A 57417-nucleotide genomic window follows, 5' to 3' on the forward strand; every position below is an offset into this window, starting at 1 on the left:
CTCGATCCCGCGGTCGGCCAGCAGGAGCGCGAACACGCCCGTCCCGCAGCCGATGTCCAGCACGCGCCGCGCCCCGAACTCCCCCGCCATCCGCAGGTAGGGGTCGAGGTCGCCGCGGTCGGGGTCGAGGGGGTCGTAGATCGCGGCGAGCCGCGGGTCCCCGAAGCACTCGTCAGCCATGCGCCGCATCGTAGGGGCCGCGGGACCGGTCGGCCACCCGTTTCCACGGCAGGTGCCCGGGGCCGGGGGTACCGGCCCGACGGGTCAGCTCCGGGGCGCGGCCTCCCAGCGCCACGTGGTCAGAGGGGATCGTCCGTCGAGTTCGCCGCGTCCGGTGGCCCACAACAGGGTGGGCCAGGGGTCCGCGCCCTCCGGCGCGTCGGGGAACAGTCGGGTGAGCACCCGCGCGCAGAGGTCGCCGGGCGGATTCCAGTCGAGCCCGAGCCCCTCCGCCACGTCGTGCGTGTGCACCAGGGTCTCCACGATCCCCATCGCGGCGAAGCCCTCGGGGTCCGAGAGGCCGAAGACGTGGTGGGCCCGGGTCCGTCGGGGCTTCGTGCGCACCATGGCGACCAGCAGCGCGCCACTCGCCTCCAGCACCTGCAACAGGCCCTCGGGACCGGCCGCGCGGTCCGCGTACACGGTGGTCTCCGGACCGCCGGGCCGCCTGCTCGCCAGTGCGAAGGGCACCTCGCCCTCCGTGGGCGGTGTCGCCGGACCCAACTGGACGGCGTAGGCGAAGAGGTCGTCACTGAGGTGCTCGACCGTCTCCCAGCAGGTCCACTCCAGCGAACCGGCCGCCCGGTCCCAGTCCGCCGGGCGCGCACCGGCCAGGGCCGTGACCGCCAGGCGCACGGCGAGGTCGAGGTCGTCCGCGGTGACGGGTGACGGGGGCGGGCCGGGTGCTTCAAATCGGTTCATGACGGGACATTACCGGAGCCGGGGGACGGACCGGGCGGGGCGGGTGCCACGCCCGGAACCGTCAGACGGTCCGGGGCCCGCCGGACACGGCCGTCGCCGGGGCGTCCACCGCCCAGACCCCACCCAGGGACGGGGCCAGACTCCGCCGGGCCACCTGGGCGAACTCCCGCGCGGACGACCGCCCGCTGCCCTCCGGCACCGCGCCCACCAGCTCGCCCGCGCCCATCGCCGGCAGGTCGGTGAGGTTGCACCGCATCGCGAGGTCGGGCCGCTCCGGCCACGACCCCACCACCGCCCCGGCCGGGGCCAGGCCGCGCGCACGCAGGGCCTCTGCGGTCAGCGCCGTCGCGTTGAGCGTGCCCAGGTCGGGTCGCGCCACCACCAGGACGGGAGCGGAGAGCTCGACGGCCACGTCCGCCAGCGTCCGACCGGCCGGGTTCAGCCGCACCAGCAGCCCGCCCGCGCCCTCCACCAGGACCAGGTCGTGATCGCGGTCCAGATCGCGCACCGCGCCGACCACCCGCCCAAGGTCCAGCGGCTCGGCGCCGCACCGCACGGAGGCCGTCGCCGGGGCCAGCGGCTCGGGGTAGCGCACCACCTCCACGGCGGTCACCCCCGGCGCCAGGCGCGCCACCTCGTCCACGTCACCGGGCTCTTCGGGCCCCACCCCGGTCTGGGCGGGCTTGACCACCGCCACCCGCCGCCCCTCGGCCAGCGCCAGCGCGGCGACGGCGGCCGTGACGACGGTCTTGCCGACCTCGGTACCGGTACCGGTCACCACCAGGACACTCATCGCGCCCCCAGCGAGGCCTCGGCGGCGGCGACCATCCCCGCCGCGATCGCGGCCACGTCCTCGGCCGTGCTCACGTAGGGCGGCATGGCGTACACGTGGTTGCGGAACGGCCGCAGCCACACCCCGGCCTCCACCGCCGCACGCGTCGCCTCCCGCATCCGTACCGGCTCCTCCAGTTCGATCACGCCGATCGCCCCGAGGACCCGCACCTCCCGCACCCCGGGCAACCGCCCGGCCGGGGCGAGCCCCTCCCGCAGCCCCGACTCGACCCGGGCCACGTCGCCCCTCCAGTCTCCGTGGGTGAGCAGTTCCACCGACGCCAGGGCGGTCGCGCAGGCCAGCGGGTTGCCCATGAACGTGGGGCCGTGCGCGAGGACCGGAACCTCACCCCCGGCGATCCCCCGTGCCACCCGCGCGGTGCACAGCGTCGCGGCGAGCGTCATGTAGCCGCCGGTCAGCGCCTTGCCCAGGCACATGACGTCGGGGGTGACCCCCGCGTGGTCGGCGGCGAACAGCTCACCGGTGCGCCCGAAGCCCGTCGCGATCTCGTCGAAGACCAGCAGCAGACCGAGGTCGTCGGCGATCCGACGCAGCTCCCGCAGGTACCCCGGGTGGTGGAAGCGCATCCCGCCGGCGCCCTGGACCACGGGTTCGACGATGATCGCGGCGAGGTCGTCGGCGTGCTCGCGCGCGAGCCGCTCGAACCCGGCCACGTAGTCGGCGTCGGGTCCGGTGTCGAAACCGGCGGGCGGCGCGGGCGCGAACACCTGGCCGGGAAGCACGTCCCCCCACAGGGAGTGCATACCGCCGTCGGGGTCGCAGGCGCTCATGGCGTGGAACGTGTCCCCGTGGTAGCCGCCGCGCCAGGTGAGGAAGCGGCGCCGCCGCGGGCGCCCCGCCGACCGGTGGTACTGGAGGCACATCTTCATCGCGACCTCCACCGACACCGACCCCGAGTCGGCCAGGAACACGTGGTCCAGCGCCTCGGGCGTGATCCGCACCAGGGCGTCGCCGAGCTCGGCCGCCGGTGCGTGCGTGAGACCGCCGAACATCACGTGGCTGAACGCCGCCAACTGGTCGCGCGCGGCCGCGTCCAACCGGGGGTGGCGGTAGCCGTGGATCGCCGACCACCACGAGGACATCCCGTCGACCACCTCGCGGGTCCCGTCCCGCGACCACAGCGTGAGGCGCACGCCCTCGGCGTCGGTGACCACGTACGGCCGTTCGGCGGCGGGCACGGTCGTGTAGGGGTGCCACAGGTGGGCGCCGTCGAGGGCGCTGACCCGCGCGGGATCGGCCGGCCGCCGCGCGGGTGTGTACTCGGTGGGGGTCATGGGCGGTTCTCGGGGCCGGGGGCGGCCCCTTCCTCCTCACGGTGGTGCGGGCATGGGCGTCGGACCCTCGCGGCCCCATTGTTCACGGACCGGACCAGTGGGGTCCCGTGTGGTCCTACCAGGATTCCGTACGGAAGTTTGTGGGCTTTCACGGGTGACGCGCACACCCCGGGAACGGCAGAGTCGTAGACGCCTCCCTGGCACACATGGACCGGACCGACCCAGCGGGATTGGCCGCCGCTGGGTCGGTCCTGCCAGGTGGAGGCGGTCCGCGACCCGTCTGGCACACGGCGCCGAGCGCGCCCGCCCCGGTGTCCGGGCGCCCGGCTTCGACCAGAGGAGAGTCCCCGCCCGTATGGAACCCAACGCCGCCGTCGCCGTCCCTCCGCGCCCCTGGACGCTGCGGGCCACGAACCCGACGAGGGTCGAGGACAGCGGTGGCGACCAGCGGTCGGGGTCGCCGTTCGCCTGGTTGGACGGGGCGGCACGGCGCAGGGCCGAGGCGGGTCTGACCCGGCGCACCGTGCCCCGGACCGTCTGCGACGACCGCCTGGACCTGGCGGGCAACGACTACCTCGGGCTGATGCTGCACCCGGAGGTGGTGGGGGCCGCCGCCGAGTCCGCCCACGTGTGGGGGGCCGGGGCGGGCGGATCACGGCTGGTCACCGGGGACACCGAACTCCACGGGGAGCTGGAGCGCGAGCTCGCCGACTTCTGCGGCGCGGAGGCGGCGCTCGTCTTCTCCTCCGGCTACGCGGCCAACCTCGCCATGGTCACCGCGCTGGCCGCCCCCGACCCCGAGGGCGACACCGCGCCCCTCATCGTGAGCGACCGCCACAACCACGCCTCCCTCATCGACGCCACCCGTCTGGCCAAGGGTTCCGGCGCGCGGGTCGCCCTCTTCGACCACGCCGACCCCGAGGGAGCCGGGGAGGCGCTCGCCGGCGCCCGGGACCGCTCCCTGGTCCTCAGCGACACCGTCTTCTCGGTCGACGGCGACCTCACCGACGTCCCCGCCCTGGCCCGGACGGCCCGCGCGCACGGCGCCGCGCTGCTGCTCGACGACGCACACGGGCTGGGCGTCGTCGGTCCGGGCGGACGGGGCACCGCGGCCCTGGCCGGGTTGTGCGGGGCGGAGGACGTCGTGGTGTCCGTGACGCTGTCCAAGTCCCTCGGCTCCCAGGGCGGCGCGGTGCTGGGATCTCGCCGGGTGGTACGGCACCTGGTGGAGACGGCCCGCACGTTCGTGTTCGACACCGGCCTCGCCCCCGCGGCGGCGGGCGCGGCGCTGGCGGCCCTGCGGGTACTGCGCGACGAGCCCGAACGGGCCGACGCGGTGCGCGCACGGGCCCTGGGCCTGGCCGGGGGGCTGCGGGCACGGGGGTTGGAGGTCAGCACCCCGGACGCGGCCGTGGTGTCGGTCGTGGCCCCCTCCCCGGAGGAGGCGGTGGCCTGGCGCGGCGCGTGCCTGGAGGCGGGTGTGCGTGTCGGCTGCTTCCGCCCGCCGTCGGTCCCGGACGGCCGGTCGCGGCTGCGGCTCACCGCGCGGGCGACGCTCACCGAGGCTCAGGTCCACCACGTCGTGGACGTGATCGCGGCGAACCGCCCCAGGTAGTCTGACGCTTGCACAGGACCCGGCCGGACTTGGGAGGCGGAAGCGGCAGTGTCAGCCAGTGGTGACCATCCGTCGGACCCCGAACCCCGCGAACCCGACGGCGAGCCGGCCGCCCCACCCGCCGGACCGGACGAGGACACCGACCCCCGACCGCGCGGCACCCGGCGCCGGCGGCGCGCCCGCGTCACCCTCGCCACCGCGGCCGTCCTGGTCGTGGCACTGGTGGTCACCCTGGTCGTGCCCGCCGGCCGGAGCGGACTCCTCCAGTTGTGGTGCGAGGCCACCGGCGGTGTCTGCCCCACCGAGGAGCTGCCGCCGATCACCGAGGACGAGGAGGCCGACTGGCGGGTCGGGATGGAGCCCCGTGAGGCCGCGCTGTGGGGCAACTACGTCGCGCTGGGCGACTCCTACTCCTCGGGCGACGGTGCGGGCGACTACGATCCGGCCACCGCCGAGCCCGGCGGCTGCTGGCGCTCCGAGAACGCCTACCCCCGGGTGATCGCGGAGGAGTTCTCCTTCACCGGGGCACTCGCCTTCTACGCGTGCAGCAGCCACAAGGGGGCGGACATGCTCAGCGAGATCGGCACGCCGGAGTCGCAGATCGAACGGGTCACCGAGCACACGTCCCTGGTCACCGTCGGCATCGGCGGCAACGACCTGGGGTTCATCCCCGTCCTGCGCACCTGCATCGTGCGCATGCCGCTCCTGGAGAACGGTGTGTGCACCGCCCAGGAGGACGAGATCCTCGAACGGATGGACCGCTTCGAGGAGACCCTGACCGAGGTCCTGGGCCAGATCCGCGACCGCGCCCCCAACGCCAGGATCCTCGTCCTGGGCTACCCGCGGCTGTTCCCGGAGGAACCGCCGAGCATGTACTACACGCTGACCACGAGTGACCAGACCTGGCTCAACTCGGTGGGAGAGCGGTTCAACGAACGCATCCGCGACGTCGTCTACCGGACCGACGGCCGGATCTACGGTGACCGGGACGTGGGCAGCGTCGAGTACGTCAACGTCTTCTCCGCGTTGACCGGGTTCGAGGTCAGCGCCGAGGAGGCGTGGCTGAACGGGATCGTCCTCGGCCGCCTGGGCGAGGGGATGCGCGTGGACCGCGCGAGTTTCCACCCGACCGCCCAGGGACAGCTGTCCATCGCCGAACGCGTGCGCCTGCAGATCGAGGAGGGGCCGGAGCGGACGTTGTACGTCGCCGAGGAGACCCTGGACAAGGTCGACGAGGAGCTGCTCGCGAGCGAACTCGGCGGGCCCTTCGACCGTCTCGGGGCCTCGGCCTCCGACGCGCCCTCACCCGGGGACGGCGGCGGGGAGGGGACCGGGCCCCCGGCGGCCGAGGACTAGACCGTGCTCTCCGGAACGGCCGCCCGGAGGGGTCGGTCGTTCGGGTGCCGCCGGGGACGGGGGCCCGGCCGCGGGCCGAAGCGGAGCGGAGGCCCCGCGCGAACGGGGCCTCCGCTCCTCCGGGTAACCGCTACTTGCCCGCCTTGAGCTCGGCGAGCACCTCACCGAACCGGTCCAGGCCCCAGTTGAGGTCCTCCTCGCTGATCACCAGCGGAGGCGACATCCGCACCGTCGAGCCGTGGGTGTCCTTGACCAGGACACCGTGCTCGGCCAGGCGCTGGCACAGCTCCTTGCCGGTGCCCAGTTCCGGGTCGACGTCCACACCCGCCCACAGGCCGATGCTGCGGGCCGAGACCACGCCGTCGCCCACGAACTCCTTCAGCCTCCGGGCGAGCACCTCGCCCAGTCGCCGCGCGTTCTCCAGGTACGGCCCCTCGGTCAGCATCGTGACCACCGTGCGCCCCACGGCCCCCGCGAGCGGGTTGCCGCCGAACGTGCTCCCGTGCTGACCGGGCTGGATGACGCCGAGCACGTCCTCGTCGGCGACCATGGCCGACACCGGCAGGATGCCGCCGCCCAGCGCCTTACCGAACAGGTAGGCGTCGGGGACCACCCCGCTGTGCTCGCACGCCCGGATGGTCCCGGTCCTGCCCAGGCCCGCCTGGACCTCGTCGGCGATGAACAGGACACGGTTGCGGTCGCAGATCTCCCGGACGCGGGGCAGATAGTCCTGCGGGGGGACGATCACTCCCGCCTCGCCCTGCACCGGCTCGATCAGCACCGCCGCCGTGGTCTCGTCGATCGCGTCCTCGATCGCCTGCGCGTCCCCGTACCGCACCGACCGGAAACCCGGCGTGTACGGCCCGAAGCCCGTCCTGGCCTCGGGGTCGGAGGAGAAGGAGATGATCGTGGTCGTGCGCCCGTGGAAGTTGGCGCCCGCCACGACGATGGTCGCCTCGTTCTCCGGTACGCCCTTGACCTCGTAGGCCCACTTGCGGGCCACCTTGATGCCGGTCTCCACCGCCTCGGCGCCGGTGTTCATCGGCAGGACCTTCTCCTTGCCGACCATGTCGGCCAGGGCGCTGACCCAGGGCCCGAACTGGTCGTTGTAGAAGGCCCGGCTGGTCAGTGTCACCCGGTCCAGCTGCCGGTGGGCCGCGGCGAGCAGGTCGGGGTTGTGGTGTCCGAAGTTCATGGCCGAGTACCCGGCCAGACAGTCCAGGTACCGGCGTCCCTCCACGTCGGTCACCCAGGCTCCGCGGCCCTCGGCGATCACGACGGGCAGGGGTGCGTAGTTGTGGGCGGAACGCGTCCGCGCGAGCTCGATGTGCTCCTCACTGGAGAGTGCCTGTCCGCCGGGGTTTCCGGCGGAGTCCTGCTGACCCAGGTTGCGGGTGTTGCTCATCTAGCCGCTCCGATCACCATTGACCGATGTCAGACAGTAGATACCCACCGACGGGCCCGGTAGAGCACGGCGGCGGAGGTCCCCAAGAGTTGAGCAGATGATCCGGTGAGCACACAAGAGGTAAGGCAGATCACAGTGGCGGCCCGAGGCCCGAAACCCGGGCGCGCGGAGCGTCGCAAGCCCGGTGAGCGGGGGCCTCGGCACACGGCGTGACCTGCGAGGAGTACCCGGGTGACGCGCTCCACAGCCCCGACCGCGATCGACCCCCCTCCCGCGGGGTACGGTCGGCTCATCAACCACCCCGCCGCGGCGGTCGGGGCCCGCGCGGGCACCCGGCCGAGGTCGGCCCGAGACCCGTTCCAGGGAGGTCCGGCGTGCCCACCCCAGCGTCCCCCGACGCCCCCTTCTCCCTCCCCCGCCTCCTCACCGCCGTGACCGACGCCGTCCCTGACCGCGTCGCCCTCGTCGCGGGACCCCGCCGCCTCACCTACCGGACCCTGCACGACCGCTCCGTCCGGTTGGCGGCGCACCTGGTCGGAGCCGGTGTGCGTCCCGGTGAGCACGTGGCGATCCTGTCGTTCAACCGCGCCGAGTGGATGGAGTCCTTCCTCGGGGTGCTGCGGGCGGGCGCCGTCCCCGTGAACGTGAACTACCGCTACGTCGCGGGCGAGCTGCGGCACGTGCTGTCGGACTCCCACGCGGTCGCGCTGATCGCCGAGGACTCCCTGGCCGCCAAGGTCACCGCCGTCCGTCCCGACCTGCCGCGCCTGCGCCACGTGCTCCTGGTCGAGGACGGCGGCGTACGCGACACCGACCTCGACGGGACCGACTACGAGCAGGCCCTGGCCGCCGCCCCGGCGGACCCGGCGATCCTGCCCCCCACCTACGGCAACGACCACTACCTCCTCTACACGGGCGGCACGACCGGCTACCCGAAGGGGGTGCTGTGGCGGCAGGCCGACATCTTCCGCGCGGCCCTGGAGCGGCGCGCCCCGGGGGAACCGCGCGCCCGGACCCCCGAGGACGTCGCCGAACGCGCCGCGCGGTGCTTCCCGCAGCGGATGCTGGTCCTCGGACCGCTCATGCACGCCGCCGGGCAGTGGAACGCCCTGAGCATGATGCTGTGCGGCAAGCGCGTGGTGCTCTCCACCGACCGCAGCTTCGCCCCGGACCGGGTGCTGGAACTGGCGCACCGCGAGGGCGTGCACGTGGTCCAGCTGGTCGGGGACGCGATGGCGCGCCCGCTCGCCCGGCACCTGCTCACCGAGCCCGGGCTGTGCCCCGAACTGACCTCCGTGCGCTCCGGCGGGACTCCGCTCACGCCCGCGGTCCGGGCCCTCTGGCAGGCCTGGCGCGAGGACATCGCCCTGGCCGACGCCTACGGCGGGTCGGAGACGGGTGTGTGCGGGTCCGCGACCGCCCCCGAGGACGAGGACCGGGGCGGGGACGGCCGCAGTTTCACCATGGGCGGCAGCATCGCGGTGCTGGACGACTCCCTGCGCCCCCTGCGTCCGGGGGCGACCCGTGTCGGCCGCATCGCGCGCACCGGGCGCATCCCCCTCGGCTACTACAACGACCCGATCGCGACCGCGCGGACCTTCCCCGTCGACGCCGACGGGCGGCGCTGGGCGCTGTCGGGCGACTACGGGACCCGGGGGCGGGACGGTTCGGTCATGCTGCTGGGCCGGGGCAGCGTCGTCATCAACACCGCCGGGGAGAAGGTCTACCCCGAGGAGGTGGAGGCGGTCCTCAAGGCGCACCCGCTGGTGGAGGACGCGATCGTCGTCCCCGCCCCGGACGAGCGGCTCGGCCAGCGGGTGACCGCCCTGGTCTCCCTGGCTCCCGGAGCCGAACTCGGTGCCGCCCAGCTGCGCGCGCACTGCCGGGGGCGCCTGGCGGGGTTCAAGGTCCCGCGCAGCGTGCACGTCGTGGACAGGGTCCGCCGGACGGCGGTCGGCAAACAGGACTACCGGTGGGCGGCCTCGGTCGCGCGGCGGGACACGGGAGCGGCGGGGCCCGCCGGGACGGCACCGGAGCACGCCGCCCTCTGACCCTCCGCCGTACCGCGGGCACACCCTCCGCGACCTTTGGGAAGCCCGGGCCCGGGGAGCGCGCGGTGCTTCGCCGCACGGGGTGCGGACCACCGCACCCCCGTGCGGCGAAGCACCACATTTCGGCCACCAAGGCAATGCCCGCGCAACCAGCCGAAACCCGTTTTCAGGCCCCTCGCAGACGCTCTGCCCAGCCACCCGCGCCGCTAGACTGACCACGCCCGGCCGCCCCGAACCCCCCACACCCGGTTCCGGACCACAAGGCGGACCCTCCCAGGGGATCGGCGCGTCGGAACGGGCGACGGTCGGGGCCCAGACCCCCGCGAGACAACACGCCACCTCCACCCGGTCGAGGGTGGGTACGGTGACACCACTAGGACGGAGGACGGCGCGCCCCCTCCCGGAGCATCCGGGCTCGCGCCTCACAACTCAGATGGCCAAGTCAGTAGGCTCCTTCATCTTCAACGCGGTACGCGGCGGGGCCGTGGGCACCTCGGAGGCCCTGCCCGGGATCAGCGGCGGCACGGTCGCACTCATCGTCGGCCTGTACGACGACCTGATCGGCGGCGCCGGCCACATGGTCAGCGGCATCAAGCGCTACGTCACCGACGTCCCACGCGGCCGGGGCAGAGAACGCGCCCAGGAACAGTTCCGCCTCGTGAACTGGAGCGTGCTCGTCCCGGCGCTCGTCGGCATGCCCGTCGCGCTCATCCTGGCGCTGCTGCTCATCGCACCGCTGGTCGAGGAGCACACCCAGTACGCCCACGCCGTCTTCTTCGGACTGGTGCTCGCCTCCCTGTGGGTGCCCTACTCCGGCTCGGGCAAGCCCTGGAAGGCCTGGCACTACCTCGTCGCCCTGGCCTTCGCGGCCCTGGCCTTCTCACTGACGGGACTTCCCGGCGCGAACCTGCCCGCCAACCCGCTGGTCGTCTTCCTCGTCGCCTCCGTGGCCATCTGCGCCCTCGTCCTGCCCGGGGTGTCGGGTTCGTTCATCCTGGTCACGGTCGGCCTGTACGTGCCCACCAAGGACGCGGTGGCCAGCCTCGACCTCGTCTACATCGGGGCCTTCGCCCTGGGCGCGATCACCGGCCTCTCCCTGTTCGTGAAGCTCCTCCAGTTCCTCCTGGAGAACTACCACCACATCACCCTCGTCGTCCTGACCGGCCTCATGGCCGGGTCCCTGCGCGCCCTGTGGCCGTGGCAGACCGAGGAGCGCGAGATCCTCCCCCCCACCGAGATCCCGCTGACGGTGACCCTCATGGCGGTCGGTTTCGCCGTCGTCGTGGCCGCCGTCGTCTACGAGCACCGCAAGAAAAACCGGGCGGGGACCTCCCACCGGCACCACTCCACCCCCGTCCACTAGGGTCGTAGCAGCACAGAACGTCCGGGGCGGCACCGCCCCGACGGCGCGGGGTGCCGGAGGATCCCCTCCGGCTGAGAACACACCCGTCGAACCTGCCCTAGTTAGCACTAGCGAAGGGACGCCCATGAGCGCGTACAACATCGTGTCCATCGCCGGAAGCGACCCCAGCGGCGGCGCCGGAATCCAGGCCGACCTCAAGGCGTTCTCCGCGCACGGCACCTACGGGATGACCGTCGTCGCGGCGCTGACCGCCCAGTCCACGCGCGGGGTGACCGGCGTCCACGGCGTCCCGGCGGAGTTCGTGGTCCAGCAGATGGACACGCTCTTCACCGACGCCGCCGTCCACGCGGTCAAGGTCGGGATGCTCGCCACCGCCGAGATCACCGAGGCGGTCGCGGACGCGATCGCGCGCCACGGGCTGCGCAACGTCGTGGTGGACCCGGTGATGGTCGCCAAGAGCGGTGACCGGCTGCTGGAGCCCTCGGCGGTCAAGGCGCTGCGCACACGGCTGCTGCCGCGCGCCGACCTGATCACCCCGAACCTGCCCGAGGCCGCGGACCTGCTGGACGAGTCCGAGGCCGCCGACCTGGCGGGTATGCACGCCCAGGCCGAGCGGCTGCTGGACCTGGGGCCGCGCCGTGTCCTGCTCAAGGGCGGCCACCTGCCCGGGGAGGAGAGCGTCGACGTCCTCGTCTCCCGGGACGCCGCGCCGGTCGAGTTCCGGGCCCCGCGGGTGGCCACCCGCAACACGCACGGCACGGGCTGCACCCTGTCCTCGTCGATCGCCGCGCTCCTGCCGCAGCGCCCCGACACCGCCACCGCGGTCGCCGACGCCAAGGCGTACCTGACGGAGGCGATCCGGCGCGCCGACGAGATCGACGCGGGCGGCGGCCAGGGGCCGGTGCACCACTTCCACCTGTGGTGGTAGTCAGCACAGTCACCTCTGGCGGTGGCGGGCACCGCGACGCACGAAGGAGGGGGACCGCGCCGGGCGCGGTCCCCCTCGTCGTGTTTCCCGGAGAGCGGGCCCTAGCCGCCCTTGCTCACGTCGTCCATGACGGCGTCCGGGTCCTTCCAGTCCGGGTGGGCGAAGAACTTCCGGGTCTCGGCCACGATGACCGGGGACAGCAGCAGGAGCCCGATGAGGTTGGGCAGTGCCATGAGCCCGTTGGCGATGTCGCTGAACAGCCACACCGAGTCCAGCGCGGCGACCGACCCGACGTAGATGACGGCGATGAACACCAGGCGGTACGGCAGGACCAGCCTGCGCCCGCCGAGGAACTCCACGCACCGCTCGCCGTAGTACGCCCAGCCGAGGAGGGTGGTGAAGGCGAACACCGCGACGGCGATCGCCACAACGTAGGTGCCGACCGGGGCCAGCCCGGGGCTGATGGAGCCGAGCCCCTCGGTCAGGGCCTCCGTGGTCAGCAGCGAACCGTCGTCGCTGTTCTCCCCCCGCCAGACCCCGGTGGTGATGATGACCAGGCACGTCATCGTCACCACGATGATCGTGTCGATGAAGGTCTGGGTCATGGAGACCATCGCCTGGCGGACCGGCTGCCTGGTCTTGGCGGCCGCGGCGGCGATGGCGCCGGTGCCCAGGCCCGACTCGTTGGAGAAGATGCCGCGCGCGAAGCCCATCTGGATGGCGAGCATGACGCCCGCTCCGGCGAAACCGCCGCCGGCGGCCGTACCGGTGAACGCGTCGGTGACCACGAGCTGGAGCGCCGGGAGGATGGCCGCCCAGTTCACGATGAGGATGATCAGGGCGATGCTGATGTAGGCGACGATCATCAGGGGCACCAGGGCGGAGGCCACGCGCCCGATGCTCTTGATCCCGCCGAGGATGACGGAGCCCGCCAGGACCATCAGGAGCAGGCCCACCATCCACGGCGCCAGCGGCGTGATGTTGGTGATCTGCTGCGAGACGGCGTTGGCCTGGGTGCCGTTGCCGATACCGAACGCCGCGACGGCGCCGAAGACCGCGAAGGCCACCCCCAGTGTGGTGCCGAGCCCGCCCGGCAGACCGTACTTGAGGTAGAACATCGGTCCGCCGCTCTGCTCACCCTTGTCGTCGGTGCGGCGGAACATGACGCCCAGGAGCGCCTCGCTGTACTTGGTCGCCATGCCGAAGAAGCCGACGATCCACATCCAGAACAGGGCGCCCGGGCCGCCCACCCCGATGGCCAGGGCCGCACCGGCGATGTTGCCGACACCGACGGTGGCGGCGAGCGCCGTGCTCAGGGCCTGGTAGTGGGAGATGTCGCCCTCGACTGAGGCGTCCTCCTTGCGTCGGACGAAGGCCAGCCAGAGGGCGTGGGGCAGCCGGAAGAGCTGGAGCAGCCGCAGGCGGACGGTCAGGAACACACCGACGCCGAGCAGCAGCGGGATGAGGACGTACGGTCCCCAGATGATGGTGCTGACGAGGCCAGCCATGTCGAGGAGTTGATCCATGCGGGGATCTCCCTATCACGATCAGGTACCGGGGGATGGTCGTGTGCCCGCGGTCGGCGGAGTCGCCATTCACGGGGGAACGGTGCCCACCAGGCCGGGACACCCAGGGGTGGTGTCAGATTTGCAGCGGTTCGTCACGATCGCGTCACGGTCACCCGTCGTAACCGTTGCGGACGCGCGCTAGGCGTCCGTGTCCCCGCCTGCCTGGGCCAGCGCGAGCCTGCTGAGGACCGCGGCGGCAGCGGCGGGGTCCGCCCCCCGGCCCACCGCGACGCCCAGAAGGTAGGTGGTGAGGGGTGCCGCCGGGCGCGCCACCGAGTGCGCGGCGTCCCTGGCCAGGTCGAGGACGCGGTCGACGTCCGCCTTGTCCACGGGGTCTGCCCCGGTCAGGTCCAGCTCGGCGCGGACCAACTCCGCCCATTCCACGAGGGTCACCGAACGACTCCCTAGAGTTGTGATGCGGCTACGGAAGGCGATCCTATCCACCGTCGGGCCACCCCCCGGCCACCCGACCGCTCGGCCCGTGTCACCCGGTGCTCGGCGAAACCACGCCCGACCTTCGGTCCCGGTTCCCCGGGGACCCGACGGTGGTTCACCCCCCGACCCTAGCGTCGGAGTCGGTCATCCCCCTTGCGTTGGGAGCTCTGCTCATGTCCCCGGCCCACCCGTCGCCCACCACCACCCCCAACGGACGGCCCCCGGCCGCAGCTCCTCCCACTTCGTCGCCCACCACCACCCTCAACGGACGGCCCCCGGCCGCAGCTCCTCCCACTTCGTCGCCCACCACCACCCCCAACGGACGGCCCCCGGCCGCCTCGCCCTGCGCCCCTCTCCGCGTGGCGATCGTGACCGAGTCCTTCCTTCCCCAGGTCAACGGCGTCACCAACTCCGTGTGCCGGGTCGCCGACCTGCTCGCCGCCGCGGGTCACCAGGCCGTGGTGCTGGCACCGGGACACGGCCCCACCTCCTACGCCGGGTTCCCCGTCATCCGCATGCCCTCCCTCCCCCTGCCCTTCTACCGGGACTTCGCGGTCGGCCTCCCGGCCCTGCGCACGATGACCGCCGCCGTCCGCGCCTTCGCACCCGACGTCCTGCACCTGGCCTCGCCCGCGCTGCTCGGGCACGCGGCGGTGGAGGCCGCCCGCCGTTGGGCGCTGCCGACCGTGGCCGTGTTCCAGACCGACCTGGCCGGGTTCGCCGGACGGTACGGACTGCCCGGCGGCCAGACCGTGTGGCCGATGCTCCGCCGGGTGCACTCGGCCGTCGACCGCACCCTGGTGCCCTCCTCGGCCACCATGGGGACCCTGACCGAGCAGGGCTTCCCCCGGCTCCACCTGTGGCAGCGCGGTGTGGACACCCGGCGTTTCTCCCCCGAGCACCGCGACGAGGAGCTGCGCCGCCGGCTGGCCCCCGGCGGAGAGACGATCGTGGGCTACGTCGGCCGCCTCGCCAAGGACAAGCGGGTGGACCTGCTGACCCACGTGGCCCGGCTGCGCGGGATCAGGCTGGTGATCGTGGGGGACGGCCCGGAACGCGCCCGGCTGCGCCGCCGCCTGCCCGAGGCCGTGTTCACCGGGCAGCGGACCGGGGACGACCTGTCCCGCCTCTACGCGTCCATGGACGTGTTCGTGCACACCGGCGCCGACGAGACCTTCTGCCAGGCGGTACAGGAGGCGCTGGCCTCCGGGGTCCCGGCGGTGGCACCGAACTCCGGCGGCCCCGTGGACCTGGTCGTCCCCGAGCGCAACGGGCTGCTGTACTCCCCCGAGTCCGTACGCGAACTGCGGGTCGCGGTGGGGAGGCTGGCGCACAACCGTCAGGTGCGCGAGCGGATGGCGGCCGCGGCCCGGCCGTCGGTGGCGCACCGCACCTGGGAGGCGGTCGGCTCGCAGCTGGTCGACCACTACCGGTCGGTGATCGCACCGAGCCGGGAGCTGGCCAGGGCCGGAGGTCGGCACACCTTCGGTGGCAGCGGCCGCACCGAGGGCTCCCGGTCCGGCGCCGTCGGCACCGGGGCGCCCTGAGACGTCGTGTGCCGCCGCGGCACACGCCCCGGCGGACCGGAGGCCGTGGTGAGCGGCCTCCCCCGGAGAAACCCCGGGGGAGGCCGACGGGACGCGTCCGCCTCGCCCCCTTCACGTGGCGGGCGCGGTCCGGGTCCTCAACAGTAGAGCGGCTCCGCTCCCTCCTGCGGCTCGGGGACGACGGGGGCCGGCGCCCCTTCGAGCAGGGTGTCGAGAACCTCCTCCAGACGGTCCAGGTGCGCGCGGATCCACGGCAGGGCCAGCGGGTCCGTGGCGGCGAGCGCGGCGTAGCGGCGCTCCTCGGTCTCGCCGTAGAGCAGGCTGGTGGCGACCCGCATGCGGAGGGCCTCGGGCCCCTCACCGAACTCGGCGGCAGGCAGGACACCCATCCCGTACCGCTCCAGGAGCAACCCGGTGAGTTCGGCTCCGGTGGCCACCCCGTGCAGGGCGGCCAACCGCTCGCGGTGCGGCTCGAAGTCCGGGTAGAGGTAGAAGGCCGCGCGCGGGGTGGCCACCGCGGCCCCGGCGCGGACGAACACGTCGGTGACGGCCCGGGCGACGAGTCCGTGCAGGCGGCGGCTGCGGCCGATGTGGTCGACCAGTTCGGCGGGTTCGGTGAAGGCGTGCGCGGCGGCCGCCTGCACGGGGGCGGACGGGCTCGACCAGATCTCGCTGGCCACACCGAGCAGGCCGCCGCGCAGCCGGCGGCCGATCTCGGAGTCGGGCAGGCGCAGGACACCGATCCGCCAGCCGCCCAGGGCCAGGTTCTTGCTCAGGCCGGTGGAGACGACGGTGCGCTCGGGCGCGTACTCGGCGGGGCTGCGCACCTCGGCCGGGGCCTCGCCGGGCGCGGCGGGGTGGACGAGGTCGCGGTAGATCTCGTCGGAGATGATGACCAGGTCGAGTTCGCGGGCCACCTCCGCCAGGCGGCGTACCGTGTCCGGCCGGGCCACGGTACCGGTGGGGTTGTCGGGCAGGGTGACGATCACGGCGCTGACGGTGCGGCCCTGTTCACGGGCGCCGGTGACGGCCGCGTGCAGCAGGTCGGGCTGGGGAAGGCCGCCCTCCCCCGTGGCCGTGGGCACCATGAGCGGACGCTGCCCGAGCAGACGGCTCTGCGCCGCGTAGCTCACCCAGCTGGGCGCGGCGATGGCGGTGTCACCGCCGATCTCCATGAGGAGGCTGTACAGCAGCGGCTTGCTGCCGGGACCGGCGATCACCATCCCGGGGTCGGTGGGCAGCCCGCGCCGCTCCCAGTACCCCGAGGCCGCCTCCCGCAGGGCCTCCGTACCGGCGACGGGGCCGTAGGCGTTGGCGCCGTTGCCGGCGGAGAGCTGGTCCCGCAGCACCGGGTGAACCGGGAGCCCGGCCTCGCCGAAGCCGAGCGGCAGGACGCGCACCCCCTGGCGTCGTTTCTCTGCGAGGGCCTCGTTGACGGCGAGCGTCGCGGACACAGTGACGGTCATCGATGACTCATCTCCGACTCATGTTCTGGCGCTTGACCGCACCATGGCGTGACGGTCTGTCACTGTTCAGCCTGCCCGCGTTGCTCCATCAGTACAAGCGAGTCTTTTCGATGGTGAGCATAAGATGAGCTTATGCTCGATCTTCGACGGCTCCACCTCCTCCGCGAGTTCAGCGCGCGGGGCACCATCGCTGCCACGGCCACCGCCCTGGGATACACGCCCTCGGCCGTGTCACAGCAGCTGGCCACCCTGGAACGGGAGACCGGGGTCGCGCTCCTGGACCGTTCGGCCCGGGGCGCCGAACTGACCGACGCCGGACGGCTCCTGGTCGTCCAGGCGGAGGAGATCCTCGCGCTGGTGGAGGCCACGGAGTCGGTCCTGGCCGAGCAGGCGGACGTCGCGATCGGCGTGGTCACGGTGACCGCCTTCCCGACCGCCGCCGTGGCCTTCGCCCCGCTGCTCGCCCCCGCGCTGCGCGCGCACGGGGGCATGCAGCTGGTGCTGCGCCAGACCCTGCTGGCGACGGGCACCGAGAAGGTGCGCTCGCGCGAGGTCGACATCGCCCTGGTCGACGACTGGACCGGACAGCATCCGGGCCCCGGCCCGGAGAGCGGGTTGCGCCACGTCCACCTGCTGCGCGACCCGCTGGTGCTGGCCGTCCCCGAGTACCACCGGCTGGCGGACCCGGAGGAGCCGTTGGAGCTGGAGCGCCTGCTCGGCGAGTCGTGGATCGTGGCCCCGGAGGGCGAGCGGTCGCGCTACGGCACGGACCGGCTGCTGGCGAAGGTGGGCGGACTGCCGGGCGCGGCCTGGGAGTTCGAGGGGCTGGGCACCATCCTGAGCCTGGTCTCCCGCGGCATCGGCATCGCGGCCGTCCCGGCGCTGGCCATGGTGGGAGCGCCGGGCGGGCTGGTCTTCCGCCGACTGCCCGGATCGCCACCGGAGCGGCACGTCTACGCGGTTCTGCGCCCGGCGACGCTGCGCCGCCCGGCGGTGCAGGTCACGCTGGCCGCGCTCAGGAGCGCCGCCGCCGAGGTCGGGGAGCGCCTGTCCGGGCACGGGCCGACCGTGCGGGGGCCCGTGCGGGACGTGTGAGCGGCGCTCCCCGGGAGATCACGGGTCGCTCCTCCGGCGGCGCGTCCGGTCGATGCGCCGGCGCAGTCGGCGGCAGATGTGGAGGGCGCGGTCGCGGTCGTCCCTGGCGTTCCACCAGCGGGCGTAGGCCTCCAGCCGCCTTCGTCGCAGGGCTTCGAGTTCGGCTTCCATCCGCACCACCCGGTGCTCCAGGTCGATGCGTTCTCGCTCGAACTCGGACATGTCGCGCTCGTGGGTGTGGGCCTCCCGCTCGGCGCTCATCAGCCGCTCGGTGAGACCCTCCGTCGCGTTGCCGCCGCGCGCGATCCGGCCGACCCCGGCCCGCCCGCTGATGCCCTCGAACCACACATTGTCAGGTATTTCCTGATCAGAGCTCAGTTCACTGATCTCCTCGCAAAGAATACGGAAAGTGACATAACGGACATCATTCGGCTACATTCGCCTCAGGCGGCGATGACCCGCTCCACCCGCACGGGCGCGGGCGCCGTCGCCCCGAGACTCGTGTACAGGGCCTCGAAGCGCTCCAGCGACCGGCGGTGGTCGTGTCGCAGCGCGATCTCCCGGCTCGCCGCACCCATGGCGCGGCGGCGGTCGTCGGGGCCCAGGACCGCCAGCAGGTGTCCGGCCAGCGCGGACACGTCGCCGGCCGGGAAGAGGAAGCCGTTGCGCCCCTCCTCGACCAGGTGCGGCAGCGCCATCGCGTCCGCGGCCACCACCGGCAGACCGGTGGACATGGCCTCCAGCGTCGCGATGCTCTGGAGTTCCGCCACACTCGCGATCGCGAAGACGTCCCCCGCCGCGTAGACCAGCGGCAGGTCGTCGTCCGGGACGAAGCCGAGGAAGTGCACGCGGTCGGCGATCCCGAGACCGGCGGCGAGCACGCGCAGCTCCTGTTCGCGCTGCCCGGTCCCGGCCAGGACCAGTTGGGCGTCCCGCTGCGGCACCACACACGCCAGGGCACGGATCGTGTCGTCGATCCGCTTCTCCACGTCGAGCCGGCCGACGAAGACGACGGTGTCGCGCTCGGGCAGGCCGAACCGGGCACGGACCGCCGCCCTCTCCTCCTGCCGGGGGTGGAACCGTTCCAGGTCGATGCCGCAGGAGACGGCCTCCACCGCCCGGGCGAAACCCTTCTCCCGCAGCAGGCGGGCGGCGCGCGGGGTCGGCGTGGTCACGTGGTCGGCCGCTCCCGCGACGCGCACCATGTCACGCCAGGCGACCGACCCGGCGACCGCGTGCACCCCCTGGGGCAGGTGGGCGTGCGCGTACAGGTTGTCCGGCATGAAGTGGTTGGTGAACACGACCGGCACCCCCGCCGCGCGGGCCCTGCGCAGCGCCGTCCGGCTGACCGTGAAGTGGCTCTGCACGTGGACGACGTCCGGGTCCAGGCGTGCCACCAACCGCGCCGTGTGGCCGCCGATGCCCAGGGGAACGGCCATGCGCATCGACTCCTGGAGGGGGATGGGGGCCGACCGCAGGCGGTGCTCGGTCACGCCGCCGTTGACGGTCACGTAGGGGTCGCCCAGGTCGGAGGGGCAGACCACGTGGACGCGGTGCCCCCGCCCGGTCAGCCCCTCGGCGAGCCGGTGGGTGAAGTACCCCGCGCCGTTGACGTCGGGCGGATAGGTGTCCGTGGCGATGAGCACACGCAGCACGCGGTCGGACTGGGCCATGGCGACTCCTTCAACGGTTACGGTTGCGGGCTTGCTTGGGCACGCGCCCACCGGCGCCCCCGGCCTCGGGGTTGCGGTGGCGTGTCCGGGCCAGGGCGACGGTCCCGCAGATCGCCAGGGCCGCGAAGGCCGCGGCCCCCGCCTGCTCCGCGGCGGTCTCGGGGACCCCCTCCCCCAGCAGGAACGCGCCGATGGCCACACCGACGACGGGATCGGTGATGAGCAGCGTGGCGTAGGCCGCCGCGAAGTGGCCGGTCCGGTAGGCGTTCTGCATGAGCAGGGCGCCGAAGACCGCGGTGAGCACGGCGAGCGGGGTCAGCCAGCCGACCAGGGTCGTCCAGTCGTCGAGGACGTTGGCGGCGATGACGCGTGCCAGACCGGACGTGGTGCCCATGGCCGCCCCGCCCGCCAGGGCGAGCAGCAGGGAGCGCGTTCCGCTGGGGGTCCAGTGCGCGGTGAGGTACACGGCGAGCCCGAACCCGAGGGAGCCCCCGGCCAGGGCGAGCGCGGTCCCGGTCCCCATGACGGGCGTGTTCGACCCGTGCGGGAACAGCCACAGGACACCCACCAGACCCACCATGACGGCGGCTCCGGCGGTGATCTGCCAGGCGCTCACCCTCTGGTGGTTGAACAGCGCCGACAGGACGATCGCGAACAGCAGTCCGGTGACACCGATCGGTTGGATGATGGTCAGCGGGGCGCCGCTGAGGGCCACCAGGTGCAGGGTCGCGCCCAGGACCGCCGCCCCGCTGCCGACCAGCCACCGGGGCTGGCGCAGCAGGTGCAGCAGGAACCCGGCCCGCGCGACCTGCCGCCCCGGGGCGCGCACGGCGTCGCGTTCCTGGAGCGCGGAGCCCAGTGCCAGGGTGAAGGCCCCCGCCACGGCGATGAGCACGAACCACGCCATCAGCGCCACCACCTCCGGGTGGTCGCCGCCGACGCTCCGCGTCGTGACCGCATCGTCGCATCCCCTGGCACTCGGTCCCGCCCCTTCGGCTCCTCGGGCTCCGGATCTGGACACCACGTTACGGACGGGCGCCCCGTGTCGGCGATAACGACAACCCCCGTCCACCGGGTGGTGCCCGCCCCACCACGTTTCAGGGTCCGCGTACGACACCTTCGGGCGGCGGCGGTGTCGCGTCCCAGGTCGGACCGCTCTCGCCCACCCGTACCCCGGCTCAGGGGCCGCACCGGGTCCGGGTGTGCGGGGCTGGCGCACCCGCGGGGGTGCGCACCGAGGCGCGCGCATGGCAGGATGTCCACTATTGGTCTAGACCGGATAGGAGCACCCTCCCGTGCCCGACACTTCCTCCCCCCGCCTCGCCGACCGGCCACTGGTGCCCCGCCCCGACCAGGCCGTTCCAGGCGATTCCGACGGATTCACACTCACCACGGCCACCAGGGTGTCCGCCGACCCCGAGGCTCGGGGAACCCTGGCATGGCTCCAGCGTGAACTCGGCGCGTCGACTGGCCTCCCGCTGGCCACCGGGGACGAGGACGACGCACGGATACGGCTCAGCGTCGACTCCGGTGCGGGGCTCGGCCCGGAGGGCTACCGGTTGATCGTGGACGAGGAGGGCGCCATCGTCGTCGGCCACGACCCGGCCGGAGTGTTCTACGGCGCCCAGACCCTGCGTCAGCTGCTGCCCGCCGACGCCTACCGCGGCGCGCCGATCGGCGGTGTGGAGTGGACCCTGCCCGCCGTGCGCGTCACCGACGCCCCCCGGTTCCGCTGGCGCGGCGTGATGCTGGACGTGGCCCGGCACTTCCTCCCCAAACGCGAGGTGCTGCGGTTCGTCGACCTGATGGCCGCGCACAAACTCAACGTCCTGCACCTGCACCTGACCGACGACCAGGGGTGGCGGATCCAGATCCTGCGGTACCCGAAACTGACCGAGGCCGGTGCGTGGCGTACCGAGAGCCAGGTCGGCGCCACCACGCCGCCCGTGTTCGACGGGCGCCCCCACGGCGGGTTCTACACCCAGGAGGACATCCGGGAGATCGTCGCCCACGCCGCGGCCCGCCACATCACGGTGGTCCCCGAGATCGACGTCCCCGGCCACTCCCAGGCCGCCATCCACGCCTACCCCGAGCTGGGCGAGAGCGGGCGGATCCCGGTGTGGACCGAGTGGGGGATCAACGACAACGTGCTGGCCGTCACCGACAACGTGCTGGACTTCTACCGGAACGTGCTCGACGAGGTGCTGGAGCTGTTCCCGAGCACGTACGTGCACGTGGGCGGCGACGAGTGCCCCAAGACCCAGTGGAAGGACAGCGAGTCCGCCCAGCGGAGGATCCGCGAGGAGGGGCTGGCCGACGAGGACGGGCTCCAGAGCTGGTTCATCCGTCAGCTCGACGCGCACCTGACGGCGCGGGGACGCAGGCTGCTCGGATGGGACGAGATCCTCGAGGGGGGTCTGGCGGCGGGCGCGACGGTGATGTCCTGGCGCGGCCAGGAGGGCGGCGTGGCCGCGGCCCGGGCCGGCCACGACGTGGTCATGGCGCCGACCGCGACGTCCTACCTCGACTACAAGCAGTCCGACTCCCCCGACGAGCCGATCCCGGTCGGCACGCTCCTGCGCACCGAGGACGTCTACGCCGCCGAGCCCGTCCCCGAGGGGCTGACCGAGGCGGAGGCCGAGCACGTCCTGGGCGCCCAGGTCAACGTGTGGACCGAGCACACGGACACGCCCCGCGGGCTGGACTACATGGTGTTCCCGCGCGCGGCCGCCTTCGCCGAACAGGTGTGGTCCTCCGGCGACCGCGACTACGCCGAGTTCGAGCCCCGGCTGCGCGGGCACCTGGACCGGCTGGACGCGGCCGGGGTGGAGTACCGGCCGCTGGACGGACCGCACCCGTGGCAGACCCGGCCGGGGATCGGCGGCCGGTGACGGAGCGGACTCAGAAGTAGGTGGCGACGACGTCCACGACCGTGTCCCGGTCGTCCACCACCGGGATGACCCGCCAGCGGTCGAAGGCCGTGCACGGGTGCGAGATCCCGAAGGAGACCAGGTCGCCGGGGACCACCCCGCGTTCGGGCGGGAATCGCAGGTAGGCGTGGTGGTCGTTGAGTGCGGTGACCTCCACCCCCGTGGCCGCGACGGTCTCCCCGCCGGCGCGCCGCAGCACGCGGGGGATCGGGAACCCCTGGTCGTGGTTGGCCTCGCGCCGCCCCAGGGCGGCGATGGCCAGCCCCTCCTCCGGTACCGACACCACCCGCGCCCACAGTTCCAGCGCACCCTCCAGGGTGTCGGGCCCCTCGGGGAGGCGCCGGTAGGGGGTGGTGCGGCGGTAGAGGCCGTCGTCGTGTGCGACGTAGGCGCCGCTGCGCAGGATCGGCAGCACGTCCTCCCGGCCGCTGAGCTCCTCGGCGACCAGGTCGAACCAGGCGCTGCCGCCCACCGACAGCACCGGCCGCTCCAGCCCGTGCTCGGCGGCGAGTTCCGCCGCGTCACCGCCCAGGTCGCGGAGGAACGCGCGCACGGCGTCGGCGTCCTCACCCAGGGGCCCCTCGTAGCCCGCGACCCCGGCCAGTTCCAGGCCGGGCGCGGCGACGACGGCGCGTGCCACGCCGAGGAGGTGTTCGCGGGTGCGGCAGCCGGTACGTCCGCCGGGGACACCGCGTTCGACCAGCACGCGCAGGGGGCGGCCTGCCGGGCGGCCGGCGAGGGCGCCGGAGACGGCCGCCACCCCCTCGGCGGAGTCGGCGTAGAGGAGGAACTCGAAGCCGGGGTCGCGGTCGAGTTCGTCGGCGATCCAGCGCAGCGCCACCCCGTCGAGGAGTTCGTTGGCGAGGATGATCCGGCCGACCCCGAAACGGCGGTAGGCCAGGACCTGGTGGGCGGTGGCCGCGGTGACCCCCCAGGCGCCCGCCGCCAGCTGGCGCTGGATCAGCGCGGGGGCCATGGAGGTCTTGCCGTGCGGTGCCAGGAGCAGGCGGTGCCGGGCGGAGAAGTCGGCGAGCGCCGCGATGTTGCGGTCGAGCGCGGAGGCGCGCAACACCATGAGCGGCCAGGTGAACGGGCCGGAGAAGAGAGGGAACCGCCGGGCGGCGAACTCCTCCAGGGTGACGGGCTCACCCGGCCACCAGAGTCCCTTGGTCCGCCAGTCGACGTGTTCACGCGGGATGTCGAGCCGATCGGTCACGGTGTGTCCACGCCTCCTGTGCGCCGGTGCCCCGCCCCGGACACGGCTCGGCGAGCCGTGTCCGGGGCGGGGCGCGTCGTTCCGCCCGATCATCCCACCGGTGTCGGGCGCGGCGGGCGGCCGGGGGTCAGTCGTTCGCCGCGACCGGGGGCGCGGGCGGCACGGGCGGGGCGCCGACGCGGTCGCCGTCGAAGTCGTCGATGGCCTCCCGTCCGGCCTCGGGGTAGTCGGTGATGAAACCGTCCACCCCCATGCCCAGGACGGCGTCCATGGTGGCGCGGTCGTTGATCGTGTAGGGCATGATCTCCATCCCGGCCTCCTGGACCCGCTCGACGTAGTCGGCGTCGATGTGCCGGTGGTTCGGGTTGATCATGGCCGCCCAGTCGTAGTCGTCGATCCGGTCCTCGGGGACCAGTCCCAGCAGGCCGTGCGGAACGGACCGCAGGATGTCCTGGGACTCGCGGACCGACTCCCAGTCGAAGCTCTGGATGACCAGGCGGCGGGGCTCCCACGGCGGAGTGCGCCTGAGCCACCCCTCCCGGTCGAACAGGTCCCTGGCGACGGCGCGTTCGAGGCCGGGGTAGAGGTCGGGCGACTTGAGCTCCAGGAGGAGGTTGAGGTCGTGTTCCTCCAACCGGTCGAGGACCTCCCCCAGGGTGGGGACGGGCTCGCCCGCGAAGGCGGGGTCGTACCAGCCGCCGGCGTCGAGTCGGCGGATCTCCGCCATGGTGAAGTCGGCGACCCGGTAGGGCGCGCGGTCCGGAAAGACCGCCTCGACGTCGGTGGTCCGCTCCAGGGTGGTGTCGTGCATGATCACGGGTTCGCCGTCCGCGGTGAGCTGGACGTCGACCTCGACCGTCACGGCGCCCCGCTCGCGGGCGGCGTCGATGGCGGCGAGGGTGTTCTCCGGCGCGCGCCCCGACGCGCCGCGGTGGGCGACGGCGATGAGCGGGCGGTCGAAGACGGGGTGGTGGACGGCGAGGGGTTCGGTGGCGGGTTCACGGGGGTCGAGGGCGGGAGCCCCGACCGAGACGCCCGCGCTGGCGGTGATGAGGAGTGAAGCGGCTCCGACGACGATCCCGATGCGGCGCACCGGACCTCCCAAGTTCGCGTGGACTGGCCGATTGCTCCATCAGGGTGGGTGCGGATGGTGACCCCCCGATGACCGTGCGCGGAGCGCCGGGTAATGGGAGTCCCATCTTCTGGTACGGGACAGGTCACACCCTTCCCGGATTTTCACCCAATGAAGCGAATCAATTACGTCATGTACCGGTTTTGACTGGAGAGCCCCCCGTGAATCACATAGAGTCCTGAAACCATCACTGGTAGTAGTCGATGGGAAGGGACGACGATGCGCAAGCACCACACGAGGTGGGTCGCGCTCCTGGGCGCCGCCACGCTCTCGACCACCGGGCTGGCAGGTCTCGCGGGACCGGCGGTGGCGGCGGACGACAAGGACCCGCGGGTGATCAACTGGCCGGTGGTCGAACAGGCGGTCTCCTCGTACAAGCTCGACGGGTTCGAGATCGGTTACCTGCCCCCCGGGTTGGACAGATTCGGGCTCAACGCCTCCTCACTGATGGACCGGCGGGGCAACAGCCAGTCGCAGATCTCCTGGGTGCAGGGCCCCGACCAGCTCTACGGGCGCGTGATGATCCTGCGCTCGGAACGCATCCAGAAGCTGGAGGACCTGCGCGAACAGCGGTACGCACACCTGCCCGAGCGGGGGCTGGAGCGACTGGACGGCAGCGGTGACGCCGCGCGCGAGGCCTACGTCTCGGAGTCGACGGGCGACATGTTCTGGCTGGAGGAGCCCGGCGTCGCGGTCACCATCCACCTGCGGCCGGAGCGGTGGAACGGCGACGAGCTGCGGAGGATGGCGGATGCGGTCGCCGGAGTCACGGACCGGGACGCCGAGGAGACCGCGGAGGGCGAGGAGGCGACGGCCCAGGAGGAGGCTCCGGAGGAGGCCGTCCAGGACGACGCCGGTGAGAGCGGGGAGAGCGAGGGGGGCACCGAGCCCGATGAGGCTTCGGAGGCCGAAGGAGCCGAGGGGTCCGGGGAGACCGCGCAGGAGACTCCGGCCCAGGAGGGCGAAGGCGGGACCGCGGAGCCGGTCGAAGCCACGGCGGCCGGAGAGGGGGCCGATCCCGCCGAGGACACGGCCACCACCAAGGACGCGGCGGCCGGGGAACCGGAGGGTGCCGACGCGGTCGAGGTGAGCGCGGAGGACATCGCTGCGGCCGGGAACGACGCCTCCGAGGGGACCGCCGAGGACGCCGACGCGGTCGAGGTGAGCGCGGAGGACATCGCTGCGGCCGGGAACGACGCCTCCGGGCCCGGGGAGGCGGACGCCGAGTCCGACGACCCCGACGCGATGAACTCCCGGCGGGTCAAGGAGTGCCTGATCGACGAGTTCGTGGTCTTCGACTACGACGACACCGGGGAGGAGCGGGAGCCGACCTCCGCCTCCTCCGGTGACACCGCCGAGCAGCCGCTGAGCCGCGACCAGCTGACCGACGGACAGCGCGACGAACTGCTCGCCACCGTCTGGTACCACGGCACCGAGGGGGAGAAGAACGCGGCCACGGACCTGTGCGCCGACAGCCTCGACATGCAGCGCTCCGACGTGGAGTCCGTGATCGCCGAGATCGCCGACCTGATCGCCCGGCTCGTCGAGGAGGCCGAGGCCAACGCGACCGAGGGCATGGAGGAGGTCTCCCACTCGTCCACCGAGACGCACGCGCCCGGCCCGGGCCAGGCCGGCGGCCTCGAACCGATGGACGACGCGGAGTGGGAGGAACTGTGGAACTCCCTGCCGTGGAGCTTCGAGATGGAGACGCCCTGACACGGCCGGGGTGCCGGAGGGGCGTGACCCGGTCGGGCCGAAACGACGCGTGGCCGCGGTCGGGTGACCGGCCGGACACGTGACCGCGGCGGACCGGAACCGTGCGCGGACGGAGCGCAGCCGCGCGGGGGCGGGTGACCGTGGGCGGGTGCCCGACCGGAGTGGAGAGCCTCCGGCCGGGCAGCACGGAGCGGGTGGAGCGTGAACGCCCCCAGATCAACGGTGGCCCGGGGCCGGACGGATACGCCGGCCCCGGGCCGCCGGCCTGTGGACCGAGCTCCGCGGACCGGGCCCGTGGGATACGGTCGGCTCGGCGCCCGCCCCGGTGACCGGCGCCACACCCGCCCGGGGCGCCGGGCGGGGATCCGCCGCCCCGGGCGGATGCCCATCCCCGAGCCCCCGAGCCCCCGAGCCCCCGAGGAGAGCCATGCCCCGCTTCACCACGCGCCCCCAACTCCGCGGCGACTTCGGAATGGTCGCCTCCACCCACTGGCTCGCCAGTGCCACCGGCATGTCCGTGCTCGAACGCGGAGGCAACGCCTTCGACGCCGCCGTCGCGGCGGGTTTCACCCTCCAGGTCGTCGAACCCCACCTCAACGGGCCCGGCGGTGAGGTCCCCGTGCTCCTCCAAGCCGCCGGAGGGTCCCCGCGCGTGCTGTGCGGCCAGGGGGTCTCCCCCGCCGCCGCCACCATGGACGCCTTCGCGGACATGGAGCTCGTCCCCGGCAACGGCGTGCTCGCCGCCACCGTCCCCGGCTCCTTCGACGCCTGGATGCTGCTCCTGCGCGACCACGGGACCATGACCGTGCGCGACGTCCTCGACCACGCCATCGGACTCGCCGAGCGCGGCTACCCCGTCCTGGAGCGGATCGCCGGAGCCGTCACCTCCCTCGCCCCCGTCTTCAGCCGGCACTGGCCCGGGTCGGCCGAGGTCTACCTCCCCCACGGCTCCGCGCCCAGAACCGGAACACGCCTGCGCAACCCCGCCCTGGCCGCCACCTACCGCCGGATCGTCACCGAGGCCGAACACGCCGGCTCCGACCGCGGGGCCCAGATCGAGGCGGCCCGCCGCTCCTGGTCGCACGGGTTCGTCGCCGAGGCCGTGGGGGCGTTCCTCGCCGCGCCCGTGCCCGACGGCTCCGGGGTACCCCGCCAGGGCCTGCTCACCGCCCAGGACATGGCCGACTGGAGCGCCACCTTCGAGGACCCGGTGAGTGTCGCCCACGGCGGGCACACCGTGCACAAGACGGGCCCGTGGGGGCAGGGGCCGGTCATGCTCCAACAGCTGCGGATCGCCGAGGAGCTGAACACCGGCCACGACGTCCGCGAGGGGGTCAGCGCCGAGTTCGTGCACCGGGTGACCGAGGCCGCCAAGCTCGCCTTCGCCGACCGGGAGGCCTGGTACGGCGACCCCGACCACGTCGACGTCCCGATCAGGGAGCTCCTCTCCGCCGACCACGCCGCCCGGCTCGCCGGCCTCGTCGACGACGGCCGCGCCGTCCCCGCTCCGAGCCCCGGCCCGGTCGCCGGACGCATCCCGTTCACCCCTCCCGTGTACGGGCCCGGCACGGTACCCGGCGACCGCACCACCGGCGAGCCCACGGTCGGTGCCGTCAACGCCACCCCTGCCGACCTGCGCGGCGACACCTGCCACGTGGACGTGGTCGACGCGCAGGGCAACATGGTCTCGGCCACCCCGAGCGGTGGCTGGCTCAGCAGCTCACCGGTCATCCCCGCCCTGGGCTTCCCGCTCGGCACCCGGGCACAGATGTTCTGGCTCGACCCCGCCTCCCCCAACGCCCTCGCGCCCCGCAAACGCCCGCGCACCACCCTCTCCCCCACCCTCGTGACCCGCGGGGACGGCCAGGCGGTCCTCGCCATCGGGACACCCGGCGGCGACCAGCAGGACCAGTGGACGTTCACCGCGCTGCTGCGGATCCTCCACGGTGTCGACGACCTCCAGGAGGCACTGGACACCCCGATGTTCCACACCAGCGCCTTCCCGAGCTCGTTCCACCCGAGGGAGACCGTCCCGGGACACCTGATCGTCGAACCCGGGGTCGGCGAGGACGTCATCACCGACCTGGCGGGGCGGGGGCACCGGGTCGAGGTCACCGACGCCTGGACGCTCGGCCGGCTGGCCGCCGTCGCGCGGGACCCCGACACGGGTGAGCTCCGGGCCGCCGCCGACGCACGCGGGTCGCAGGGGTACGCGATGGGGCGTTGAACAGGGGGAGAACGCCACCGAACACCCGGGCGAGGGCCGGACGACGGGTGATCCGCCCGTGCCGGAAGGGCGTGTCGGGCTGCGCGGATCCCCTTGCCAAATCGCCCGGGCACTGCTTATGTAGACCCTGTGCGACGGGCCCCGGCGCTGATCCGGTCGTGTGCCGTCAGAACTCAATACCACCGAAAACAGGGTCCGTGCGCTGGCTCCCCCTCCCTCAGTGACGGCCCTGTCCCCCCTCCTGAACCGAGGCCTGCCTTCCCCTCCCGGCTGGGTTCTTCGGACAAGGAGAGACGGGCGGGCCGTGGCGTCACCGGCGAGGTGACGCCACGGCCCGCTCTCGTGTCCCCGGGGCGGGGGCGCGGCCTCAGGTGCGAACGCGCACCACTCCGGCGAAGTTGTCGGTCCGTACCTCGGTGACCCGTACGTTCAGGCCGGTGCGCGGCGCCTCCAGCATCATGTCGTCACCCAGGTAGATGGCCACGTGCGAGATGTAGTCGGGCGCGGTCGGGTCCGAACGCCAGAACAACAGGTCGCCGCGCTGGGCGTCCTCGAGGTCGACGCGCTCTCCGGCGTTCCACTGGTCGTGTGTGACGCGGGGGATCTGCACGCCCGCCTGGAGGAAGGCCCACTGGAGCAGCCCCGAGCAGTCGAAACCACCCTCCGGGGTCTCACCGCCCCAGACGTAGGGCACACCGACCTGGCTCTGCGCGTGCTCGATGACCTGCTCGATCACCGAGGAGGGCACGGCGTCGCCGGGCTCCGCGGGTTCGGCGGCGTCCGCGACCAACTGGAGGGAGACGTCCTCGCCGAGGGCGTCCGACAGCGCGTCGTAGAGCGCCCACAGGTCGGCGTCGGGGGCCGAGACCACCAGCGCGTTGCCCTCGGGCATGCCCAGTTCGGCGGCGCGCTCCCGGGAGATGAGGGCGTCGATCCCGGCGATGCCGGAGGTGGCGTGCGTCCACACCTCCAGGTCCACCTCACCGCGGCCGCCCGCGACGCTGACCTCGCTGCCCAGGTCGAGATCGCGCTCGGTGCCGACGGTGTTGGACAGCGCGACGCGGCCCTCGGCCACGCCCTGCCAGATCTCGTCGGACTCGGCCGACGGCCGGGGGGCGTGGTTGCGGAAGCTGGAGGGGTCGACGCCCAGCACGGAGGTGGGCTCCCCCTCGATGCCGACGCGCGCGGCGTCCACGGTCAGGACGTGCTCGACGCCCTCGATACCGCGGACCTGGTCGACCACCTCACGGGGCAGGCTGTCGGGGGCCACGGCGAAGTACTCGACGCTGCGGGTCTCCTGGAACGGAGCCACCCGGGCGTCGCGCCGCAGTGCTCCGGCGTCCGCGACGTCGGGGGGCGGGGTGGAGGAGTCGCGGGGGTCGACTCCGCTGGTGTTCCGGTCGCTTTCGGAGAGCTGGTCGGCGATGGGCGGCCGGTCCTGCACGATCGGGTCCGCCCACGCGGGGGTCGCCCCGAAGGCGGTGAAGGCGACCGCGAAGGCGGCCGTGGTTCCCGCACATGATCTGAAACGGCTCCGCACGGGGGGATCTCACCCTTTCTGTGTACCGCTGGGCGGGGTGGGGGTTACCCCTGCGGTAGCGGGCTGGCTGTTGCGTCCGCGTCCAAGAATGGGTGTAGGCGGCCCAGTTTGCAAGAAGTCCACGCCGTCCGTTTCCGGACGTGCGACGCCGCGTGTCCGATTCACTCAGCGTTGCGCGTAGTCCTCCGTGACGACCGTGTCCAGGGGGAAACGGACCGGAGTGTCCCCGAACAGGGTGATCCTGGTGCGGGTCTCGGCGTCGGCGACCGCGGCGAGCGCCTCCTCGGCCATGTCGCGGGGAACGTGGAGGACGACCTCGTCGTGGACGAAGAAGACGATACCGGCCCCTTCGGGCAGGGACGGCAGGCGCTGCCGCAGCGCGGCCAGCAGGACGAGCGCCCACTCGGCCGCCGTGGCCTGGACGACGAAATTGCGGGTGAACCGACCGTGGGCGCGGCGGCGGCGGTCCCCGTCGGGACCGGACACGGTCGTGGACCACGCACGCGGGGCGGGCGAGGTCCGGCCCAGCCACGAGCGGACGATCCCGCCGTTCTCTCCGGTACGGGCGGCCTGGTCGACGTACTCCAGCGCCCGGGGGTAGAGAAGGCGCATGGTACGCAGCAGCGGGGCGGCGTCACCGGAGGTCTGGCCGTACATGGCCGAGAGCATGCCGATCTTGGCCCGTTCCCGGTCGCCGCCCACGTGTGCGGCCAGGCGGGCGTAGAGGTCGTCCTCGGCGGCCGCGGCGGCCAGGGCGTCGTCACCGGACACGGCGGCGAGGACGCGGGGTTCGAGCTGTCCGGCGTCGGCGCGCACGAGCACCCACCCGGGGTCGGAGCGTACGGCCGGGCGCACCGCTCTGGGGATCTGGAGGGCGCCGCCGCCCCGGGTCGCCCAACGACCGGACACGACACCGCCGACCACGTAGTCGGGGTGGAAGCGGCCGAGACGCGCCCCGTGGGGACCGGGGCGTTCACGCACCCAGGTGTCCAGCCACGTCCACCCGTTGGCGGAGTACAGGCGGGCGAGCTCCTTGTACCGGAGCAGGAGGGGAACCACGGGATGGTCGACGCGTTCCAGCACCCAGGAACGGGTGGACTCGACGGGATGGCCGATCCAGGCCATGGCCCGCAGGACCTGCGCGGGTGAGTCGGGGTTGACCTCGCGTCCCACCGCGTCGCTGATGCGCGCGACGAGTTCGGCCAGGACCGCGGGACGCTGCCCGGCGTGCGGCCGGGGCCCCAACAGCTCCGTGAGGACCTCGTCGTGGACGTCGGGCCGCCAGGGCAGGCCGTCGTGGGTCATCTCGGCGGCGGCCAGGCCGCCGGCCGACTCCACGGCCACCAGCAGCCGCATCCGCTGGGGGTGGGGCAGCTCCGCGACACGGCGCAGCTGATCGTCGTGGACCTCGACCAGGGCGGCCAGGCGGTCGGTTCCCGGGGGCAGCGTGGACCGGTCGGCCCCGAACAGGGCGGGCTGCGCGGCGGTGCCCTCACCGAGCGGGCGGACCGGGTCGTCGGGCACGGGAAGGTCGTGCAACCGGGCCCAGGCCGCCCCCAGGGAGTGTGCCTCCCCGTGGCGTGCGTGGTACCCGAGCAGGAGCGCCTCGGTCAGCGCGACGTCGTGGCAGCGCGCGACACGCACCCCGGCCCCGACCAGGTCCGGGTAGACGTCCTCGCCGGCCGACCAGACCCAGCGGGGCGGTTCCGGACACCCGTGCTCCGCCCTCCGGACGGCGTCGGCGAGGTCGGTGACACGGCGGACCGGGCCGGGGGCGTGTCCCAGGTCCTGGAGCCAGCCACCGCCCTCGCCGTCGGCGACCACCGCTACGTGCATGGTTCCACTGTCGCCGCTGGCACCGACAAAACCCCCGAAGAGCAATCAAGGCCATGGATGTCCGCCGAGCCCCGAGGTGCCGCCGGACGGCGGAAACCGGACCGGCGGTGTCAGCGTCCCGGCCGGACCACGTTCGCGAGCGGCTCACCCGCGGCCCAGCGGGCGAGCTGCTGGTCCATGAACGCGCGGGCACGCGGGTAGAAGGCCGCCGAACCGCCCGCGACGTGCGGTGTGAGGAGCACGCCCGGCACGTCCCACAACGGGTGGCCGGCCGGGAGGGGTTCGGGGTCGGTGACGTCCAGGGCGGCCCGCACGCGCCCGTTCTCCGCCACCAGCGCAGCCGTGTCCAGGACCGGCCCGCGGCCCACGTTGACCACGAGCGCGTCGTCCCGCAGCAGGGCGAACTCCCGGGCGCCGAACAGCCCCCGCGTGCTCTCGGTGAGCGGGGTGACCAGGACGACGACGTCCACCTCCGGCAGGAGGGCGTGCAGTTCACCGACGCCGTGCACGTCCTCGTCCGGACGGGCGCGGCCGGCCACGCGCACGACCTCGGTCTCGAAGGGCAGCAGCCGACTCTCCACGGCCCGGCCGATACTGCCGTAGCCCACGATCATCACGCGCGAGTCCGCCAGCGACCGCAGCGGGACCGCTTCCCAGCGGTGGTCGTTCTGGTCGAGGGCCCACCGCGGCAGGTCGCGCTGGGCGGCGAGGATCAGTGCGAGGACGTGCTCGGCAGTGCTGGCGTCGTGCAGGCCGCGTCCGTTGCACAAGGTCACGTGGTCGGGGAGCAGCCCCAGGACGTGCTCGTAGCCCGCGGACACCAACTGGACGACCTCCAGCGCGGGCATCCGCGCGATGATGTCGAGCCGCTCGTCGACGCCCTGGGTGGAGGGTGCGTAGGGCACCTGGTAGAAGGCCACCTCGGCCAGGCCCGACTCCGGTGCGGCCCCGCCGGTGTACAGGTCCACGCTGCGCGGATCCGGGGCGTTCGCCCGGTTCTGTTCCCACTGCACCAGTGCTCGCCCGCCCATGTGGCCGTACCCTCCGCTCCACCGCGGCGCGTCCCGCGGAGCGTCTCGGACGCGCCCCGGGGACACGCCTCAAGGTCCGTGTCACGCGCCACCCTAGGGCATGCGCGGCGGACACCCGCCCTGGTGACGGCGGCGGGCGCCGCCCGCGTCACCCGGTGAACCGCGCCAGTTCGTAGCAGGCGATGGCGGCCGCCGCGGTGACGTTGAGCGAGTCGACGTCCCGCTGGGCCATCGGGATGTGCACCCGTGCGGTGGCCCGCTCCAGCCAGCGCGCGGACAGGCCGTCGCCCTCGGTCCCCAGCAGCAGACCGACCCGGTCGTCGGGGGCCAGCGCCGACATCGCGTCCCGCAACGGCAGGGACCCCTCCCCCGGGGTGAGGGCCATGAGGTGGAAACCGGCCGCCCTGAGGGTGTCCAGACCGCCGTACCAGTCGTCCAGCCGGGTGTGGGGGAGCGTGAACACCGCGCCCATCGACACCTTGACCGACCGCCGGTAGAGCGGGTCGGCGCAACGGGGAGCGAGCACCACGGCGTCGACGCCGAGCCCGGCGGCGCTGCGGAAGATCGCGCCCACGTTGGTGTGGTCCACCAGGTCCTCCAACACGACGATCGTGCGCGCCCCGGCGAGCACGTCGTCGAGCGCGGGCAGGGGGCGGCGGTGGAAGGCGGCGAGGGCACCCCGGTGCAGGTCGAAGCCGACGAGCAGGCGGGCGGTCTCCTCACTGACCACGTAGAGCGGGGCGGTGGAGCCGGCGACCACGTCGTCGAGGGCCTCGGCGCGGCGTTCGGTCAGCAGGAAGCTGCGCGGCTCGAACCCGGCGGCGGCCGCGCGCCGGATCACCTTGTCGCCCTCGGCCATGAAGAGTCCGTGCTCGGCCTCCAGGTGGCGACGCAGGTTGACGTCGCGCAGCCGGGTGTAGTCGGCCAGGCGGGGATCGGCGGGATCGGTGACCCTGATGACGCTCATGGCGGACGATTATCCCAGCTCTCCCGTCCGGGAGCCCCGGACCGCCGCCCGTACCCGGCTCAGCTGATCTGCTCGGTGAGGGGGCGCAGGCGCTGCCAGCGCGCCTCCTCGCAGGAGCCCGTCCTGCTCAGCGTCGTCGAGATCTCCTGCCCCTCCCAGGTCCCCTCGACCGTGGCCCGCTGGGGTCCGTACACCTGGTCGGTGCACACGGTTCCCGCGCGCACCTCGGTGAACAGCTCCTCGGTGCCGTCGGCGGCGGCCGTGCGCGCGGTGGCGTCGCCGTACCCCCCGGCACCCCCGATCTCGTCGTCGAGTTCGGCGGCGACCTGGGCCAGTTCGGCGCAGGCCTCGGGGTCCTCCTCCAGCTCACCGGTGCAGTTGAGGGTCTGCACCCACGCGCGGTCGCGGTCGCTGACCTGGATGCGCAGCTGGCCGACCGGCCCGCTCACGACGGGCTCCTCGGGGGCCTCCACGACCGGACCGACCAGGTCCGGACTCATGGCCGACGTGGCCTGCACGTCCTCCGCGGGCAGCAGCGACGGGCCCGCGAGCACCGCGTAGGCGAGCGCCCCGGCACAGCAGGCGCCGGCGAGCAGGGCGGTACCGAGTGTGCCTCGGTTCCGGTGGTCTCGGTGCTGTTGGGACATGCCATAACCCTCGGGGGTCGGTGGTCACACGGACATCCGCGACACGGAAGGGGAGGGGTCTGCCGCGGGGGACGGGAGAGGCCCAAGCCTATCCGTGGGTTCGGAGTACTTCTGCGGAGAGCACGGTAACAAAGAGGTCTCCGTCCACCGACCAGGCACGACGGTTCCGGCGTCGAAGCCCGGCCACTTTCGCTCTCCCATTACCAACGAGTAAGGTCCTGGTGAAGTTTCGTTCGTCACATTCGGCCGGTCGGTCGTGACTCATCCTGTGTGACGCCGTCCGCCGCACCATGGTTCGCATCCGCCCTCGGACGCCCGACGGCACGGCTCCGCACGGACCCACGTCCCACCGGGTCCTTCGGCGGCACCGCCGAAGGACCGCGCCCCACCACGCCCCGGAGATCCCCGTTGCCCAGTGGACGTCACCGACTCTCCTCACCGACCCGGTCCGCCGCACGCGGAGTGTTCCGGTCACCGTTGGGGTTCACCGCCGTCGCCGTCGCGGTCATCGCCGTCGCGGCGATCGCGGTCCCGGTCGGGCTGAACGCGCTCGGTTGCGGCGACGTCCGCTACCTTCGCGTGTCCGCGACGCAGAGCATCGCCCCGGTCCTGCGCGCGGCCGCCACCGAGTTCAACGAGGAGGAGCCCAGCTACGGGAGCGACTGCGTGTACGCGCAGGTCGACGAGATCGCCCCGCACCGCATCATGACCGCGCTGTCCGGCGGCCAGGGGGGCGACTCCACCATCGCCCCCCACGTGTGGGTGCCCGAGTCCTCGGTGTGGGTCGAGCTCGCCCGCGTGTCCGGAGGCGGCACCCACAGCATCGAGACCGCCCCGCCCTCGCTCGCGAGTTCTCCGGTGGTCATGACCGCCCCCGTGGACACGGAGGGCCTGCCCGCCCCGGGGGACGCCAGCTGGACACTGGTCCTGCCCGGAGAGCGCGAACCGGAGCGCCCGCTGGTCATGGTCGACCCCAACCGCGGCGCCGACGGCATGACCGTCATGCACGCGGTCCGCCGCATCCTGGGCACCGGGGACGACGCCGACACCGCCATGACCGACTTCGTCCGGGACGTCCAGTTGGACAGCGCGTTCGGCGAGATCGACCTGGCGACCTTCTTCACCGGTTCGCCCGCGGCCGACGAGCGGGTCGACCCGGTGATCGTGGTTCCGGAGCAGGCGGTCGCCTCCTACAACGACGAACGCGCGGCGTCCGCGCCGGAGTTGGCGGCACGCTACCCCGCCGAGGGCACGGTCAGCCTCGACTACCCCTACGTCACCACCACCGACGACACCGCGCTCCGGTCGGCCGCGGCGGACCTGTACGAGGTCCTGCGCGGGGACGAGCACCGCGAACGCCTGCGCGACCTCGGCTTCCGGGACCCCGGCGGCAACGCCCCCCGTTCCCTGGAGGCCCAGCCCTGGGACGTTCCGGAGGAGCCGCCCACACACGGCGACCTCACGGGGGACGCACTGCTCGCCTCGGTCACCGACTGGAACCGCCTGTCGATGCCCAGCCGCTCCCTGGTGCTGGCCGACACCTCCGAGAACATGGCCGCGGACCTCAACGGCGGGCCCAGCCGGATGGAGGTCGCCCAGCGGGCGGCCATGTTGGGGCTCTCCCTGTTCCCCGACGAGACCGACATGGGCCTGTGGCTGCTGTCGGACCAGTACGGACGCCAGGGCCGGAACGAGGCCGCCGAGATGCTCCAGCTGGGCGGGTCGGCCGGAGACGGCGACATCACCCGGCGCCAGGAGCTCATCGGCGTGGCGGAGGAGATCGCGGTCCGCGGAGGGGGGTCGCGGCTGTACGACAACATCCTGGACGCCTACGACCAGGTACAGGACAACTACCACGAGGACAAGATCAACAGCGTCATCCTGCTCACCGCCGGACGGGACGACGGTTCGAGCGAGATCTCGCACGCGGAGCTGGTCGCGGCCCTCCAGGACCGGTTCGACCCCCAGCGCCCGGTCAGCATGTTCATCATCGCCTTCGGGGCGCAGTCCGAGGAGGCCGAACTGCGCCAGATCGCGGCCGCCACGAGCGGATCCCTGTTCGTGACCGACGACCCCGACGAGATCGGAGACATCTTCCTGAGTTCGATCTCCCGCCGACTGTGCGTACCGAACTGCGACAACTGACCGCCGAGACCGCGTCCCGGTTCCGAACAGACGCGGGGTGGTTGCGATTGGATATCGGATCGTCTTTCCGGGCGAACCGTTTCCGGATGCCCTGAAGTGACCGTTCCGTCCGAATCCCCCGGTGTGAACGGGAACGCGGCACCGATCACAGCGGACCCGTCCTCGCGGGGCCGGACGCGGTCGGGCCGGTCGGCCCGTACCCGCCCCGAACGGCCCGAGTACTGTTCCGACCAGTAACACCCCATGTGTCGGTCCTCCCCCACCGGACGCCGAACGCGCGCGACCGACCCGTACCAGGCACCGACCCCGACCCCCCGTCCGTACACCACCCCGTGAGGAAAGCTGTGGGACGTCACCGCGGAAGATACTCAGAAGAGCCCTACCCGAGGCGGGAACGGCGCCGCCGCGGGCGCGGCGGAGCCTTCGCCGCCCTGGCCGCCGCACTGGTGATCGTGGTCGGTCTGGCCGCCGCGGGTGTGTACATGTTCGAGCGGACCGACGGCTGCCGCGGTTCGCAGATCCGGCTGGACGTGGCGGTCAGCCCCGAGCTGGCCCCCGCCCTCGACAGCCTGGCCGCGGACTTCAACGACGAGGGGAACACCGTGGACGGGCGGTGCGTGCGCGCCGAGATCCGCCAGGTCGACTCCGCCAACGTCGCGTTCGGCATCACCGGGGCGGGCGCCACCATGGGCGACACCGACTCCCACGTGTGGATCCCGGACTCCTCCGTGTGGCCCCGCCTGGTGCAGAGCCAGTCCGGTGACGCCGTCATCACCGAGACCGGTACGTCCGTCGCCCGCTCCCCGCTCGTCCTGGCCGAACTCTCCGAGTTCGCCGACGAGGAGGCCCAGCTCAGCTGGACGGACGTGGTCCCCACCGCGGCCCCCGGGGACGAGGGTGAGCGCACCGTCCGCGTGGTGGACCCCGCGCGCAGCTCGACCGGGCTGGGCACCCTCTACCTGCTCAGCGGGGCCCTGGAGGAGGACAGCCCCGACGAGGCCACCTACAACGCGCGCATGACCGCGGCCTTCCAGGCGCTGCACCAGGGCGCCTCACCCGACGAGGACGCGGCCTTCCTCTCCCTCAGCGGCGGCACCGAGGAGGCACCGCCCGTGATGGTCATGTCGGAACAGGCCGTGTGGCGCTACAACAGCGCCCACCAGGACGCCACCGCCCGGGCCAGCTACCTCGAGGGCGGTACCTACTACCTCGACTACCCCTACGTCGTCCGCAGCGAGGAGAGCGACATCACCCGCGCCGCCGAGCTGTTCCGAGCCGCCGTGCGCGCCGACGGGGCCCAACCGGTCCTGCAGGCCCAGGGCTTCCGCGGCCCCGACGGAGAGATGGACGCCTCGGTGCTGGCCGAGAACGTCGGCTTCCGCGAGGAGGCGCCCGAGGAGCTTGCCAGGCCGTCGGAGGGGTCGGTCACCGACCTGACCCACACCTGGAACCAGCTGAAGATGGACTCGCGGGTGCTCACCATCGTGGACGTCTCGGGCTCCATGCTCGCCGAGGTCCCCGGGACCGGGATGACCCGGATGCAGGTGACCAGCGCCGCGGCCACCGAGGGGCTCCAGATGTTCACGCCCACGTCCGAACTCGGGCTGTGGCAGTTCTCGACCAACGTCAACAACAACCTCCACTACTCGGAACTCGCCCCGGTCCGCGAACTCCAGGCGACGGACGAGGCGGGAACCCCCCAGCGCGACGTGCTGGCCTCGGCCCTGTCCGGGCTGACCCCCCTGCCGCAGGGCGACACGGCGTTGTACGACACCTACCTGGCCGCCTACCAGGAGATGGCGCGGACCTACCGGCCCGACCGGACCAACGTCATCCTCATGCTCACCGACGGGGACAACGACAACCCGGACGGTCTGGCGCTGGACGACCTGCTGTCCCAGATCGAGGACATCGCCAGCCCCTCGCGCCCGATCCCGATCATCACGATCGCGTTCGGCCCCGACGTGCAGAACCTGGAACCGCTCCAGCAGATCGCCGCCGCCACCGGCGGAGCCGCGTACATGACGGAGGACCCGACCGAGATCGGCGAGATCTTCCTCCAGGCGTTCTCCCTGCGCATCTCCGAGGACGAGGAGGAGTAGCGGATCCCGGTACCGGAAGGTGACATGACCCTGTCCGCGTGTGGAAGGGCTATGGACTTCTCCGCCGTCTTGGCGTACTCAGTGAAGGTCCGGAACCGTCCGGGCACCGCCCCGGTCACGCGGCGCCCGGACGCACGACGACCGGATGGGAACTGCCATGTCCAACGCGTGGATGCCCGGTGCCGAACGGATCGACGGCGGGACCGCGCCGGGCCCCTCGGGGGTCGGCGCGCCCCGTGCCGTGTGGACGGTGACCGGTTCCGGCCCCGACGCGTGGTCGGCGCGCGAGGAGGCGCTGCGCCTGGCCGAGGAGGGGCGGTCGGTGCACCTGGTGTGGAACCCGCTCACCGGTGAGGTGGCGCAGGCACTGGCCGCCACCCGTCGCAGCCGGATGCCGTTGGGCCACACGGACCAGTACTCGCTCCACGTCGACCACGGACACGAGGGCCGGGTGTGCGTGGCGGTGGCGGTGGTCGCCCACCCCGAGGAGCCGTTCACCGGCGGCCCGATGCGCGGGCTGGCGCCAATCCTGGCCTGGTTGGACTCCTGGGGCGTCGCGCGCCGGTGGTCGGCGGGCCCTCCGGGGCTGGGAGGGACACCGGCCGCGGAACTGGCCCGGGCGTGGTCGCGCGGGGGCTACTTCGGCCACGACCAGGTACCCGGTTCGACGTCTGCCGGACCGGGGAGGCTGGACGGTGCCCGGCTGTTCGCCGCACCCTCCGCGGGCGACGCGGATCTTCGGTCACCACCGGTACCGCGACGGCCCGACCAGCAACCGTCGGCGATCCCGTGAGGGTGACCGAACGGCGGAGCGGCAGGGCCGGCGGTGGAGGGACGCGGACTCCCGTGGTCTTCTCCGACACCACAACCCTTTAGTCTGTCCGCCATGGGTGGAACTATCGAGCCGGGTTGGTACGCGGACCCGCACGGCGACGCGCAGACGCTCAGATGGTGGGACGGTGACGCGTGGACGCGGCACACCCGGTCACTGAGCGAACTCCAGGGCGGTTCCGGTACGCCGGACGACGATGAGGCCGCCACAGCACGACTGGACGGACAGGAACACGACTCCTCCGACGAGGGAGAGGGGACCGTCCGACTCGGTCCGTCCGTCACACCCGCGCCGGTGGGAGACGACCCCAGCACGATGCGGATCGACCCCTCCTGGGCCCACACCCCCGGAGCCCCCGCCGCCCCGGCCCCGGCCCCGGTGGACGAGGATCCCGGCACCGTGCGCATCGACCCCTCCGAGATCCGGAACGCCGCCGAACCCGAGGACGAGGAACCCACCGCCGATCTCGGCGGCATGGGCGCCACCATCCGGGTCAACCCCGCCGACCTCCCCACCCCGAACACGGACGAGGACGAGGAACCCACCGCCAACCTCGGCGAGGACGAACTCCCCACCTCGAACATCACCGACAACGCGATCGACGACGCCCCGCGCACGGCGGTGATCAACCCCCACCTGATCGACGACGCCCCCCGGACCGCGGTGTTCAACCCGAACGAGATCGGGGAGGCACCGGGCACGGTGGTCTTCGACCCCAACGACCCTGTGTTCTCCGGAGGTGTGAACGAGGCCGAGGAGTCGAAGGACCGCAAGGGCGGCCGGTTCAACCGCTTCCTCGGCAACCTGAAGGACGGGTGGGCCGACCTCAACGAGGAGCGGCGCGAACAGCGCCGCAGGACCGCCGAGGAGGAACACGCACGCAAGGAGGCGGAGGCCCGGAAACAAGCCGAGGAGGCCGCCCGGGCCCAGCCCGCGGCGCCCGCCGCGCAGTCACCGGAGAACGGCCCCGGGCAGCAGGCCGCCGAATGGCCCCGGCAGGTCCAGGAACAGCGGTCCCCCGGGCAGGAGACACCGCCCGAACAGCCGCACCCCGCCCAGGAGGGCGCGTCCGGACCCCAGCAGCCGCAGCAGCCTCCGCAGCCGACCGGACCGCAGCAGGCCCACGGTTATCCGGGACAGCAGCCCCACCCGGGCTACCCCGGCCAGCCGTCGGGGCCCCAACAGCCGTACCCGGGTCAGCCGTCGGGTGCCCAGCAGGCCTACCCGGCACCGGCTCCGCAGCAGCACCCGACGCAGCCTCCGCCCTACCCCGGCTACCCGAACCAGCCGGGGTACCAGCAGCCCACGAACGCGCCCCAGCAGCCGTACACAGGGCCCCAGCAGGGACGCGGAACCCCGCCCCCGCCCTACGGGTACCCGCAGCCCGGCCCCTACCAGCAGCAGCCGGGGTACCAGCAGCACCCGAACGCGCCCCGCCCCGGCGGCTACAACCCTCCCCCCGGCTATCAGCCGCCCGCGGGGCAGAACGTACCGGGCCGTCCGCAGCAGGGCGGCCCCGTTCCGCCACCGCACCAGATGAACCGGCCGCCGCAGGGGCACCCACCCCAGGGCTACCCCCACCAGGGACCGCCGCAGTATCCGCCCCCGCCGGTCCCGGGCCAGCCCCCCATGGGCGGCCAGCCGCCCCAGGGAGCCCCCGGACAGCCCAACTCACCCCGGCGTCCGAGGTGGGGACGGCGCAAGAGGTCGGGCGGTGGCGGACAGCCCCCGCAGCGGCCCCACCCTCCGCCCGAGGCCAAACGGAAGAAGAAGGGCGGCTGCGGATGCGGCTGCACCGCCGTCCTCCTGATCATCCTGGTCGGCGGCGCCCTGGCCTATCTCCAGGTCTCAGGCACCTACGACTGGATGTTCGAACTCTTCGGCGCCGGCTTCCCCGGCCAGTACGTGTGGGGCTGACCAACGCCTTCGCCGAGGGCGGCCGGACCGGTCCGGCCGCCCTCGGCCATCCCCACCACTCCCGGCACGGCCTAAGCTGACCGGTATGAATGACTGTCTGGTGTGGATCGACTGCGAGATGACGGGGCTCGACCTCGAACACGACGCGCTGATCGAGGTGGCGTGTCTGGTCACCGACGGCGAGCTGAACATCCTCGACGAGGGTGTGGACATCGTCATCAAACCGCCGCAGGCCGCGCTGGAACAGATGGGCGACTTCGTCCGGGACATGCACACCACCTCGGGCCTCCTGGAGGAGTTGGACAAGGGCGTGTCCCTCGAGGAGGCGGAGGACCAGGTCCTCGAACACATCCGCCGCCACGTGAAGGAGCCGCGCAAGGCCCCGCTGTGCGGAAACTCGATCGCCACGGACCGCACCTTCCTCGCACGTGACATGAAACGCATCGACGAGTTCCTGCACTACCGGATGGTGGACGTGTCCTCCATCAAGGAACTCCTGCGCCGCTGGTACCCGCGCGTGTACTACGCGAGCCCGGAGAAGAACGGCGGCCACCGCGCCCTCGCCGACATCACCGAAAGCATCCATGAGCTGCGGTACTACCGCGCGGCCGCGTTCGTGCCCGAACCTGGCCCCAGCTCCACCACGGCACGCGCCATCGCGGCCGAGGTAGCGGCGGGCGGCACCGGTGTGTCGGCCCGGCAGAGCGCCGAGGATCGCCGAAACGCCGAAAACTGATCGAAGCAGTGCTCAGAGTCCGCTAGGATTCTGGATGTACGCAAGGCCGCGAGGCCGGGCGGACATGGTGGGTGTAGCTCAGCCGGTAGAGCACTTGGTTGTGGTCCAAGAAGTCGCGGGTTCAAGTCCCGTCACTCACCCCAGGAGCGTAAGCCCCTGACCAGCGCAAACGCGCGAGGGTCAGGGGCTTTCGCGTTGTCGGGGGTGCACCAGCGGGTGCACGGCGGTAAAGATTCTCCTGGTGAGTGTGCACCACCCACCCCGTCACTCACCCGGCAGTGAGGGTGCACGAGGGTGCACGGGCCGGGGCGACAGCCCGGCATCCTGCGCAAACGTGGATAGATCGACCGTAGTGGCGCGCGGGGCGAAGGTTCTCGAAGATCTTTCACCGATTCCCTTCGCTTCCGCGTCCACCCAAGCGATGGTCCACGCATGGCAACCATCAACCAGCGCACACTGGCCGACGGGCGCACCCGGTACTGGGTGAAATGGCGCCTGGGCGGCACCCGTGGCGGCGCGCCCCAGTCCGAACCGTTCGACGTCCACGCCGACGCCCACACCTTCCGCCTGCATGTCGAAGCCGCCGGACACCAGTGGCCGGAGAACTGGATCCCCCGGCAGGGGTGGGCCGAGGGGTGGGTCCCCGGCCACGGGTGGGTCACGGTCGACGAGGAGGACGATGGTCCCGAAGCCGATCCGGTGCTGTTCGCTGACTTCGCCCGTGAACTGATCGACTCGATGACCGGGATCGAGGAGCGCACCCGTGCCGACTACCACCGCGACCTCACCAACCACCTGCTCCCCACCTTCGGGCAGGTGAACCTGCGCGACACGTCCCAGCTCAAGCCCAAGGACGTGCGGGCCTGGGTCAACCAGCTGCGCACCGGCACTCCCGACCCCACAGCCCCGTACCGGACCGGCACACCCAGCCGAGGCCGCACAAAGGAACCGGGATGGCTACGCAAGCCCCTGTCCCCCAAGTCCATCCACAACCTCCATGCGCTGCTGTTCACCATCTGCGAGGCCGCCGTCCGAGAAGACCCACCCCTGCGCCCGTCGAACCCGGCCTCACGCACCCGCCTACCCCGCGTCGACGACGGTGAGGGCGACTGGGAGATGTGCTTCCTCACCCGCGAGGAACTGACCCTGCTGCGCGATTCCATGGCCGAGGACGTCCGCGACATGGTCGAGGTGTTCGTGCGCACCGGGATGCGCTACAGCGAACTCACCGCCCTCCAGGTCCGCGACATCACCCTCACCCGAACCATCGGCCCGGGCGGGGTGCCGCAGACGCGCGGGTATCTGGACGTGCGGCGGGCGTGGAAGCGCCAGAGCGACAACACCTTCAAACTCGGGGCGCCCAAGACCCGCAGCTCACGCAGGCGCATCCCGCTCTCGCCCGGCACCATCGACCTCATCCGACCCCGGTTGGAGGGCAAGGGCCCGGAGGAGTTCGTGTTCACCACTGACCGGGGTTCCTGGTGGCGACACAGCTCGTTTTATGGCCGCCGGTGGGTGCCCGGCGTCAAGGAGGCCCAGAAGCGGGGATTGGGTAAGAAGCCGCGCATCCACGACCTGCGCCACACCCACGTGGCGTGGCTGATCGACAAGGACGTGCACGTCTTCAAGATCCAACGCCGCCTGGGGCACACCTCGATCACCACGACCATGGACCGGTACGGGCACCTGGTCACCGACATCGACGACACCATGATCGAAGCCATCGACGGACCACCCACCGGCCCCTGGACCGACCCCGACGGTGAACGACGCCTACGCCTGATCTCCTAACCGCCATCCCAAGCCCCAGGCAGGCTGGTGGGGCGGGTACCAAGGCCCGCCCCACCGGCTCTTCTCGCTGCTTCTCCCCTACCGCAGCCCCTGCCGCCCGTAGAAGGTCCGTCGTGCGGGGACGACCACCTGCTGGGCGGCCTTCTCCACGATCTGCTCCAGGTCCTGGGCGGTGAAGCGGACGTGCTTGCCGAGTCTGCGATGCGGCACCCTCCGCAACCGCACCCGCTCACGCAACCACGACTCCGGAACCGCCAACACCCGCGCCGCCTCCGGAATCGTCAACAACCGCTCCGACACCACCTCTTCACAATCACCGTCAAGCCGCTCGCCGTCGACCACGCACACCTCCCCCGGACTCGTCCCTGCGAGCGGCGCGGAACTGACGTCGCTCGTCCTCCGAAGCGCCGCCCCACACCCCGTACAGCTCACCGCGCTTCATCGCCTCGGCCAGACAGTTAACCTGCACCGGGCACACCCGGCACACCCGCTTGGCCGCACGCACCGACCCGCCCTGGGCCGGGAACCACAGATCCGGGTCCATCCCCCAACACGCGGCATGGGCCTGCCAGCCCCCGTCGCGGGCATCGGGGCGTGTGGGGCCACCAAACCGCCCGTCCGCCCCCGCCACACCGCCCCCGCCCATGGGGCGCGGCAGCCGTGTTTCGGCCGCCACGTGGCCCACCAGCGGCGTCTGCCGATTCGCGTCCCCCATGTCCGCCCTTTCGTGATCCATCCGGATCCGTCGTCGCTTCCCCTCTGACGACCTCCTAAGAAGACGGCCCCACCGCAGATGCGACACCCGACCCGCGAGCACGAGGTGGCGGTCACGCGGCGCCGCCGGTGCTCGCCCGGCGAGCGGCGAAGCAGTTCGCGGCAGCCAAGAAAATGCGGCGCGAGAAGAAAAGGCGCGCCGCCATGACTCTCGCCTGGCTGCGCGATCTTGGCTGCATCGACCCTCGTCATGGACGATGCTCAACAAAAGGATTAATTGGTGGGCAAGAAAGGGTAGAAGAGGGCGGGTGGGTGGGGATGGTGAGACCGTCGTGGGATGGTTGTGCGGGGGCGGGCCCGCCCTCGCACACCCCGGGCGCCGCGCGCCCTACGTGAAGAGGGCTACCCACTTGGGTATACAGCCGGGGCGGCCGGTGGACCACCCCACAACTCGCCCGACCTGCACTGAACCCACCAGCGAGGGTGGTCCACCCAAGGCCGGAGCACCAGACGGAGGCCACGGCGGACACGGTAACGGCCCAGTCACAGGCGGAGTCACAGGCCCTCTTACCGGCACCTCTCCACCACGACCACGACCGCCCGTCAAGGCTTCACCGGACCCCGCCAACCAGCCCCTCTCTACCCGCCTCCACCAAAGAGAAATCTATTCTCGCAGCGGCCACACCTTGAAATCCACCGCCCACTAAAAGCGGCTATTCATTGTCTTTCTTCTCGCGGGGATAGGCGTTGGGGATATCGCGCAGCTCCACCCGGTCACGGCAATGGGCCAGCCGCCAGATCGGAGCACCAGCCCCTTCCACCGCCAGACGGTGGTGGGTGGTCAGATACACCCCCACCGTGCCGGTGCAGGCGGAGGCGAGCGTGCGCGCCGCGTTGTCCTCACGCTTGTCGGAATGGACCACGAACAGCACGATCAAGGGCAAGCCGCTCGCCTGGGCCAGGAGCGCGTACCCCGGCATCTTCCGCTTGAGCTGGGTGAGGGGTTCGGTGCCGGTGTCGTACTCCACGAACGCGCTCAGGACCACCCCCTCCTGCTCCCAGCGCACGCGGGCGTCGGGGCGGACGTAGCGGCCCCACCTCTCCTTACACTCACGCTCTCCCACCCATCGGCGCAGATCAGCACCCACTTCACGGGCGCTCTCGACGAACTGGGCGCGAGTCTGGGCCAGGCCGAGGATGTGGTCCAGGCGGGGCGAGTGAGCCAACGCCAGGGCACGGTCGGAGCGAAAGTTCAGCTCCTCGGGCTCCTTGCCCTGGTACAGGGCGACCAGCACCGCTCCGGTCGGGGACAGGATCCAGTGGTCGGGGGCGTTGCGGTCGTGGGCATGGCGGCGAAACCGATTGAGCAGCCCGTACCGGTACAAAGACAACAGCCGAGACCGGGCTCGTCGGGGTCCGGCATGAGGGAAGTAGATGCGGTGCAGGTGGTGGGTGGTCATCACCTGGTGCTCCCACAACCCGACCAGGATCTGCCGGTCCCGGTCGGTGATCCGGGGAGCCAACCTCGACAGTGTCTGCTCGTACTCGTTCACGCGCACCCTCCAGGGGTCGTCGCCCTTCCTTTGCCTTTCACCTCCCTATGGAGACGGGGAAGACACGGATGCGACACCGAGCAGTCGAATCTCCACCCTCGGAGATCCAGGCGTGCGCGGGCGTTCCTGTCATCACGCCCACCCATGAAGTAGTCGGGTGGTGCCGCTGAAGCGACACCACCCTCATCCTGATCGGAACCGCTCAGCCAACGGTGTTGAGATAGGTCCGAACCACTGCGGCGAGATCGGCCAGGTCGTCCGGCGCCCGCCGTGGTGGGGCAGCCAACAGGTCACCCTCAGGAACGCGGGGACAGGGAACCCGCGTCCGGATCTGGGGTGGTGGGGGCATGTAGGGGCGCACGAGCGCACCCCACTCCTCCTCGGGGTCGGTCTCGGGCGCTGTGTCGAGCTCCGCCACGTGGTCGTCGCGCTCCCAGTACGCAGCCACCTCGTCGGCCGACGCCACCCGCCTCGCCGAGGGGCTCGGTTCGGGCACGGTCGCCGACACGGCCGGAGCAGGCGGCCGAGCGCCTTCAGGTACCGGGGAGGTCGCGGTCCTGTCGCGTTTGGGTGGGTCGGGGATGAACACGAACGTCAGCATCGCTGCCAACGTTCCGGTGGCAAGGGCCCAGAGCTGGCCCGCGAGGGTTCGCTGCCGCCTGCGGTGGCGGCCGGTAGTGTGTTGCACGGTCATCCTCCTGCTTGCTCAGGTGGTTGATCACGCCCCGGCTCGGTGGTGCAACACCGATCGGGGCATCTTCGTGTGTGCCGCTGGGGCGGGTGTCATTGGCCTGTGGGGCTGCGCTTCCCGCCGTGGCAGCAGATATTTGGTGGCGTTCAGGCGTCCAGGTCGCGGTGGGGGTCGATCAGCGCCCACACCGTCAGCGGACTGCCTCGGAGGCCTGTCCACCACCACTTCTCCGCCAGCGCGGCCACCAGACGCAGCCCGCGCCCGGACGGGGACGTGTCATCGACGTGGACGGTCAACGTAGGCACGGTGACCGGGCGCAGAGCCCGGGGACCGTCGTCGGTCACAGCGATCAGGACGATCTGGCCGGGCAGGACCTCGATGGTGACCTTGACCCGCCCGCACCGGCCGCCCGAAGCGGTGTGCAGGACGGCGTTGGTCACGAGCTCGCTGACGGCGAGTTCGACCACGGCGTTCGCTTCCTCGTCCAACCCGGTGGCCCCTGTACACCAGGTCCGGATGCGGCCGACCTGTTCAGGGGTGCCGTCGAAGTACGCGGCGGACACCCCCCAACGTGGGGTCCTCACGCGCATCGGCAGTCCCGTCACCGCTCGGCGGTCCTCGTTCTGGCCACACCGCGGCCTCGGGGCGCGATACCCACCCCTGTCTGGCGGTCGTCCAGGGTTTGGGCTGCTTGGACTCCTCATACCTCAACCTCCTCAGCGACAGCGGTTCGAAGCAGGGCGCACCGCAACACAGCCAGAAGAGGACATACAGGACTTCCCACACTAACCGTGACCGTGCAGCCACGCCGCATGACACCGATAATGCAACGGAAAATCTTCAATAACAAGCGTTTTCAGAAATCTTTCTACAGAAGCTTCGAGTCAAGTGTTCGGTAGCATCACTCCCGTGACCACGCAGACACGGTGTCCTCACCGGACACACGCCTGCCCGGCAACCGACGACGAAGACGGGGAGAAACGTGGCGCAAGCACGTGGCCCAGCCGGCAGTAAGCGCAAGTTGGGCCTGTGGCTGAAGGAGCAGCGCACGAAGGCCGGGTTCACGGGCAAGCAGGTGGCGAACGAACTCGGCTGCGGCGATCCAAAGGTCTTCCGCATGGAGGGCGGGCACGCCGTGCCCAGCAAGCTCGAACTCGACCACCTCTTCGAGCTCTTCGGCATCGACGATGACAGGGAACGCGACCTGATCCGCCAGCTCGCGGCGGACGCCAAGTCACGCCACTGGACCAGCGAATTCGAGAGCGTGATGCCCCCGAAGTTCGACATCTACGTCGGACGCGAGGAGGACGCCACGAGTGTGCGCGTCTACGAGACCCACCTCATCCAGGGCCTGCTTCAGACCGAAGACCACATGCGGCCCCTGCTCACTGCGACCAACCCTCAGGAGCCCGCCAGCGACGTCGAGCGGCTCGTCGAGTTCCGCAAGCGCCGCCAACGGATCCTGGACAGGGATCCTGACCCTCTGAACCTGTGGGTCGTCATGGACGAGGCCTCGATCCGCAGGCCCGTCGGCGGAGTGGAGGTCCATCGCGCACAGCTCCAGCATCTGCTGGACCTCACCAGGAAGCCCAATGTCAACATCCAGGTGATCCCTGAGAGCGTGGGAGCGCACGCCGGACTCAGCGGCCCGTTCAGCATCCTGGAGTTCGAGCCCGACGAGCCCGAGATGATCTACATCGAGGGTCAGGGAGGAAACCTGTACCTCGACAAGGCGCGCGAGATCCGTCGGCACAAGCAGTTGTGGAACCACATCGTGGACGTCGCGATGTCCACGGCCGCGACCACGCGCTACATCAAGAAGGTTATGGAGGAGCTGCCATCATGACTCACCCCTCGGGTGGACCCCGCCCCACACAGGTCGAGGTCACGCAGCAGCCGTTCACGAAGTCCACGTTCTCCGGAGGCCAGGGTTCCTGCGTCGGGATCAAACGCTTTGGTGACTGGACCGTCGTGGGCAAGCACGAACTGGGCGATGCCAGCCCGACGCTGTTCTTCCCCAGCGCGCACTGGGACGCGTTCTGCTCATCGATCGCACGCGGGAAGCCGGGTTCGGTGGGTGAGGTGGTCGCGGTGTTCACCGCCGACGGCGGCTTCACCCTGACCGAGGCCAGCAACGATGCCGCCCTCACCATCGTCTACAACCGAGACGAATGGGAAGCCTTCAAGCTCGGAGTCGACGCCGGAGAGCTACGCAGCCGGGAGCCTCACGGAGTCCTCGTCAGCCGCGCTTGAGGCGGTCCAGGGCCTCCGGCAACGGCAGCTCCTGGTTGTCCTTGTCCAGCTCCCACAGGTCGAACACCGCGGCGGCGGCCTCGGCCATCTCCTGGGGAAGCCCTGCCTCGGCGAGGCTCTGGGCCACCTCACGCATCTCCGGAGCCCAGCGCCACGCCTTGGCCGCCACCCCGGTCAGGTACTCCGGGGTGGCCAGAGGGGACTTCGCCAGACGTCGTGCCTCCGCGGTCAGGTGTTTGTCCACCCCGTGGGCACGACCCAGCGCCTGCGCGACCCCGGCCAGGGCGCACGCGGCCTTCTGATAGGAGCCGTAGGCCATCTTCAACGCCGAGGCGGCTCCCACAGCTCCCTCCATCTGGATCGGAACGACAGCCGTCCCAGCGAACAGATCCGTGATCACCGCCAGCTCCGCCTCCTCCTCGGAGAGGTAGAGGTGGGTGGCGACGGAGCCCCCGGGCGGCGGACCGATGACACATCCGTCCACGGTGCGGGCCCCGTGAGCGGCCATGTCGGCGGCGATCCGTTCCGCGCGATCGGGGCTGATGGCGTTGGCTTCGACGAAGAGTCCCGAGAAACCCGCCTCCCTGACCGCATCGGCCGTCTCCTCAGCGGCGGCCGGTGGGCACAGGGAGATCACCACGGATGAACGCTCCAGGAGCGATCCGAGCTCGAGGTCAGCCTCGAGCCCGGCTTCCTCGGCGCGCCGGACGCTCGCGTCACTTCGCCCAATAGGACACCACAGGACACAGACACCCGCCTTGGTGAGCTCGTGCCCGATGGCGGCACCCATCTGGCCGGGGTGCAATAGGCCAACGGTGACGGAGCTGGTCATGGCGTATGTCCTTGGGGGAGGGGGTTGGTGTAGCGCAGAACTCGATGATCTCACCTCAAGGCACGGAGCCCAAGAAAGTCCCACTCATCTCGTACCGCTGGATCGAACGCTGACGTGGGTGCGTCAGGATCCGTCAGCACTCGGAGCAGGATCTTGTGGGCGACCACGAGCACGGGTCCTTGGCTGTCCTTCAGGGCGATGAGCCGAGCTCGGGCCCGTGCCGCTCTGTCCCCGAGTTCCGTCAAGGACTCACCGTCTCCGTACCTGCTCGCTGGATCCACGAGGCGCTTCGCCCGCCAGGCGACGTAGTCGGCGGGAAATTCCTCCGGAGGGATGCCCTGGACCACTACGGGGCTCCGCCATTCGCGAAGATCAGGAAGGACGCCCAGCAGGGGAATCCCGGAGTGCTCAGCCAGGAGTTCGGCAGTCTGGCGTGCACGACGCAGCGGGCTGGACACGGTGCCGACCACGGCGGGCATCCGCTGGACCGCCGTAATCGTGTCCCGTCGGCCCTGCGGGGAGAGTTCCGCGTCATCGGGAGCGTGGTACCCCGGACGGTGTCCAACGTAGTGCGCATGGCGCATGAGGTAGACGTCAGCCAAGGACCCATCCTCCGTCCACTCGCAGGGTTTGACCGGTGATGAATCCGGCTTCGTCGCTGGCGAGGAAGACCACGGCGGAGGCGACGTCCTCGGGACGACCACGGCGTTGCACGCACTGTCGGGCCAGCTGGCGCTTCTCCATGGCTTCGGGGTCGGGAACAACCCGTTCCTCGGCGGGTACGCGGATGGAGCCCGGGGCCACGCAGTTCGCGGTGATCCCGTGCTCGCCGAGTTCGCGGGCGAGCGCGCGGGTGAGGCCTTCGAGTCCGGCTTTCGCCGCGATGTAGTCGGCCAGGTCATGCCTCCCGGCCGAGGAGAGGACACTGCCGATCGTGATGATGCGGCCGTGGTGCTGGACAATCATCGCGGGCGCGGCGACCTGTGTGAGTAGGTGGTGGGCGGTCAGGTTGAGGGCCAGGCACTCGTCCCAGCGTTCTCGGCTGAGGTTCGCGTGTGGTGTTCGTGGATAGTCGCCAGCGGTGGTGACGAGGATGTCCGGCGGCCCCATCCTGTCCTGCACGTGTGCGTAAAGTTCCACCGGTGCGGTGGGTGAACGCAGATCCGCGTCGAAGATCTCCGCTGCTCCTTCCGCATCCGCGATCTCGTGGGCGAGGTCCCGGGCCTCGTCGGCAGTGTCGAAGTGGGCCAGCGCGACGCGGGCCCCGGAGTCCGCGAGGGCACGGGCGATGGCCGATCCGATCCCTCCGGTGGCTCCAGTCACCAGTGCCAGACGTCCGTTCAACGAGTGGGACACGAGGACTCCGTCAGGTCGAAGAATCGTGTGGGAGAGAAATCGGGCGCCATGCACAGCGCGAGCTTGGCGAGCAGGTACAGCCGCTGGTCCAGGGGCAGCCGGGCGAGGTCGAACACGCCGATGATCCGCATCGCCAGGTAGGGGCGCAGCGCCTCGGCAAGGGTTCCTCTGGGGAAGTGGCGGTCAGCGAGCGGCTGGACGAGCAGTTCCCAGTAGCGGGACAGGGCGAGCCGTCGCGCCTGGGTCAGCCGGTCGGTGAACCGGATGTGCATGGTGGCCGCATGCGGGTGGACGCTGATACGCGGCGTGTTCGCGGGGAGTCGGTCGAACGTGGCGGGGTGCTGAGCGAACGCCTGCGGGTTGAGGGTGGGGACCAGCCACCCTCCGAGCACGGCGGTGTAGAAGCTGAAGTTGGCGATCTCGCCCGCGATGGCGTTGCGGCCAGCGGTGTCGTAGTCCAGCCAGGCCAGGGGGACTGCGAGGTTGACGTCGGTCGGGTCGCCCTGGCTGATCGCGCTCCAGGCTGGGGTGTCGAACGCGCCGCGCAGCCAGGAGAGCACTCTGTTCCAGTCGAGCTGGTAGTGGCGTCCGTTGACGTACAGCCCTGTCCGCGCGAGGTCGCTGAGTCTCGGCCCGTTCTGGGCGTCGGTCAGGGGGATGTCGTTGTGGGCGTAGTAGTGGTCGAGCCGCCCGCCGGGCATCGCCCGGTCCCGGTAGAGCTTGCCGACCACTGTGGAGGGAGGGCTCAGCTCTGCCGTCTCGGTGAAGACACGCAGGTAGGTGCTCGTCATCCGGCGCATGTACGCGTCCAGGATCGAGTGGTCGCCGTCGTCCGGCGTGTTGAGCAGGTCCAGTAACAGCCCGTGGTCGGTGTCCACGGGCAGTCGTTCGTAGACCAGGACGGTGCGTCCGGGGAGTCGGACGTGGTGGTGCAGGGTGGGCACCGGATACCAGTCGCGGAGAAGTCGGTGCCCGAGGATTTCAGCGCGGGCCTCGTTGCGTTCGGGCATGCATTTGGCGATGAGGCGCCGTCGTCGCGTGTCGATCGGGTAGAGCCGGTTGCGGGAGAACCTGAGCGGGGCTCCGATACGTGGGAGTGGGTTCGGAGTCCTCATGCGCGCCTGCGTTCCAGGGCGAGGAGGGCGGTGTCGGCGAGGGTGTCGGGGGTGATCGCGGACAGCGGTGTTCGCCGCTCGGTATCGGTCTCGTCCAAGCCGTCACGGACTGGGCACATGTCCCAGCGGTGCATGCGTTCGGAGAAAGGTGTGGCCAGAGCGTGGTGGTGGTCGAACCCGGTGCGCCACTTGCTGTGGGAGTGCCGCCCGTAGAGTCCGATGACCTCGGCCTTGGAGGAGACAAGCGCGGCGAGGTGGGTGAGGCCGGTGTCGTTTCCCAAGACGAGGTCACAGCGGGCGAACAGAGCGGCGAGCGTTTCCAGATCCGCACCAGCGACCGGCTCCACCTGCACGGAGTCCGAATTCCAGGGTCGATGCGCTGTCTCACCGCGACCGGACACGAGGTGGAGTCGCACTCTGCGGCCGGTCGCTTGGCCGATGATCCGTGCTGTCGTGGTGAACCGCTCGGCCCCGTAGTCCTTGCGTCCTGGCCAGCTCGTCGCGGTGATGGCAGCGATCGTCAGCGTTCCTTTGCCGGAGGCGGCAGTATCGCGCTGCGGGGACGGCAGGAACGGCGGGCCACCAGGAAGGCGGAGTCCAACGCGTTCTTCGACCGCCAGGTAGTAGCGCGCAGGGAGGAAGGGGTAGACGTGTCGGCCGTCGCTGCGGCAGTGGGCCTGCTCCGGTCGGCAGAGCAGGACGTGGTCATCGCCCGTCGGTCGGGCCAGTGCCGCCCCCGGTTCATCGCCGATGATGAACCGGGGAAAGGGAGCTGACGAACCGGTCTCCTTCCTCGTCGGATAGAGGCATCCGTACCGGCCCAGCGTGGTGAGAGGAACGCTCCTGCCGAACAGGGCGAGCGCATCGGTGACCGCCGTGACCGTGCCGAAGGCGAGCAGGGAGTCCCCCAGCTTGCCGTCGAAGGCCACCACGACCTGCCCGCACCGCTCCAGGGCTCGCCGTAGGTGGTGGTCGGGATGACCAGGAAGCGGTTCGCCGATGGGAGTCACCTCGCGGTCGTAGCCGAGCGGAACGCTGATCACCTGCTCGGAGGTGCAGACGGTGTTCCCCCAGTGGCGGGTGACCGAGGAGAGGTCCGTGGTCATCGGACGCTTCCGATCCGGGTGAGGGAAACCAGGGGGAGCCCGAGTTCCTCGATGACTGACCTGGCCTGGTAGCGGGTGTCCTCGACCAGGCACACCGCGGCCACCGGATGCGCCCCGTGACCCCGCAGGGCTTGGGCGAGGTTGACGAGGGTGATGCCGGTCGTCACCTCGTCGTCGACCAGGACGTAGCTCTGTCCGGGGACGATCCCGTAGGCGAACACGTTCGGCCGGTTGGCGTGCCCCTCGACGAAGTGGACCGCTCCGGGGAGGGGCACGCGTACCTTCCACGCGAGTTTGTAGGGGAGTCCGGAGGCCAGGCTGAGGGCCAGCGCGGGGACGATGCCGCCCGCGTCCAGGCCGAGGACCGCGTCGACATCCGTCACCGCGGGGACCTCATGGAGAAGGCGTTTCCACAGCGATCGTCCGGCGTTGGTGAGGTCGGTGGGCGGGACAGCTGCTCGGGTGCCGTCGAGATCGTGCATCACGCGCTCGGGTCGGCTGCTGGGGCCGGCGTCCAATCGGGTGACGACCTCGGCGCGAAAGTCGGTGTCCTGGGCGACCGCTTCCATGTCGTTCCCTTCCTTTTCGTTGGTTGTCAGGCGGCGCACTGTCGGCGGTGCCAGGCGAGCAGCCGGTCCACGGCCGCTTCGATCGCTCCGAGCACCGCGGCCTGGTTCGTGCCGTCCCGGTGGGCGGTGATGATCTCGGGCAGGGGTGGGAGATCGAAGTGTCCCAGTCCGGGCAGCAGACGCTGGGCTTCGGACACGACGTCGTCGTTGCCGTTCACCCACACCGACTGCTCCCTGAGCAGGAGTCGGCAGATCAGGATCAGGTGCTTGTACAGGGGGCGGATCCCCCCGTGTCCCGGGTCGTGGCGCAGTCTGCGGGTGGTGGCAACCGCCTCAGCCAGAGCGGCGGGGGTGCCGCGCTCCACCTCACGCCTCGTGATCACCGGGAGCCGCAGAGCGGGTCCGGCCAGGAGAGCGGGAGCGCCTTCCTGGAGCATGACCAGCGCCCCGAGAACCCGGTTGGGGAGCCTGCGGACCTGCGCTTCGACGAGCGGCAGAATCGTCGCGCCGAGGTGGATGCCGCCGAGTTCCTCAAGCGCCGCCCGGTACTCCTCGACCGCCCGGGACGTCCCGGCTCCGTGTTCGTCCTCGGTGATGACGAGCAGGTCGATGTCCGACCACCCTTCGTGCCAACCACCGTTGACCGCGCTTCCCGTCAACGCGACCAGGCACTTCTCCACAGAGAGGGCGGACAGGGTGTCGACAAGCCCAGACGTCACCGCCCGCACCGTGGAGGGCAGGCCGAGGTCCTCGGGCGCAATGGTCTTCAGACGGGTGCTGGCCGCGGGACTGGCCAGGCGCCGAAGGTTTCCGTGCAGCCGGGTCACGCTGCCCGAGTTGTCCACGACCTCATCGGCGGGAATCCGATCCGCACCGCGATCGGTCTTGACCCGGTCTTTCTCCTCCAGCGCCCGCCTGTCGCCTCCTGAGCGCGCCAGGCGGACGTTCAGCGGGACATCGACGTAGACCACGCGCAGCCGCTCACCCATCATCGCCTTGAGCGCCGCGATCGACTCGGCCCTGTGCACGGACTCGATGGTGATTAGGTCGATGTCCGGATGGGCGTTGGCGAACCGGTTGAGTTCGTCCAAGAGCAACTCCGCCTGCCGCGTCGGCGACAGGGCGTAGGGGTCGGCGAGTCCACGTCGGGCGGCGGCCTGGGTGAGCAGGTAGCCGATCTTGAACCGGGCGGCTCCCTCATCGCGATTCAGGAAGATCCCGGACGTGCTCTTGCCGCATTCGCTCAAGCCGCCCAGGGCGATGACCCGTGGCAGATGGGGGCTCGGAGCCGGGCGGTTGTCGGCCCGGGGTGTCGTTCCGTAGAGCTTGAACCGCTTTCCGCTGGGCAGCCGCCTTCGACCGGTCGCGACGTCCTCAGTCAGGAGGGTGAGTGCCTCACGCAGGTCGTGGACCTGCTCTTGGACTCCCGCCACTCGGGAGCCGATGCTCGGATCGTCGACCGCCGCCAGTTGGGTGTGGTGCAGTCGCAGCACCGTCACTGACAGCCGGTCGACCACCGAGCTGATCGGCTCGGTGTGGAGCGGAGCGGCCGTGGCGGCAGGCGGGCACGCGGCGCCGGTCAGCTCGTCGAGACGTTCGGCGAAGCGGACGCGATCCATGTTGAGTTGGTCGATGACGCGCTTGCCGTCGGCGATCCGTACCGCGTCGGCCGGGTCGACGCGTACTGCGTCCTCGGCCAGCCACAGGCGGTGGTTCGTGTGGTGGAGCCCGTCGACGGCCTCATCGACTCGGGCATGCTCCTTGGGCGGGAGCAGGGAGAGCAGCGGGCTGAGAGGGTCACTGAGTGAGAGGGAAGGTGGAGTCACGAGGGTCTTCCGTCCTTCGTGGGGTGGAGGTCGAGGGGGTACCGACGCCGTGCGCGATGAGGGTGCGGCGGACGAAGGCGTGCGTCTCATCGATGCCATGAGAGGGGCCGGACACGACCTCGGTGAACACACCTTGGCGTGCCATACGCAAAAGAACGCGATGTAGGTGCCGCTGGTAGTCGAGGTAGACGCCGGTCCACGGACGCCCCTCCCGCTGCTGGGCGACAGCGATGCTGCGTTCGGTGTCGAGTGAGGGCACCAGCAGGAGGGGGATCTCCGCCGGGCGGGGTTCCTCAGCGTCCACCAGGGCGAGGATGCGAGACCAGGCGGACTCGATGGATCGCGACTCCTTGACCGCGCATGTCGCGATGGCCGTCGCGAGAAGCATGTGCCAACCACGGTCAAGCAGGCCAACCCGATCGGGAGGGCATGCCCGAGAGCGCGCCTCGTGACTGGAGAACAACAGGTGTGTTAGTTCCTCCGTCGTGGAGGTGGTGAACCACCAGGTGCCGAACCCCGGCCCGGAGACCCGAGACCAGGAGGCGGAGTCGTGCCGGTGGACGGGCCCCAGATCGCAGAAACCGTCCCAGGACTCGGCCAACATGCGGACCTGTGTTGACTTACCGCTGTTGTCGGGACCGTTGAGGCTGACGAAGTCGGTCACGACGCCTCGCCCGCCTCGCCGGGTTTGTCCTGCTGCTCCACGAGCGCCAGCAGCCCACGGATGTTCGCTTGGGTGAACTCGGCGAGCTGGGGCGGGAGGAGACGGATCTGTGACAGCGCGTCCCGCGTGGCGGGGACGCTGACGACCTCGTAGGTACCGCGTCCGGGTTCGGTGAACTCCGTGCCCGTGCGATGGGCCAGGTCCATGGAGGTCAACCGAGCGGCGTAGACGTGTTGGAGGCCGATGCCGTCAGGAAGGTCGTCGGTGATGAGGAGTACCTGGCGGACGTGGTCGATCCGGCCGCCGAGCTCCTCGAACACCTCACGGTGCAGGGCGGCCTCGACGTCACAGTCCTCGGGCTCCATGCCGCCTCCCACGGCGACCCAGTAGGGCTCCTGGCCGGGCTTGACGCGTTTGATGAGG

Annotated in this window: 50 protein-coding genes, 1 tRNA gene and 1 riboswitch (2 of these 52 running past the window's edge); of the genes, 19 read left to right on the forward strand and 32 right to left on the reverse strand. The window is 71.7% G+C overall.

From position 1 onward, the window contains the following. The 4 genes from ACTVAJ_RS14330 to ACTVAJ_RS14345 form a co-directional block, all read right to left on the reverse strand. Positions 1-180: the beginning of a class I SAM-dependent methyltransferase gene (locus ACTVAJ_RS14330; RefSeq protein WP_470388628.1), read on the reverse strand. It extends 552 nt beyond the left edge of the window; the window shows 180 of its 732 coding nt (coding positions 1-180); the start codon lies at positions 178-180; the stop codon falls past the left edge of the window. Positions 181-264: 84 nt separating this feature from the next. Next, the gene (locus ACTVAJ_RS14335) at positions 265-921 is read right to left on the reverse strand and encodes a maleylpyruvate isomerase N-terminal domain-containing protein (protein ID WP_470388629.1); all 657 of its coding nucleotides are present in this window, start codon (positions 919-921) and stop codon (positions 265-267) included. A gap of 61 nt (positions 922-982) precedes the next feature. Next, positions 983-1714, reverse strand: coding sequence for a dethiobiotin synthase (bioD, locus tag ACTVAJ_RS14340; RefSeq protein WP_470388630.1), 732 nt, complete (start codon positions 1712-1714; stop codon positions 983-985). Next, positions 1711-3048, reverse strand: a complete 1338-nt coding sequence (locus ACTVAJ_RS14345) for an adenosylmethionine--8-amino-7-oxononanoate transaminase (protein ID WP_470388631.1) — start codon at positions 3046-3048, stop codon at positions 1711-1713. Before ACTVAJ_RS14345 ends, bioD begins: the two co-directional genes overlap by 4 nt. A gap of 355 nt (positions 3049-3403) precedes the next feature. Here ACTVAJ_RS14345 and ACTVAJ_RS14350 point away from each other — a divergent pair, with 355 nt between their 5' ends. Both ACTVAJ_RS14350 and ACTVAJ_RS14355 read left to right on the forward strand, forming a co-directional pair. Further along, positions 3404-4663: an 8-amino-7-oxononanoate synthase gene (locus tag ACTVAJ_RS14350; protein WP_470388632.1), complete on the forward strand. Its 1260-nt coding sequence runs from the start codon at positions 3404-3406 to the stop codon at positions 4661-4663. 48 nt (positions 4664-4711) lie between these two features. Further along, on the forward strand, positions 4712-6019 hold the full coding sequence (locus ACTVAJ_RS14355; RefSeq protein ID WP_470388633.1) for an SGNH/GDSL hydrolase family protein: 1308 nt from the start codon (positions 4712-4714) through the stop codon (positions 6017-6019). Positions 6020-6149: 130 nt separating this feature from the next. Here ACTVAJ_RS14355 and rocD read toward each other — a convergent pair whose 3' ends face one another. Next, positions 6150-7424, reverse strand: coding sequence for an ornithine--oxo-acid transaminase (gene rocD / locus ACTVAJ_RS14360; RefSeq protein ID WP_470388634.1), 1275 nt, complete (start codon positions 7422-7424; stop codon positions 6150-6152). 374 nt (positions 7425-7798) lie between these two features. On the opposite strand from rocD, the gene ACTVAJ_RS14365 reads away from it, so the two are divergent. The 3 genes from ACTVAJ_RS14365 to thiD all read left to right on the forward strand — a co-directional run bounded on the left by ACTVAJ_RS14365 (position 7799) and on the right by thiD (position 11766). Further along, positions 7799-9475, forward strand: coding sequence for an acyl-CoA synthetase (locus tag ACTVAJ_RS14365; RefSeq protein WP_470388635.1), 1677 nt, complete (start codon positions 7799-7801; stop codon positions 9473-9475). Between the two features lie 433 nt (positions 9476-9908). Further along, entirely contained in the window at positions 9909-10838 is a 930-nt protein-coding gene (locus ACTVAJ_RS14370; RefSeq protein WP_470388636.1) for a DUF368 domain-containing protein, read from the forward strand. A 36-nt stretch (positions 10839-10874) separates the two neighbouring features. Continuing rightward, a riboswitch (TPP riboswitch) is annotated at positions 10875-10974 on the forward strand. Then, entirely contained in the window at positions 10963-11766 is an 804-nt protein-coding gene (thiD, locus tag ACTVAJ_RS14375) for a bifunctional hydroxymethylpyrimidine kinase/phosphomethylpyrimidine kinase (protein ID WP_470388637.1), read from the forward strand. It overlaps the preceding riboswitch by 12 nt. Positions 11767-11867: 101 nt before the next feature. On the opposite strand, the gene ACTVAJ_RS14380 is transcribed toward thiD, so the two are convergent. Next, positions 11868-13292, reverse strand: coding sequence for an alanine/glycine:cation symporter family protein (locus tag ACTVAJ_RS14380; RefSeq protein ID WP_470388638.1), 1425 nt, complete (start codon positions 13290-13292; stop codon positions 11868-11870). Between the two features lie 180 nt (positions 13293-13472). Beyond that, positions 13473-13727 carry a DUF6457 domain-containing protein gene (locus ACTVAJ_RS14385; RefSeq protein WP_470388639.1) on the reverse strand — a complete coding sequence of 85 codons (255 nt, stop codon included), beginning with the start codon at positions 13725-13727 and terminating at the stop codon, positions 13473-13475. Positions 13728-14128: 401 nt separating this feature from the next. Between ACTVAJ_RS14385 and ACTVAJ_RS14390 the strand changes: the two genes are divergently transcribed. Further along, positions 14129-15316, forward strand: coding sequence for a glycosyltransferase family 4 protein (locus ACTVAJ_RS14390; protein WP_470388640.1), 1188 nt, complete (start codon positions 14129-14131; stop codon positions 15314-15316). Between the two features lie 137 nt (positions 15317-15453). On the opposite strand, the gene ACTVAJ_RS14395 is transcribed toward ACTVAJ_RS14390, so the two are convergent. Beyond that, positions 15454-16782 (reverse strand): pyridoxal phosphate-dependent aminotransferase, encoded by a 1329-nt coding sequence (locus tag ACTVAJ_RS14395; RefSeq protein ID WP_470388641.1) that lies wholly within the window; start codon positions 16780-16782, stop codon positions 15454-15456. Between the two features lie 132 nt (positions 16783-16914). Here ACTVAJ_RS14395 and ACTVAJ_RS14400 point away from each other — a divergent pair, with 132 nt between their 5' ends. After that, positions 16915-17877 (forward strand): LysR family transcriptional regulator, encoded by a 963-nt coding sequence (locus ACTVAJ_RS14400; RefSeq protein ID WP_470388642.1) that lies wholly within the window; start codon positions 16915-16917, stop codon positions 17875-17877. A gap of 18 nt (positions 17878-17895) precedes the next feature. On the opposite strand, the gene ACTVAJ_RS14405 is transcribed toward ACTVAJ_RS14400, so the two are convergent. The 3 genes from ACTVAJ_RS14405 to ACTVAJ_RS14415 form a co-directional block, all read right to left on the reverse strand. Next, positions 17896-18225: a hypothetical protein gene (locus ACTVAJ_RS14405; RefSeq protein WP_470388643.1), complete on the reverse strand. Its 330-nt coding sequence runs from the start codon at positions 18223-18225 to the stop codon at positions 17896-17898. Positions 18226-18320: 95 nt separating this feature from the next. Then, positions 18321-19550: a glycosyltransferase gene (locus tag ACTVAJ_RS14410; protein ID WP_470388644.1), complete on the reverse strand. Its 1230-nt coding sequence runs from the start codon at positions 19548-19550 to the stop codon at positions 18321-18323. A 10-nt stretch (positions 19551-19560) separates the two neighbouring features. Beyond that, on the reverse strand, positions 19561-20457 hold the full coding sequence (locus ACTVAJ_RS14415) for a DMT family transporter (protein ID WP_470388645.1): 897 nt from the start codon (positions 20455-20457) through the stop codon (positions 19561-19563). A 388-nt stretch (positions 20458-20845) separates the two neighbouring features. Here ACTVAJ_RS14415 and ACTVAJ_RS14420 point away from each other — a divergent pair, with 388 nt between their 5' ends. Then, positions 20846-22441 (forward strand): beta-N-acetylhexosaminidase, encoded by a 1596-nt coding sequence (locus ACTVAJ_RS14420; protein ID WP_470388646.1) that lies wholly within the window; start codon positions 20846-20848, stop codon positions 22439-22441. 10 nt (positions 22442-22451) lie between these two features. On the opposite strand, the gene ACTVAJ_RS14425 is transcribed toward ACTVAJ_RS14420, so the two are convergent. Both ACTVAJ_RS14425 and ACTVAJ_RS14430 read right to left on the reverse strand, forming a co-directional pair. Beyond that, positions 22452-23696 (reverse strand): alanine racemase, encoded by a 1245-nt coding sequence (locus ACTVAJ_RS14425; protein WP_470388647.1) that lies wholly within the window; start codon positions 23694-23696, stop codon positions 22452-22454. Between the two features lie 127 nt (positions 23697-23823). Beyond that, positions 23824-24789, reverse strand: coding sequence for a glycerophosphodiester phosphodiesterase (locus tag ACTVAJ_RS14430; protein WP_470388648.1), 966 nt, complete (start codon positions 24787-24789; stop codon positions 23824-23826). Between the two features lie 258 nt (positions 24790-25047). Here ACTVAJ_RS14430 and ACTVAJ_RS14435 point away from each other — a divergent pair, with 258 nt between their 5' ends. Next, complete coding sequence (locus ACTVAJ_RS14435; RefSeq protein WP_470388649.1) at positions 25048-26544, forward strand: hypothetical protein; 1497 nt, start codon at positions 25048-25050, stop codon at positions 26542-26544. A gap of 427 nt (positions 26545-26971) precedes the next feature. Beyond that, complete coding sequence (locus tag ACTVAJ_RS14440; protein WP_470388650.1) at positions 26972-28771, forward strand: gamma-glutamyltransferase family protein; 1800 nt, start codon at positions 26972-26974, stop codon at positions 28769-28771. A 367-nt stretch (positions 28772-29138) separates the two neighbouring features. Here the strand turns inward: ACTVAJ_RS14440 and ACTVAJ_RS14445 are convergent, their stop codons facing one another. The 5 genes from ACTVAJ_RS14445 to ACTVAJ_RS14465 form a co-directional block, all read right to left on the reverse strand. Next, positions 29139-30311 carry a C40 family peptidase gene (locus ACTVAJ_RS14445; protein ID WP_470388651.1) on the reverse strand — a complete coding sequence of 391 codons (1173 nt, stop codon included), beginning with the start codon at positions 30309-30311 and terminating at the stop codon, positions 29139-29141. A gap of 165 nt (positions 30312-30476) precedes the next feature. Continuing rightward, the gene (locus tag ACTVAJ_RS14450) at positions 30477-32147 is read right to left on the reverse strand and encodes a bifunctional 3'-5' exonuclease/DNA polymerase (RefSeq protein WP_470388652.1); all 1671 of its coding nucleotides are present in this window, start codon (positions 32145-32147) and stop codon (positions 30477-30479) included. A 110-nt stretch (positions 32148-32257) separates the two neighbouring features. Beyond that, positions 32258-33178: a 2-hydroxyacid dehydrogenase gene (locus tag ACTVAJ_RS14455; protein ID WP_470388653.1), complete on the reverse strand. Its 921-nt coding sequence runs from the start codon at positions 33176-33178 to the stop codon at positions 32258-32260. A gap of 148 nt (positions 33179-33326) precedes the next feature. Beyond that, positions 33327-34145, reverse strand: a complete 819-nt coding sequence (locus ACTVAJ_RS14460; protein ID WP_470388654.1) for a TrmH family RNA methyltransferase — start codon at positions 34143-34145, stop codon at positions 33327-33329. Positions 34146-34204: 59 nt separating this feature from the next. Beyond that, on the reverse strand, positions 34205-34792 hold the full coding sequence (locus tag ACTVAJ_RS14465; protein WP_470388655.1) for a hypothetical protein: 588 nt from the start codon (positions 34790-34792) through the stop codon (positions 34205-34207). Between the two features lie 408 nt (positions 34793-35200). On the opposite strand from ACTVAJ_RS14465, the gene ACTVAJ_RS14470 reads away from it, so the two are divergent. The 7 genes from ACTVAJ_RS14470 (at position 35201) to ACTVAJ_RS14500 (ending at position 44315) form a co-directional block, all read left to right on the forward strand. After that, the gene (locus ACTVAJ_RS14470; RefSeq protein WP_470388656.1) at positions 35201-36937 is read left to right on the forward strand and encodes a substrate-binding domain-containing protein; all 1737 of its coding nucleotides are present in this window, start codon (positions 35201-35203) and stop codon (positions 36935-36937) included. A gap of 344 nt (positions 36938-37281) precedes the next feature. Beyond that, positions 37282-39039: a substrate-binding domain-containing protein gene (locus tag ACTVAJ_RS14475; protein WP_470388657.1), complete on the forward strand. Its 1758-nt coding sequence runs from the start codon at positions 37282-37284 to the stop codon at positions 39037-39039. Positions 39040-39196: 157 nt separating this feature from the next. Further along, the gene (locus ACTVAJ_RS14480; RefSeq protein WP_470388658.1) at positions 39197-39832 is read left to right on the forward strand and encodes a hypothetical protein; all 636 of its coding nucleotides are present in this window, start codon (positions 39197-39199) and stop codon (positions 39830-39832) included. Positions 39833-39925: 93 nt separating this feature from the next. After that, on the forward strand, positions 39926-41788 hold the full coding sequence (locus ACTVAJ_RS14485) for a DUF2510 domain-containing protein (RefSeq protein WP_470388659.1): 1863 nt from the start codon (positions 39926-39928) through the stop codon (positions 41786-41788). A gap of 85 nt (positions 41789-41873) precedes the next feature. Next, positions 41874-42524, forward strand: a complete 651-nt coding sequence (gene orn, locus ACTVAJ_RS14490; RefSeq protein ID WP_470388660.1) for an oligoribonuclease — start codon at positions 41874-41876, stop codon at positions 42522-42524. Positions 42525-42591: 67 nt separating this feature from the next. Beyond that, positions 42592-42667: transfer RNA gene (locus tag ACTVAJ_RS14495), tRNA-His, on the forward strand. 289 nt (positions 42668-42956) lie between these two features. Then, positions 42957-44315, forward strand: a complete 1359-nt coding sequence (locus ACTVAJ_RS14500) for a tyrosine-type recombinase/integrase (RefSeq protein ID WP_470388661.1) — start codon at positions 42957-42959, stop codon at positions 44313-44315. Positions 44316-44393: 78 nt separating this feature from the next. Here the strand turns inward: ACTVAJ_RS14500 and ACTVAJ_RS14505 are convergent, their stop codons facing one another. From ACTVAJ_RS14505 to ACTVAJ_RS14525, 5 genes are all read right to left on the reverse strand, one after another. Continuing rightward, a complete protein-coding gene (locus ACTVAJ_RS14505) occupies positions 44394-44600 on the reverse strand; it encodes a helix-turn-helix domain-containing protein (RefSeq protein WP_470388662.1) in 207 nt (68 codons plus the stop codon). 34 nt (positions 44601-44634) lie between these two features. Then, entirely contained in the window at positions 44635-45051 is a 417-nt protein-coding gene (locus tag ACTVAJ_RS14510; RefSeq protein WP_470388663.1) for a WhiB family transcriptional regulator, read from the reverse strand. Between the two features lie 691 nt (positions 45052-45742). Then, complete coding sequence (locus tag ACTVAJ_RS14515; protein ID WP_470388664.1) at positions 45743-46582, reverse strand: replication-relaxation family protein; 840 nt, start codon at positions 46580-46582, stop codon at positions 45743-45745. 202 nt (positions 46583-46784) lie between these two features. Next, complete coding sequence (locus ACTVAJ_RS14520) at positions 46785-47270, reverse strand: hypothetical protein (protein ID WP_470388665.1); 486 nt, start codon at positions 47268-47270, stop codon at positions 46785-46787. Between the two features lie 149 nt (positions 47271-47419). Beyond that, positions 47420-47836 carry an ATP-binding protein gene (locus ACTVAJ_RS14525; RefSeq protein ID WP_470388666.1) on the reverse strand — a complete coding sequence of 139 codons (417 nt, stop codon included), beginning with the start codon at positions 47834-47836 and terminating at the stop codon, positions 47420-47422. 419 nt (positions 47837-48255) lie between these two features. On the opposite strand from ACTVAJ_RS14525, the gene ACTVAJ_RS14530 reads away from it, so the two are divergent. Then, positions 48256-49119 carry a helix-turn-helix domain-containing protein gene (locus tag ACTVAJ_RS14530; protein WP_470388667.1) on the forward strand — a complete coding sequence of 288 codons (864 nt, stop codon included), beginning with the start codon at positions 48256-48258 and terminating at the stop codon, positions 49117-49119. Further along, positions 49116-49526 carry a DUF397 domain-containing protein gene (locus tag ACTVAJ_RS14535; RefSeq protein ID WP_470388668.1) on the forward strand — a complete coding sequence of 137 codons (411 nt, stop codon included), beginning with the start codon at positions 49116-49118 and terminating at the stop codon, positions 49524-49526. The genes ACTVAJ_RS14530 and ACTVAJ_RS14535 overlap by 4 nt, the downstream gene beginning before the upstream one ends. Here the strand turns inward: ACTVAJ_RS14535 and ACTVAJ_RS14540 are convergent. From ACTVAJ_RS14540 to ACTVAJ_RS14580, 9 genes are all read right to left on the reverse strand, one after another. Beyond that, entirely contained in the window at positions 49513-50358 is an 846-nt protein-coding gene (locus ACTVAJ_RS14540; RefSeq protein WP_470388669.1) for an NAD(P)-dependent oxidoreductase, read from the reverse strand. The two genes, ACTVAJ_RS14535 and ACTVAJ_RS14540, sit on opposite strands and share 14 nt — an antisense overlap. Before the next feature lie 50 nt (positions 50359-50408). Continuing rightward, positions 50409-50942 (reverse strand): histidine phosphatase family protein, encoded by a 534-nt coding sequence (locus tag ACTVAJ_RS14545; protein WP_470388770.1) that lies wholly within the window; start codon positions 50940-50942, stop codon positions 50409-50411. A 10-nt stretch (positions 50943-50952) separates the two neighbouring features. Then, positions 50953-51714: an SDR family NAD(P)-dependent oxidoreductase gene (locus ACTVAJ_RS14550; protein WP_470388670.1), complete on the reverse strand. Its 762-nt coding sequence runs from the start codon at positions 51712-51714 to the stop codon at positions 50953-50955. Further along, a complete protein-coding gene (locus ACTVAJ_RS14555; RefSeq protein WP_470388671.1) occupies positions 51699-52724 on the reverse strand; it encodes a hypothetical protein in 1026 nt (341 codons plus the stop codon). Before ACTVAJ_RS14555 ends, ACTVAJ_RS14550 begins: the two co-directional genes overlap by 16 nt. 101 nt (positions 52725-52825) lie before the next feature. Continuing rightward, positions 52826-53935, reverse strand: coding sequence for a glycosyltransferase family 9 protein (locus ACTVAJ_RS14560; RefSeq protein ID WP_470388672.1), 1110 nt, complete (start codon positions 53933-53935; stop codon positions 52826-52828). After that, positions 53932-54504: a phosphoribosyltransferase gene (locus tag ACTVAJ_RS14565; protein WP_470388673.1), complete on the reverse strand. Its 573-nt coding sequence runs from the start codon at positions 54502-54504 to the stop codon at positions 53932-53934. The genes ACTVAJ_RS14560 and ACTVAJ_RS14565 overlap by 4 nt, the downstream gene beginning before the upstream one ends. 26 nt (positions 54505-54530) lie before the next feature. Continuing rightward, positions 54531-56330 (reverse strand): DUF4254 domain-containing protein, encoded by a 1800-nt coding sequence (locus ACTVAJ_RS14570; protein WP_470388674.1) that lies wholly within the window; start codon positions 56328-56330, stop codon positions 54531-54533. Next, entirely contained in the window at positions 56302-56718 is a 417-nt protein-coding gene (locus tag ACTVAJ_RS14575; RefSeq protein ID WP_470388675.1) for a hypothetical protein, read from the reverse strand. The genes ACTVAJ_RS14570 and ACTVAJ_RS14575 overlap by 29 nt, the downstream gene beginning before the upstream one ends. 272 nt (positions 56719-56990) lie before the next feature. After that, positions 56991-57417 carry the 3' portion of an NUDIX hydrolase gene (locus tag ACTVAJ_RS14580; protein WP_470388676.1) on the reverse strand. It continues 62 nt past the right edge of the window, so the window shows 427 of its 489 coding nt (coding positions 63-489); the start codon falls outside the window, past its right edge — the gene reads right to left on this strand; its stop codon occupies positions 56991-56993.

It is taken from the genome of Nocardiopsis sp. KDC1DS13DA1, assembly GCF_055632325.1.

Excerpts from the sequence above, each read along its gene's own strand:
- ACTVAJ_RS14335 (WP_470388629.1), bottom strand. The coding sequence starts at position 921 with ATGAACCGATTTGAAGCACCCGGCCCGCCCCCGTCACCCGTCACCGCG.
- bioD (WP_470388630.1), bottom strand. The coding sequence starts at position 1,714 with ATGAGTGTCCTGGTGGTGACCGGTACCGGTACCGAGGTCGGCAAGACC.
- ACTVAJ_RS14345 (WP_470388631.1), bottom strand. The coding sequence starts at position 3,048 with ATGACCCCCACCGAGTACACACCCGCGCGGCGGCCGGCCGATCCCGCG.
- ACTVAJ_RS14350 (WP_470388632.1), top strand. The coding sequence starts at position 3,404 with ATGGAACCCAACGCCGCCGTCGCCGTCCCTCCGCGCCCCTGGACGCTG.
- rocD (WP_470388634.1), bottom strand. The coding sequence starts at position 7,424 with ATGAGCAACACCCGCAACCTGGGTCAGCAGGACTCCGCCGGAAACCCC.
- ACTVAJ_RS14370 (WP_470388636.1), top strand. The coding sequence starts at position 9,909 with ATGGCCAAGTCAGTAGGCTCCTTCATCTTCAACGCGGTACGCGGCGGG.
- thiD (WP_470388637.1), top strand. The coding sequence starts at position 10,963 with ATGAGCGCGTACAACATCGTGTCCATCGCCGGAAGCGACCCCAGCGGC.
- ACTVAJ_RS14380 (WP_470388638.1), bottom strand. The coding sequence starts at position 13,292 with ATGGATCAACTCCTCGACATGGCTGGCCTCGTCAGCACCATCATCTGG.
- ACTVAJ_RS14395 (WP_470388641.1), bottom strand. The coding sequence starts at position 16,782 with ATGACCGTCACTGTGTCCGCGACGCTCGCCGTCAACGAGGCCCTCGCA.
- ACTVAJ_RS14400 (WP_470388642.1), top strand. The coding sequence starts at position 16,915 with ATGCTCGATCTTCGACGGCTCCACCTCCTCCGCGAGTTCAGCGCGCGG.
- ACTVAJ_RS14410 (WP_470388644.1), bottom strand. The coding sequence starts at position 19,550 with ATGGCCCAGTCCGACCGCGTGCTGCGTGTGCTCATCGCCACGGACACC.
- ACTVAJ_RS14415 (WP_470388645.1), bottom strand. The coding sequence starts at position 20,457 with ATGGCGTGGTTCGTGCTCATCGCCGTGGCGGGGGCCTTCACCCTGGCA.
- ACTVAJ_RS14435 (WP_470388649.1), top strand. The coding sequence starts at position 25,048 with ATGCGCAAGCACCACACGAGGTGGGTCGCGCTCCTGGGCGCCGCCACG.
- ACTVAJ_RS14440 (WP_470388650.1), top strand. The coding sequence starts at position 26,972 with ATGCCCCGCTTCACCACGCGCCCCCAACTCCGCGGCGACTTCGGAATG.
- ACTVAJ_RS14450 (WP_470388652.1), bottom strand. The coding sequence starts at position 32,147 with ATGCACGTAGCGGTGGTCGCCGACGGCGAGGGCGGTGGCTGGCTCCAG.
- ACTVAJ_RS14455 (WP_470388653.1), bottom strand. The coding sequence starts at position 33,178 with ATGGGCGGGCGAGCACTGGTGCAGTGGGAACAGAACCGGGCGAACGCC.
- ACTVAJ_RS14460 (WP_470388654.1), bottom strand. The coding sequence starts at position 34,145 with ATGAGCGTCATCAGGGTCACCGATCCCGCCGATCCCCGCCTGGCCGAC.
- ACTVAJ_RS14465 (WP_470388655.1), bottom strand. The coding sequence starts at position 34,792 with ATGTCCCAACAGCACCGAGACCACCGGAACCGAGGCACACTCGGTACC.
- ACTVAJ_RS14480 (WP_470388658.1), top strand. The coding sequence starts at position 39,197 with ATGTCCAACGCGTGGATGCCCGGTGCCGAACGGATCGACGGCGGGACC.
- ACTVAJ_RS14485 (WP_470388659.1), top strand. The coding sequence starts at position 39,926 with ATGGGTGGAACTATCGAGCCGGGTTGGTACGCGGACCCGCACGGCGAC.
- orn (WP_470388660.1), top strand. The coding sequence starts at position 41,874 with ATGAATGACTGTCTGGTGTGGATCGACTGCGAGATGACGGGGCTCGAC.
- ACTVAJ_RS14500 (WP_470388661.1), top strand. The coding sequence starts at position 42,957 with ATGGCAACCATCAACCAGCGCACACTGGCCGACGGGCGCACCCGGTAC.
- ACTVAJ_RS14510 (WP_470388663.1), bottom strand. The coding sequence starts at position 45,051 with ATGGATCACGAAAGGGCGGACATGGGGGACGCGAATCGGCAGACGCCG.
- ACTVAJ_RS14535 (WP_470388668.1), top strand. The coding sequence starts at position 49,116 with ATGACTCACCCCTCGGGTGGACCCCGCCCCACACAGGTCGAGGTCACG.
- ACTVAJ_RS14540 (WP_470388669.1), bottom strand. The coding sequence starts at position 50,358 with ATGACCAGCTCCGTCACCGTTGGCCTATTGCACCCCGGCCAGATGGGT.
- ACTVAJ_RS14545 (WP_470388770.1), bottom strand. The coding sequence starts at position 50,942 with ATGCGCCATGCGCACTACGTTGGACACCGTCCGGGGTACCACGCTCCC.
- ACTVAJ_RS14555 (WP_470388671.1), bottom strand. The coding sequence starts at position 52,724 with ATGCCCGAACGCAACGAGGCCCGCGCTGAAATCCTCGGGCACCGACTT.
- ACTVAJ_RS14560 (WP_470388672.1), bottom strand. The coding sequence starts at position 53,935 with ATGACCACGGACCTCTCCTCGGTCACCCGCCACTGGGGGAACACCGTC.
- ACTVAJ_RS14565 (WP_470388673.1), bottom strand. The coding sequence starts at position 54,504 with ATGGAAGCGGTCGCCCAGGACACCGACTTTCGCGCCGAGGTCGTCACC.
- ACTVAJ_RS14575 (WP_470388675.1), bottom strand. The coding sequence starts at position 56,718 with ATGCTTCTCGCGACGGCCATCGCGACATGCGCGGTCAAGGAGTCGCGA.